This window comes from Catellatospora sp. KI3 (assembly GCF_029948125.1).
GTDB lineage: Bacteria > Actinomycetota > Actinomycetes > Mycobacteriales > Micromonosporaceae > Catellatospora.
This window is the reverse complement of the sequence record NZ_JASAMB010000022.1, coordinates 56152-112659: the sequence shown is the minus strand read 5'-3', so window position 1 is coordinate 112659 and position 56508 is coordinate 56152. Positions and strand designations below refer to the sequence as shown.

General features: G+C 71.6%; 56 protein-coding genes (2 of these 56 cut by a window edge). 28 read left to right on the top strand and 28 right to left on the bottom strand.

What is annotated here, in order from left to right:
* The 6 genes from QEZ54_RS29055 to QEZ54_RS29030 form a co-directional block, all read left to right on the top strand.
* Window positions 1-792: the 3' portion of a hypothetical protein gene (locus QEZ54_RS29055; RefSeq protein WP_281307924.1), read on the top strand. The gene continues 252 nt to the left of window position 1, outside the view; 792 of the gene's 1044 nt are visible here — the last part of the coding sequence; its start codon lies beyond the left edge, outside the window; the stop codon is at window positions 790-792.
* Between the two features lie 362 nt (window positions 793-1154).
* Window positions 1155-2906: an ATP-binding protein gene (locus QEZ54_RS29050; RefSeq protein WP_281307923.1), complete on the top strand. Its 1752-nt coding sequence runs from the start codon at window positions 1155-1157 to the stop codon at window positions 2904-2906.
* 11 nt (window positions 2907-2917) lie between these two features.
* Entirely contained in the window at window positions 2918-4078 is a 1161-nt protein-coding gene (locus QEZ54_RS29045; protein WP_281307922.1) for an exonuclease SbcCD subunit D, read from the top strand.
* Complete coding sequence (locus QEZ54_RS29040; RefSeq protein WP_281307921.1) at window positions 4078-6555, top strand: SMC family ATPase; 2478 nt, start codon at window positions 4078-4080, stop codon at window positions 6553-6555. Before QEZ54_RS29045 ends, QEZ54_RS29040 begins: the two co-directional genes overlap by 1 nt.
* Before the next feature lie 24 nt (window positions 6556-6579).
* Entirely contained in the window at window positions 6580-7554 is a 975-nt protein-coding gene (locus QEZ54_RS29035; protein ID WP_281307920.1) for a hypothetical protein, read from the top strand.
* A gap of 109 nt (window positions 7555-7663) precedes the next feature.
* Complete coding sequence (locus QEZ54_RS29030; RefSeq protein WP_281307919.1) at window positions 7664-8563, top strand: DNA-3-methyladenine glycosylase 2 family protein; 900 nt, start codon at window positions 7664-7666, stop codon at window positions 8561-8563.
* A gap of 265 nt (window positions 8564-8828) precedes the next feature.
* Here the strand turns inward: QEZ54_RS29030 and QEZ54_RS29025 are convergent, their stop codons facing one another.
* The 3 genes from QEZ54_RS29025 to QEZ54_RS29015 all read right to left on the bottom strand — a co-directional run bounded on the left by QEZ54_RS29025 (window position 8829) and on the right by QEZ54_RS29015 (window position 11444).
* The gene (locus QEZ54_RS29025; protein ID WP_281307918.1) at window positions 8829-9338 is read right to left on the bottom strand and encodes a hypothetical protein; all 510 of its coding nucleotides are present in this window, start codon (window positions 9336-9338) and stop codon (window positions 8829-8831) included.
* 201 nt (window positions 9339-9539) lie between these two features.
* Window positions 9540-10076 carry an AAA family ATPase gene (locus QEZ54_RS29020; RefSeq protein WP_281307917.1) on the bottom strand — a complete coding sequence of 179 codons (537 nt, stop codon included), beginning with the start codon at window positions 10074-10076 and terminating at the stop codon, window positions 9540-9542.
* A gap of 42 nt (window positions 10077-10118) precedes the next feature.
* Window positions 10119-11444, bottom strand: coding sequence for a helix-turn-helix transcriptional regulator (locus QEZ54_RS29015; RefSeq protein ID WP_281307916.1), 1326 nt, complete (start codon window positions 11442-11444; stop codon window positions 10119-10121).
* Between the two features lie 657 nt (window positions 11445-12101).
* On the opposite strand from QEZ54_RS29015, the gene QEZ54_RS29010 reads away from it, so the two are divergent.
* The gene (locus tag QEZ54_RS29010; RefSeq protein ID WP_281307915.1) at window positions 12102-12785 is read left to right on the top strand and encodes a DUF4352 domain-containing protein; all 684 of its coding nucleotides are present in this window, start codon (window positions 12102-12104) and stop codon (window positions 12783-12785) included.
* A 352-nt stretch (window positions 12786-13137) separates the two neighbouring features.
* Here the strand turns inward: QEZ54_RS29010 and asnB are convergent, their stop codons facing one another.
* On the bottom strand, window positions 13138-15009 hold the full coding sequence (gene asnB / locus QEZ54_RS29005; protein WP_281307914.1) for an asparagine synthase (glutamine-hydrolyzing): 1872 nt from the start codon (window positions 15007-15009) through the stop codon (window positions 13138-13140).
* Window positions 15010-15178: 169 nt separating this feature from the next.
* Between asnB and QEZ54_RS29000 the strand changes: the two genes are divergently transcribed.
* From QEZ54_RS29000 to QEZ54_RS28975, 6 genes are all read left to right on the top strand, one after another.
* Window positions 15179-15871: a response regulator transcription factor gene (locus QEZ54_RS29000; protein WP_281307913.1), complete on the top strand. Its 693-nt coding sequence runs from the start codon at window positions 15179-15181 to the stop codon at window positions 15869-15871.
* Window positions 15868-17544 carry a HAMP domain-containing sensor histidine kinase gene (locus QEZ54_RS28995; RefSeq protein WP_281307912.1) on the top strand — a complete coding sequence of 559 codons (1677 nt, stop codon included), beginning with the start codon at window positions 15868-15870 and terminating at the stop codon, window positions 17542-17544. Before QEZ54_RS29000 ends, QEZ54_RS28995 begins: the two co-directional genes overlap by 4 nt.
* A 144-nt stretch (window positions 17545-17688) precedes the next feature.
* Window positions 17689-18753, top strand: a complete 1065-nt coding sequence (locus QEZ54_RS28990; RefSeq protein WP_281307911.1) for an ATP-dependent DNA ligase — start codon at window positions 17689-17691, stop codon at window positions 18751-18753.
* A 36-nt stretch (window positions 18754-18789) separates the two neighbouring features.
* A complete protein-coding gene (locus QEZ54_RS28985) occupies window positions 18790-20322 on the top strand; it encodes an alpha/beta hydrolase (protein ID WP_281307910.1) in 1533 nt (510 codons plus the stop codon).
* 261 nt (window positions 20323-20583) lie between these two features.
* Window positions 20584-21201, top strand: coding sequence for a DUF433 domain-containing protein (locus QEZ54_RS28980; RefSeq protein ID WP_281307909.1), 618 nt, complete (start codon window positions 20584-20586; stop codon window positions 21199-21201).
* Window positions 21198-21641, top strand: a complete 444-nt coding sequence (locus QEZ54_RS28975) for a DUF5615 family PIN-like protein (RefSeq protein ID WP_281307908.1) — start codon at window positions 21198-21200, stop codon at window positions 21639-21641. The genes QEZ54_RS28980 and QEZ54_RS28975 overlap by 4 nt, the downstream gene beginning before the upstream one ends.
* A 146-nt stretch (window positions 21642-21787) precedes the next feature.
* Here QEZ54_RS28975 and QEZ54_RS28970 read toward each other — a convergent pair whose 3' ends face one another.
* From QEZ54_RS28970 to ligD, 3 genes are all read right to left on the bottom strand, one after another.
* Window positions 21788-22102, bottom strand: a complete 315-nt coding sequence (locus tag QEZ54_RS28970; RefSeq protein ID WP_281307907.1) for a hypothetical protein — start codon at window positions 22100-22102, stop codon at window positions 21788-21790.
* Between the two features lie 13 nt (window positions 22103-22115).
* On the bottom strand, window positions 22116-22523 hold the full coding sequence (locus QEZ54_RS28965) for a hypothetical protein (protein ID WP_281307906.1): 408 nt from the start codon (window positions 22521-22523) through the stop codon (window positions 22116-22118).
* A gap of 537 nt (window positions 22524-23060) precedes the next feature.
* A complete protein-coding gene (ligD, locus tag QEZ54_RS28960) occupies window positions 23061-24104 on the bottom strand; it encodes a non-homologous end-joining DNA ligase (protein ID WP_281307905.1) in 1044 nt (347 codons plus the stop codon).
* 29 nt (window positions 24105-24133) lie between these two features.
* On the opposite strand from ligD, the gene msrB reads away from it, so the two are divergent.
* The 6 genes from msrB to QEZ54_RS28930 all read left to right on the top strand — a co-directional run bounded on the left by msrB (window position 24134) and on the right by QEZ54_RS28930 (window position 27555).
* Window positions 24134-24538, top strand: a complete 405-nt coding sequence (msrB, locus tag QEZ54_RS28955; protein WP_281307904.1) for a peptide-methionine (R)-S-oxide reductase MsrB — start codon at window positions 24134-24136, stop codon at window positions 24536-24538.
* Window positions 24539-24829: 291 nt separating this feature from the next.
* Window positions 24830-24994, top strand: coding sequence for a hypothetical protein (locus QEZ54_RS28950; RefSeq protein ID WP_281307903.1), 165 nt, complete (start codon window positions 24830-24832; stop codon window positions 24992-24994).
* A gap of 77 nt (window positions 24995-25071) precedes the next feature.
* Window positions 25072-25554, top strand: a complete 483-nt coding sequence (locus QEZ54_RS28945) for a DUF4231 domain-containing protein (protein ID WP_281307902.1) — start codon at window positions 25072-25074, stop codon at window positions 25552-25554.
* A gap of 147 nt (window positions 25555-25701) precedes the next feature.
* Complete coding sequence (locus QEZ54_RS28940) at window positions 25702-26286, top strand: DinB family protein (protein WP_281307901.1); 585 nt, start codon at window positions 25702-25704, stop codon at window positions 26284-26286.
* Between the two features lie 22 nt (window positions 26287-26308).
* Window positions 26309-26725 (top strand): hypothetical protein, encoded by a 417-nt coding sequence (locus tag QEZ54_RS28935; RefSeq protein WP_281307900.1) that lies wholly within the window; start codon window positions 26309-26311, stop codon window positions 26723-26725.
* A 56-nt stretch (window positions 26726-26781) separates the two neighbouring features.
* Window positions 26782-27555: a methyltransferase domain-containing protein gene (locus QEZ54_RS28930; protein ID WP_281307899.1), complete on the top strand. Its 774-nt coding sequence runs from the start codon at window positions 26782-26784 to the stop codon at window positions 27553-27555.
* A 7-nt stretch (window positions 27556-27562) separates the two neighbouring features.
* On the opposite strand, the gene QEZ54_RS28925 is transcribed toward QEZ54_RS28930, so the two are convergent.
* The 4 genes from QEZ54_RS28925 to QEZ54_RS28910 form a co-directional block, all read right to left on the bottom strand.
* On the bottom strand, window positions 27563-27856 hold the full coding sequence (locus tag QEZ54_RS28925) for a hypothetical protein (protein ID WP_281307898.1): 294 nt from the start codon (window positions 27854-27856) through the stop codon (window positions 27563-27565).
* Window positions 27857-27942: 86 nt separating this feature from the next.
* The gene (locus tag QEZ54_RS28920; RefSeq protein WP_281307897.1) at window positions 27943-28215 is read right to left on the bottom strand and encodes a hypothetical protein; all 273 of its coding nucleotides are present in this window, start codon (window positions 28213-28215) and stop codon (window positions 27943-27945) included.
* A 79-nt stretch (window positions 28216-28294) separates the two neighbouring features.
* Window positions 28295-29257, bottom strand: a complete 963-nt coding sequence (locus tag QEZ54_RS28915; protein ID WP_281307896.1) for a phosphotransferase — start codon at window positions 29255-29257, stop codon at window positions 28295-28297.
* A 40-nt stretch (window positions 29258-29297) separates the two neighbouring features.
* Window positions 29298-29504: a hypothetical protein gene (locus QEZ54_RS28910; protein ID WP_281307895.1), complete on the bottom strand. Its 207-nt coding sequence runs from the start codon at window positions 29502-29504 to the stop codon at window positions 29298-29300.
* A gap of 218 nt (window positions 29505-29722) precedes the next feature.
* Between QEZ54_RS28910 and QEZ54_RS28905 the strand changes: the two genes are divergently transcribed.
* Complete coding sequence (locus QEZ54_RS28905) at window positions 29723-31558, top strand: glycoside hydrolase family 3 protein (RefSeq protein WP_281307894.1); 1836 nt, start codon at window positions 29723-29725, stop codon at window positions 31556-31558.
* A gap of 103 nt (window positions 31559-31661) precedes the next feature.
* Window positions 31662-32162 (top strand): hypothetical protein, encoded by a 501-nt coding sequence (locus QEZ54_RS28900; RefSeq protein ID WP_281307893.1) that lies wholly within the window; start codon window positions 31662-31664, stop codon window positions 32160-32162.
* Between the two features lie 171 nt (window positions 32163-32333).
* Here QEZ54_RS28900 and QEZ54_RS28895 read toward each other — a convergent pair whose 3' ends face one another.
* A complete protein-coding gene (locus tag QEZ54_RS28895; RefSeq protein ID WP_281307892.1) occupies window positions 32334-32987 on the bottom strand; it encodes an MBL fold metallo-hydrolase in 654 nt (217 codons plus the stop codon).
* 63 nt (window positions 32988-33050) lie between these two features.
* Between QEZ54_RS28895 and QEZ54_RS28890 the strand changes: the two genes are divergently transcribed.
* Window positions 33051-33881, top strand: a complete 831-nt coding sequence (locus tag QEZ54_RS28890; RefSeq protein ID WP_281307891.1) for an alpha/beta fold hydrolase — start codon at window positions 33051-33053, stop codon at window positions 33879-33881.
* Window positions 33874-34440 (top strand): TetR-like C-terminal domain-containing protein, encoded by a 567-nt coding sequence (locus QEZ54_RS28885; RefSeq protein ID WP_281307890.1) that lies wholly within the window; start codon window positions 33874-33876, stop codon window positions 34438-34440. Before QEZ54_RS28890 ends, QEZ54_RS28885 begins: the two co-directional genes overlap by 8 nt.
* Window positions 34441-34487: 47 nt before the next feature.
* Here the strand turns inward: QEZ54_RS28885 and QEZ54_RS28880 are convergent, their stop codons facing one another.
* The gene (locus QEZ54_RS28880) at window positions 34488-35135 is read right to left on the bottom strand and encodes a GntR family transcriptional regulator (protein ID WP_281307889.1); all 648 of its coding nucleotides are present in this window, start codon (window positions 35133-35135) and stop codon (window positions 34488-34490) included.
* 386 nt (window positions 35136-35521) lie between these two features.
* Between QEZ54_RS28880 and QEZ54_RS28875 the strand changes: the two genes are divergently transcribed.
* Window positions 35522-36580 (top strand): 3-deoxy-7-phosphoheptulonate synthase, encoded by a 1059-nt coding sequence (locus QEZ54_RS28875; protein ID WP_281307888.1) that lies wholly within the window; start codon window positions 35522-35524, stop codon window positions 36578-36580.
* 54 nt (window positions 36581-36634) lie between these two features.
* Complete coding sequence (locus QEZ54_RS28870) at window positions 36635-37003, top strand: VOC family protein (RefSeq protein ID WP_281307887.1); 369 nt, start codon at window positions 36635-36637, stop codon at window positions 37001-37003.
* A gap of 74 nt (window positions 37004-37077) precedes the next feature.
* On the opposite strand, the gene QEZ54_RS28865 is transcribed toward QEZ54_RS28870, so the two are convergent.
* Together QEZ54_RS28865 and QEZ54_RS28860 are read right to left on the bottom strand one after the other, a co-directional pair.
* Window positions 37078-37323 (bottom strand): hypothetical protein, encoded by a 246-nt coding sequence (locus QEZ54_RS28865; protein WP_281307886.1) that lies wholly within the window; start codon window positions 37321-37323, stop codon window positions 37078-37080.
* Between the two features lie 25 nt (window positions 37324-37348).
* Complete coding sequence (locus tag QEZ54_RS28860) at window positions 37349-38548, bottom strand: FAD-dependent monooxygenase (RefSeq protein ID WP_281307885.1); 1200 nt, start codon at window positions 38546-38548, stop codon at window positions 37349-37351.
* An 85-nt stretch (window positions 38549-38633) separates the two neighbouring features.
* Here QEZ54_RS28860 and QEZ54_RS28855 point away from each other — a divergent pair, with 85 nt between their 5' ends.
* Entirely contained in the window at window positions 38634-39134 is a 501-nt protein-coding gene (locus tag QEZ54_RS28855) for a MarR family transcriptional regulator (RefSeq protein WP_281307884.1), read from the top strand.
* Window positions 39135-39208: 74 nt separating this feature from the next.
* Window positions 39209-39757, top strand: coding sequence for a hypothetical protein (locus tag QEZ54_RS28850; protein ID WP_281307883.1), 549 nt, complete (start codon window positions 39209-39211; stop codon window positions 39755-39757).
* An 89-nt stretch (window positions 39758-39846) separates the two neighbouring features.
* On the opposite strand, the gene QEZ54_RS28845 is transcribed toward QEZ54_RS28850, so the two are convergent.
* From QEZ54_RS28845 to QEZ54_RS28835, 3 genes are read right to left on the bottom strand one after another with little or no spacing between them, the layout of a single operon-like run.
* Entirely contained in the window at window positions 39847-40446 is a 600-nt protein-coding gene (locus QEZ54_RS28845) for a TetR/AcrR family transcriptional regulator (protein ID WP_281307882.1), read from the bottom strand.
* Between the two features lie 43 nt (window positions 40447-40489).
* Window positions 40490-42637: a YhgE/Pip domain-containing protein gene (locus QEZ54_RS28840; RefSeq protein WP_281307881.1), complete on the bottom strand. Its 2148-nt coding sequence runs from the start codon at window positions 42635-42637 to the stop codon at window positions 40490-40492.
* A gap of 22 nt (window positions 42638-42659) precedes the next feature.
* Window positions 42660-43355 carry an ATP-binding cassette domain-containing protein gene (locus tag QEZ54_RS28835; protein WP_281307880.1) on the bottom strand — a complete coding sequence of 232 codons (696 nt, stop codon included), beginning with the start codon at window positions 43353-43355 and terminating at the stop codon, window positions 42660-42662.
* Between the two features lie 121 nt (window positions 43356-43476).
* Between QEZ54_RS28835 and QEZ54_RS28830 the strand changes: the two genes are divergently transcribed.
* Window positions 43477-43914: a GNAT family N-acetyltransferase gene (locus tag QEZ54_RS28830; protein ID WP_281307879.1), complete on the top strand. Its 438-nt coding sequence runs from the start codon at window positions 43477-43479 to the stop codon at window positions 43912-43914.
* A 147-nt stretch (window positions 43915-44061) separates the two neighbouring features.
* Here QEZ54_RS28830 and QEZ54_RS28825 read toward each other — a convergent pair whose 3' ends face one another.
* The 10 genes from QEZ54_RS28825 to hemE form a co-directional block, all read right to left on the bottom strand.
* A complete protein-coding gene (locus QEZ54_RS28825) occupies window positions 44062-45054 on the bottom strand; it encodes a LacI family DNA-binding transcriptional regulator (RefSeq protein WP_281307878.1) in 993 nt (330 codons plus the stop codon).
* A gap of 27 nt (window positions 45055-45081) precedes the next feature.
* Window positions 45082-46875, bottom strand: a complete 1794-nt coding sequence (locus QEZ54_RS28820; protein ID WP_281307877.1) for a glycosyl hydrolase family 28-related protein — start codon at window positions 46873-46875, stop codon at window positions 45082-45084.
* Between the two features lie 132 nt (window positions 46876-47007).
* Window positions 47008-48633: a glycoside hydrolase family 13 protein gene (locus QEZ54_RS28815; protein WP_281307876.1), complete on the bottom strand. Its 1626-nt coding sequence runs from the start codon at window positions 48631-48633 to the stop codon at window positions 47008-47010.
* 86 nt (window positions 48634-48719) lie between these two features.
* Window positions 48720-49607 carry a carbohydrate ABC transporter permease gene (locus QEZ54_RS28810; protein WP_281307875.1) on the bottom strand — a complete coding sequence of 296 codons (888 nt, stop codon included), beginning with the start codon at window positions 49605-49607 and terminating at the stop codon, window positions 48720-48722.
* 11 nt (window positions 49608-49618) lie between these two features.
* A complete protein-coding gene (locus QEZ54_RS28805; protein ID WP_281307874.1) occupies window positions 49619-50557 on the bottom strand; it encodes a sugar ABC transporter permease in 939 nt (312 codons plus the stop codon).
* A gap of 86 nt (window positions 50558-50643) precedes the next feature.
* A complete protein-coding gene (locus tag QEZ54_RS28800; protein ID WP_281307873.1) occupies window positions 50644-51996 on the bottom strand; it encodes an extracellular solute-binding protein in 1353 nt (450 codons plus the stop codon).
* Between the two features lie 482 nt (window positions 51997-52478).
* Window positions 52479-53537, bottom strand: a complete 1059-nt coding sequence (locus QEZ54_RS28795; RefSeq protein WP_281307872.1) for a LacI family DNA-binding transcriptional regulator — start codon at window positions 53535-53537, stop codon at window positions 52479-52481.
* A gap of 127 nt (window positions 53538-53664) precedes the next feature.
* Entirely contained in the window at window positions 53665-54369 is a 705-nt protein-coding gene (gene hemQ, locus QEZ54_RS28790) for a hydrogen peroxide-dependent heme synthase (RefSeq protein ID WP_281307871.1), read from the bottom strand.
* A 21-nt stretch (window positions 54370-54390) separates the two neighbouring features.
* Window positions 54391-55788: a protoporphyrinogen oxidase gene (hemG, locus tag QEZ54_RS28785; RefSeq protein WP_281307870.1), complete on the bottom strand. Its 1398-nt coding sequence runs from the start codon at window positions 55786-55788 to the stop codon at window positions 54391-54393.
* Window positions 55785-56508: the 3' portion of a uroporphyrinogen decarboxylase gene (gene hemE, locus QEZ54_RS28780; protein WP_281307869.1), read on the bottom strand. Its footprint extends 338 nt past the window's final position; the window shows 724 of its 1062 coding nt (coding positions 339-1062); the start codon falls outside the window, past its right edge; its stop codon occupies window positions 55785-55787. The genes hemG and hemE overlap by 4 nt, the downstream gene beginning before the upstream one ends.

Here is a 56508-nt window from a genome sequence, read left to right as displayed (position 1 = left end):
ATCGCCACCACCCGCTCGCAGCCGGGGATCAACAGCCTCACGCTCACCTTCACTCCGCCCGGCCTGAGCCCGTTCAAGGTCTTCACCGACTGCACCGGCGCGGCCGGCCTGGAGCTGCGCGGTGAGCTGGGAGTCGACGGGATGGTCCGGCAGAGCGGCTCCTGCGGCGGCGACGACCTGGTCCTGAGCTGGCAGATCGAACCGGAGCAGCAGGGGCAGGAGATGAGCGTCAAACTCCGCGTGATCGCGGCCGACCGCGAGACCCAGAAGAACACGGCGTTCCCGCCGGGGGCGACGATCGCCATGGCGGTCGGGGTGCCGGTGCCCTACGACGCCTATCCGCTGCCCGACCGGCCCGCCGTCCTGGGCGCGGCCGCCGACGCCAGGCAGCTGCTCGCCGGATGGGAGGGCCTGACCCCCGAAGGCAGACCGGTCACGGACAAGGTCTGGGACCCCCTGCTGTGGCTGCGCAGCGACCCGCAGGACCCGCTGCGCCCGCGGACCGTCACCGTGCACGCCAGGGACGGCTACTCGTTCATCGCCCAGTCGGTGACCCCCGGGTCGCTGCGCATCCAGCTGGACGGAGTCGACCTCCAGTCCGCGCAGTGGTGGGGCTACGACGCCGAGCTGCGCGTGTTCACCTGCTACCTGGGCGGCCCGGTCTACGACGCAGGCAAGCCCGGAGGCGTCACGATCACGGTGATCCCCGAGCACGTCACCGGCGACTGGCAGCTGCTGGTCCAGGCGGACACCCCGCTGTCACCCCCGCCCCCACCGCCACCGCCGCGCTGACGAACCAGTCGGGCGCCTCCGCGAGGGTTTCGGGGAAAGTGCAGGAATGGACGTCGCGATTCGTGCACTCTCCCCGAGACGCAGCGTGGTCGACGCTGCGGCGCCGGGCACGGGTGGCGGGCCGGAGCGGGTGGCGGGCGGGAGCGGAGACGGCGGACAGAGCTCGCCATGATCGCTACTGCAGGTCAGAACCCGTGTTGAAAGCGCACTTTCTGACCGCGAGTAGCGATCATGGCGCAAGGTGTCCAGGCCCGCCCGGTCGCCACCGGTTGCGTCGGAGGGGCGACAGTTTCGGCGTCGTCGGTCACTGACGCGGGGTTGTGAGGCTGGCATTGTCGCCGGTGACCGCTAGGGTCGTGCGGGTGAGTGGACAGCAGCCGGGCACACCCGTCGGACGGGTGCTGGGTACCGAGGACGCGAGCCCGCTGACCTTCTGGGTCGCGGTCGCAGACGGGTCATACCTGCAGCTCGACGATGTGGTGGTGACCCAGCGGCCACTGCCGGACCAGGGCATGGTCACCATCGCCGGGGTGGTGACGAGCGTGCGCGCCCGCCATGAGGGCGCGAGCTTCGACTCCGACGTCTTCGCCATCGCCGACGGCATGCTCCCGGCGCAGGTGCAGGAGGCGGCCGAGGTCACGGTGACCCGGGTCGACCCGGAGGTGTACGTGCCTCCCCTGCCCGGCTCGGTGGCCTACCGGGCCGAGGGCGAGGCGCGCGACGGGGCGCTGTCGTTCGACCGGATGCAGCGCCGCCTGCCGATCGGCACCGGCCGCGACGGCATGCCGGTCTACCTCAACGCCGACTTCCTCGACGGCAGCCGGGGCGCGCACGTGTCCATCTCCGGCATCTCTGGCGTCGCCACCAAGACCAGCTTCGCGACGTTCCTGCTCTACTCGGTGTTCCGGTCCGGGGTGTTCGGCGGCGACGCGGTCAACACCAAGGCGCTGATCTTCAACGTGAAGGGCGAGGACCTGCTGTTCCTCGACCACCAGAACACCCGGCTGGACGAGAAGACCCGGGCGGCGTACCACAAGCTGGGGCTGGAGGCGGGGCCGTTCCCGCAGGTGAGCGTGTTCGCGCCGGCGCGGGCCGGCGATCCGTCGGGCAGCCCGGACGTGGCCAGCCGCCTGACCGGCGTCGACCCGTTCTACTGGACGCTGGCCCAGTTCTGCACCGACCGGCTGCTGCCGTACGTCTTCGCCGACGCCGACGACGAGCGCCAGCAGTACACGATGGTGGTCCACTCGGTGACCGCGCAGCTGGCCAAGCACGCGGTGCCCACCGACGGCGGCATCTCGCTGGACGGCTCGCGCCTGTCCAGCTACGAGCAGCTGGTCGACCACCTGGTGGAGCAGCTCAACGACGAGGACACCCGCGGCGTGTGGGCGGGCAGCTCGGTGGGCGTGGGCACGATCAACGCGTTCGCCCGGCGCCTGATCAACAGCAAGCGCGACCTGGCCCGGCTGATCCGCGGCGACCTGCCCGAGCGCCGCGCGCACAACATCTCCACCGCCGAGAGCGCCCAGGTCACCGTGGTCGACCTGCACAACCTGCCGGACCGGGCGCAGCGGTTCGTGGTCGGTGTCACCCTCAAGACCGAGTTCGAGCGCAAGGAGAAGGCGGGCTCGGCCAAGCCGCTGCTGTTCGTGGTCCTGGACGAGCTGAACAAGTACGCCCCCCGCGACGGCTCCAGCCCGATCAAGGACGTGCTGCTCGACATCGCCGAGCGCGGCCGCTCGCTGGGCGTGGTGCTGATCGGCGCCCAGCAGACCGCCTCGGAGGTGGAGCGGCGCATCGTCGGCAACTCGGCGATCCGCGTCGTCGGCCGCCTCGACCCGGCCGAGGCCGGGCGGCCGGAGTACGGCTTCCTGCCCCCCGCGCAGCGCCAGCGGGTGCTGCTGGCCAAGCCGGGCACCATGTTCGTCGGCCAGCCGGAGATCCCGGTGCCGCTGGCGGTGGAGTTCCCGTTCCCGGCCTGGGCGACCCGGCCGAGCGAGGCCGGTCCCGCGCCCCGCGCCACCATGGCCAGCCTGGTCAGCGCCGCCGACCCGTTCGCGGTGGTCGGCTCCGGCGCCCGCAACGGCATGTCCGACGACGAGATCCCCTTCTGAGAGGGCCGCCAGTGAAGATCCTGCACACCTCCGACTGGCACGTCGGCAAGGTGCTCAAGGGGCGCTCGCGCGTGAAGGAGCAGATCGCCTCCCTGGCCGCGGTGGTCCAGGTCGCGAAGGCCGAGAGCCCTGACCTGATCATCGTGGCCGGTGACTTGTTCGACGTGGCCGCGCCCTCGCCGGAGGCGACGAAGGTGGTGACCCGGGCGCTCAGCGCGCTGCGCGCCACCGGCGCCGAGGTGGTCGCGATCGCGGGCAACCACGACAACGGCGCCGCCCTGGACGCGCTGCGCTCCTGGGCCGACGCGGCCGGGATCATCCTGCGCGGCCGGATCAGCGAGCACCCCGCCGATCACATCGTCTCCGGCATCACGCCCGGCGGCGAGAAGTGGCGCTGCGTGGCCCTGCCGTTCCTGTCCCAGCGGTACGCGATCCGCGCGCTGGAGATGTTCTCGCTGACCGAGGCGCAGGCGCAGGCGACGTACGCCGACCACCTGGCGCGGCTGCTGACGCGGCTGGCGCAGGAGGCGTTCACCGAGCCGGACACGGTCAACCTGGTCACCGCGCACCTGACCGTCACCGGCGGGACCATGGGCGGCGGCGAGCGCGACGCCCACTGCATCCTCGGCTACTCGGTGCCCGCGACGGTGTTCCCGTCCAACGCCCACTACGTGGCGCTGGGGCATCTGCACCGGGCGCAGCTGCTGCCCGGCCCGTGCCCGGTGCGCTACAGCGGCTCGCCGATCGCGGTCGACTTCGGCGAGGAGGAGAACCGGCCGAGCGTGACGATCGTCGAGGTCACCGCGCATACGGCGGCCAAGGCGCGCACGGTGCCGCTGACCGACGCGGTCCCGCTGCGTACGCTGCGCGGCACGCTCGCCGACCTGGCCGTCATGGCCGAGCAGCTCGACGACGAGCCCTGGCTGCGGGTGTACGTCGCCGAGCCGCCCCGCGCGGGCCTGCGCGAGCAGGTGCAGGAGCTGTTCCCGCGCGCCCTGGAGATCCGCGTCGACCCCTCGATGCTGCCGGACGCGGCCACCCGCAACGCCCGCCCCCGGCACACCGGCCGCAGCGCCCCGGAGCTGTTCGCCGACTACCTGAAGCACCGCGGCCACGCCGACGAGGCCACCCGCGCGCTGTTCGAGCGGCTGTACACGGAGGTGAGCGGGTAATGCGCCCTCTACGGTTGGACCTGCGCGGCTTCACGGTGTTCCGGGAGCCGACCACGGTCGACCTGACCGACTGCGACTTCTTCGCCCTGGTCGGCCCGACCGGTTCGGGCAAGTCGACGCTGCTGGACGCGATCTGCTTCGCGCTGTACGGCACCGCCCCGCGCTGGGGCGGCGGCAAGAGCGTCGCGCACGCGCTGGCCCCGTCGGCGTCCGAGGCGGCGGTCCGGCTGATCTTCGAAGCGGGCGGCACCCGGTACGCGGCGACCCGGGTGGTCCGCCGCGACGGCAAGGGCCGCGTCGCCACCCGCGCCGCCGGACTGCAGGCCCTGTCCCCCGGCTTCGACGCGTCCAGCCTGGACGGCGAGGACCTGCTCGACGAGCTGGGCGAGGCGCTGGCCGGGACCCCGGCCGAGCTGGACCACGCCGTCGCCGACGTGGTCGGCCTGCCCTACGACCAGTTCACCAAGTGCGTGGTGCTGCCGCAGGGCGACTTCGCGGCGTTCCTGCACGCCCGCCCGGCCGAGCGGCAGGAGATCCTGGTCCGCCTGCTGGGCCTGGACGTGTACGAGAAGGTCAGGGAGAAGGCCGCCGCGCTGGTCGCCGAGGCCAACGGCAAGCTGGCCGCGACCGAGCCGGTGCTGGCCGAGCTGACCGCCGCCGCCTCCGACGAGGCCCTGGCCGCCGCCGAGCAGCGGGTGGACGCCGCGCGCAAGCTCAGCGCCGACGTCGAGGCGGCCCTGCCCGCCCTGGCCCAGGCGCAGCGCGAGGTCGAGCTGGTCGCCGAGGCGACGACGGCGGCCGAGCGCCGGTTGACGGTGCTCACCTCGGTCGTCGCCCCCGCCGAGGCCGCGACGCTGGCCGGGGCGGCGAGGTCCGCCGCGACCGCCGCCGCCGACGCGGCCGTGGCCGCGGGCACCGCCGAGGAGGCCGAGGACAAGCTGCGTACGCAGCTCGACGACGCGCCCGACCCGACCGTGCTGCGCAGCCTGCTGGAGGCGCACGTCCAGTCGGGGCAGCTGTCGACGAAGCTCGCCGAACTGGACGCGACCGCGCTGCAGGCCCGCGAGGTGCACGAGTCGGCGCTGGCCGCCCAGCGGACCGCGACCGAGCGCGAGCACTCCGCCCAGCAGGGCCTGGACCGCGCGCAGCAGGCGATGCTGGTCGCGCAGACCGCCGACCGGGCCGCCTGGCTGCGCCGCGACCTGGTCGCCGGGCACGAGTGCCCGGTCTGCACGCAGCCCGTGGCCACCGTCCCGGCGATGCCCGACCAGCCCGCGATGAACGCGGCCAAGAAGGTCGTCGCCGAGGCCGAGCAGGCCCTGACCACTGCCCGCACCGGCCGCGCCGAGCTGGACCGCCGGGTGCTGGAGGCGGCCAAGCGCCTGGACCAGGCCACGGTCCGCCGGGAAGAACTCGCCCGTCGTTCGGCCGAGGTCGCCCGGCTGCTCGAAGGTGCCGCGCCGGTCCCGACGCTGCGCGCCGACCTGGCGTCGGTCGAGGCGCTGCGCGGCGAGCTGGCCGAGGCGCGCGGCCGCCTGCGCGAGGCCCGCGAGGCCCAGCGCGCGGCGGCGGGCCGGGCGCAGCAGGCGACCGAGCGGCTGGCCGCGGCGTGGAAGCACTTCGACCGCGTACGCGACACGGTCGCCGCCCTGACCCCGCCCCCGGCCGACCGCGACGACCTGGCCGCGGCCTGGGCCGCCCTGGCCGGCTGGGCCCGCGAGCAGGCGAGCGCCGCCCAGGCCGAACGCGACGGCGAGCGGGCCCGGCTGGCCGCCGCCCGCGACCGGGCCGCCACCGCGCAGGCGGCGCTCGACGAGCTGTTCACCGCCGCCGAGCTGCCCGTCCCCCGCCCCGGCGCGCACCAGCGCGACGCGGCCGTGGCGGTCGAGCGGGCCGTGAGCGGCCACGACGTGCTGCTGGAGCGCCGGGCCCAGGCCGAGGCGCTGCGGGCGCAGCGGGCCGCGGTCGAGGCCGACCGGCAGGTCGCCACGGCGCTGGCCCAGCACCTGCGCGCCAACAACTTCGAGGCGTGGCTGCTGCAGGAGGCGCTGGACGCGCTGGTCGACGGTGCGTCGGCGATCCTGCGCGAACTCTCCGGCGGCCAGTACGACCTGATCCACGACGACCGCGAGTTCTACGTGGTGGACCACCACGACGCGGGCCTGCGGCGTCCGGTGCGGACGCTGTCGGGCGGGGAGACGTTCCAGGCGTCGCTGGCACTGGCGCTGGCGCTGGCCGACCAGCTCGGCGGCCTGTCGCCGACGGCGAGCCTGGAGTCCATCATGCTCGACGAGGGCTTCGGCACCCTCGACGCGTCCACCCTGGACACCGTGGCCGCGACTCTGGAGAATCTGGCCGCCAGCGGCGACCGGATGGTAGGGGTGGTGACGCACGTGCAGGCCCTGGCAGAACGCATTCCGGTACGTTTCGAGATCACGAAGGATGCGCGAACAGCCCGAGTGGAAAGGCTGGGTTAGCCGGATTCTGGTACACAGACTGTCATGAAGTTCCATGTGGACGCCTGGGATCCCGGGTTCGGCACCAGCCTCGACGCTGCCGAACGCGGCCCGGCCGAGACCAGCTCCGCCAAGCTCGACGCCGAGATCGAGCTCCCGGTGGGCGCGTGGCGTCCCCTGGACACGCCGCCCGGCCTGGCCGCCCCCGAGAGCGTCCTGCTCGTCGACGGCGTGCGCCGCACCGACGCCCGCCTCTGGATCGAGGACGCCGACGGGGTCACCCGCCCCGGCCTGGCCTGCTCGTACGCGGCGGGGGTGGTGCGCTGCGAGCGCGCCGGGGCCAGCGTCACCGGCGTGAAGGTCGAGCGGAGCCTGTTCACCGCCGCCGAGGCCGCCGCCGATGTCGACTGCGGCCAGGCCGCCCGCTACACGGCCCAGACCGTCGTCGGCGCCGACGAGGCCGACCTGTCCAACCGGGTGCAGGGGGCGCTGACCGAGCTGGAGATCGCGGTGTCGCGGCAGCTGCGCACCGACGGCGACCTGCTGATCGTGGACGGGCCGCTGCGCAGCCGCGACGCGCTGCCGCGCACGCTGGGCTACATCAAGACGCAGCAGAAGCAGTACCTGCCCGACCGGCTGATCAGCGTGGTCGCGGCGCTGCGCGCCGGGCAGCGTACGCCCGTCTTCCGGATCACCGGCGTGTACGAGCGCCTCACCTGGTACCTGCGCCTGCCGCACGCGGGCGGGTCGCCGTGGGCGGGCATCGTGCGGGTCGAGTGCTCGGCGGAGGTGCCCGACTACGAGGCTGTCGAGCTGGCGGAGCTGTCGACGGCGACGATTCCGCGGTTCGCGTCGCTGCCGTACAAGGACCCGCGGGCGCCGCAGAACCTCGTACCGATCGCGGGCCTGGAGCGCAAGCTGCGCCACCTGCTCGGCGACGGCAAGCTCCTGCACCGCTCCCTGGTCATCGCCGCCCAGCGCACCGCCGCCGGGCCCGCCGGGCCTGCGGCGGCGGGGTAGGTGCAGTTTCGGGGAAAGTGCACGAATCATGCGCCGGATTCCTGCACTTTCCCCGAAACTGCAGACCCCGACCTGCGGTAAGGCGGGCGCGGGTGGCAGATTCGAGGGCGTGACGCAGGAGTGGGAGCTGCCCGAGCGATACGACATCGCCGGTACGCTCGCGCAGCTCAGCCTCGGCCGACACGACCCGTGCAGCCGCTGGGTCGACGGCGTCTACTGGCTGGCTGCGCGCACCCCGCAGGGCCCCGGCACGCTCGGCCTGCGCAAGGCGGGCGGCAAGCTGATCACCACCGGGTACGGGCCGGGCGCCGCCTGGCTGCTCGACCGCGCCGACGCCATCGCCGGGCTGCACGACGACCTCACCGGCTTCGGCACCCTCGCCCAGGCCCATCCGCTGGTCGCCCGGCTGTCCCGCGACTTCGCCGGGCTGCGCCTGCCCGCCACCGGCCTGGCCTTCTCCCGGCTGCTGCGCGCCGTCTGCGAGCAGAAGGTCACCGGCACCGAGGCCTACCGCGCGTACGCGGCGATCGTCCGCCGGTTCAGCGGCCCCGCCCCCGGCCCGGTGGAGCGGCTGTACCTGCCGCCTGACCCGGCGGACATCGCGGCGGCGCCGTACTGGGAGTTCCACCCGCTGGGGCTGGAGCAGAAGCGCGCCGACACGCTGTGCCGCGTCGCCGCCCAGGCCGCCCGCCTGGAGGCGTGCCCCGACAGCGCGTCGCTGACCGCACGGCTGCTCGCGATCCGGGGCATCGGCCCGTGGACGGCGGCCGAGGCGGCGGCGGTCGTACACGGCGACCCCGACGCGGTCAGCGTCGGCGACTTCCACCTGCCCAATTTCGTCTGCTACGCCCTGGCCGGCGAACCCCGCGGCACCGACGCCCGCATGCTGGACCTCCTGTCCCCTTTCGCGGGCCACCGCGGCCGCGTCTGCCACCTGATCGAGGCATCCGGCCTCGGCGCCCCCAAATACGGCCCCCGCATGCCGATCCGCACCTTCCACACCTTCTGACCCCGGGGCCCCCGCCCGCCCCGGTTGATCATGAACTTATGGACATGCTCGGCGGCGTGTCCCCACCCCGGCACCGTGATCACCTGGCCGAGGTGAACCGGCGGGTAGGAACCCGCAGCCAGGGGACACAACGCGGACGACGGGTGCCAGCAAACGGTCCGGATCCGGGTAGCTCTCGCACGGCGGACGTCGCATCGGTATGCAGCCTTGGTCGGTTAAGCAAGCTGCTCTCGTGGCCCGCTATGCATACGGCTCGCGTGGCAAGCTACTTCATCGTGACGATCATCTGGAGGCCGTTGTCAGGATGGTATGTCCATGAGCCGTGATAGTCGCCCCAGTCTCCGGTCTGGCGACCGTCAAGGGCGCGGGTCGTATCGATCTCCGCGATGATGGCGTCGCTGACTTCCAGCTCCCGCAGGAAGCATTCAAGCGTCGTGATGCTGACGCCGTCGCGCTCCTCACCCTGAGTGTTGAACATGAGCGTCTTGCCGCCGTCACCAATGGTCACGAAGCGGTTGCCGTTGGCGCACTGTCTAGCAGCCTTCTCAAGCGGCGACTGAGTGACCGCGGCTGCGGCCTCACCTACCGGAGTCTTGTCGAGCATCACCCACACCAGCAGTCCCGCACCCACTATCACCGCGACGGCGGCAAACGCCCCAAGGCCGATGAGGAGACCCGTTCTGCGCTTCCTCGGCTGCATCGGTGTCGGCGGCATGAAATGAGGGTCGCTAGGCATGGGCACGCCGGGACCAACCCGGAACTCTGCATCGGACATCAGCGAACCGTACCCGCCGTACACGCCTGATCACTGTCCGACGATGAGACATAGATGCACGAATCGTCGGCGTCGGCGTTGGCCGATCAGCCCTTTTCGGTCGGCTGCCACGGCACACCATGGCGCCGACCAGCCCTCGGATATCGGGCGCGGATCATGTCTCCTGCCTGTACCTAAGCGTGGCGCCGGAGGTCCGCCCCGTCACCCGAGCGAGGTCGGCCAGCGTCCTGCCGCCCACGCGGCCCAGTCGGCGCAGCCCGTCGGAGGTGGCTCGACATGCTCACCAGCCAGTTCCGCGCCGTCCGGAGCCTGGAACAGGCGGCGGTACTCGGTCAGGTCGGCGGGGGTGATGGGGAAGGTCGAGCCGGGGTCGGTGGCCTGGCGGGACTGGACGCGGGCGAGTTGCTCGGGCGGGTCGATCGGGAGGTAGACCAGGACGCAGTCCGCGCCGGCCTGAGCGGCGAGGTGGCGGAGGGCGGAGCGCTCGGCTTTCGTCCATACGCCGAAATCCAGGATGACGTTCGTGCCCAGGCGCAGGGCCCGCATGGCCAGCCAGACGAAGCGGCCCTCCAGGATGTCACGGCGGCCGTCGGCCTCAGGCTCACCGAACAGCGGGATCATCCAGTCGTCGGGGGTGAACCGCAGTGCGCCGTGGTCGCGTTCCAGCTCGCGAGCCCTGGTCGTCTTACCCGCACCAGGCTGGCCGATCATGACGTACAGCGTCGGGCGTGATCTCATGGCGCCCATCGTGCCCGCTCATGATCGAGGCGTCGCGCGAGTTCAGGACGGCTGCGGCGCTCGGCCCAGCAGGCGGCTGAGATCGACGATGCGGCGGTTGAGGCGGGCTGAGGTGATGGCTTCGACGTTGGCGACGGCCTGGCCCGCGTACACGGTCGCCTCGCGGCGGTCGCCCGACACCGCCAAGACCTCGGCCAGGCTGACCAGGTCGAGAGTCCGGTTGCGGGCCTGCGCCGGGTCGCGGAGACTGATCGCCCGGCGGAGACGCCGCACCGCCTCCTCGCCGTAGCGCGGGTTCGACCTGGCCAGGTCGGCGTGGGCGGCGCCGGTCAGGCTGTACAGCTCCGCCTCGGTCACGTGCTGGCTGCCCCAGTCGTGTGCCGCACCGCCTCCCGCGCGGCTGAACTCCTCCTCCGCTTGGCCGACCGATCGGGCCACCGCCTGGGCGTCGCCGCGCTGGGCGTTTGCCCATGCCTCGATACAGAGCTGATTGGCGCGCTCCGCTGGGCCTAGGACGGACCTGGCCGCGCGGCGGGCCCCGTCGAGCAGGTCGAGGGTGTCGTCGGGGCGGCGCATCTCGATGTTGTGGCCCGCCATCCGCGCGATCAGGTGGCCGCCCAGCCGGGGATCGCCTGCCGCTCGGGCGGCCTGCAACGCGAGGCCGTAGAGCTGCTGGGCGTTGTCGTGGTCCTCGACATCTCTCGCGACGTACGCACCCAGGCCCGCGATGTCCGCGATGCGTTCCAGCAGTGCCTGACGTACAGACTCGCCGGATGCGGCACTGTGCATCACGGCGGCGCGCTCAAGCAGCACGGAGACGTGGCGGCCGAGGCCGCCGCCACCATGGCGGCTCACCCAGGTTCGATAGAGGCTCGTGGTGTCGCGTAGCTCAGCGGCATGCTCGAGCGTGATCCGGCGGGGCAGGTCAAGATGCGGGCCAGCGGAGACCGGCCAGCCTGCAACTACCAGGCTCGCCGCAACCCCGCTTCGCAACAGCTCTCGCCGTTCCGTCTCAACCTCCTCGGGACGCAGCCCGCCTGCCTCCACGGTACCGTCGAGATTGCCCGATGGAGTCCCTCGGTCGAGTCGCTTCGCGGTGGCGCCCGCCCGCCGGAGCCTCCGGGTCAGCGCGGCCGCCGCTTCGAGGCGGCTGATGGACAAGCCGAGCACTTCCGCCAGCGCGCGCAGGATGTCGCCGGTCGGCAGGCGCTCCTCCCGTTCGTAGCGGGAGATCTCGTTCTTGGTGAAGGTCGGTCTGCCGACGACGGCACACAGCTGGTCGGCCAGTCGATCCTGGCTCTGACCGAGTTCCCGTCGCCGACTCGCGATCAGCGCCCCCAATGACTCGCGATACGGCTGCACACCCACCCCACAGTTCGCCGGTCCACAACGTGGCCTACCCAGTGGCCGACGTGCCTGTCCCGTTCCCGGGGCTAACGTCAGGACGCCTTCGGCTCTGTCGCAATCCAGCACATGTCCACAATGGTCAGCTACTAGGTTAAGTAAGCACTACGGCGACCTTCGACGTCAAGAGAGGCCGGATACGGGAGATCCGATCGGCGAAAGAGAGTTCAGCCGCTATGCGAAGGCTCAAGCAGCCTACGGAGCAGGCCTGCTGTCGGCGCACCGCCGGGATACGACGGGATGCTGCAGACAATGCGGTCGGTCGCACCCATGCGAGCAACGCCTGCATGGCGGAAAGTTGATCGCACATTTCGCGGACTGGCAGCCGACAGGGCCGCATTGAACACGCCGGCACATCATAGGTGACATTCGCGGAAATGCCGCTGCGGACAACGGGGGAGGACCGATCGCGAACCGGCATTGCCCGATCGACTCCGCCCATGCCCGCCCTCGTGCCGCCGATCGGCTCCGGGCGTCGTCGTGGATCACCCAACGCGGCAGATGTCCGACGAAACGGCGTGCCCGCAGGGGGCGCTTCGACGCCTCAGCGTGACCTGTCCGACACCAAACGTGGCCGTTGACCCCGTTTCCCCAGGCCACGATCTGCCTAGCATTTGGCAGGTGACAAATGAGAACTACGGCCCGCCGACATATCCGAACGGCCCCGTGTATCAGGCGGCCCCGCCCAAGAAAGGCCTCGGCACCGGCGGAATTATCGCGATAGTCGTCGGAGTGCTCATTCTCGCCTGCTGCGGAATGGGCACGGTCATCGTGCTGACCAGTGGCGACGACACGCCCGACGCACCCGGTGCGGCAGCCCCGGCCGCCGATGCGAAAAGCGATCCGAGCGTCCCGGCGCCATCCCCATCTGCATCCTCCGCCCCGCCTCCCGCCGAGCCGGACGGTCCGGTCACCGTCAAGGTAGGTCAGGCGGTGAACATGAAGTCCCGCAGTACTGAGACGCGAGTAACCATCAAGTCGGTCAAGAAGGCGAAGTCAGACAACCAGTTCACTCAGCCGAACCGCGGTCAGTTCGTTGCGGTCATGGTCGATATTCTCGCCACCAAGGGGACCACCGATCTCGGTCCGACCAACTTCCGCCTGGTGGCCACCGACGGAACGGTCTATCAGACCGAGGTGCTCGTCGTCGGCATCGAGCCGCAGCTCGATTTCATGACGACCGTCCAGCAGGGTCAGCGAAAGAACGGTTACGTCATCTTCGACGTCGACCCGGAGAAGGTCGCGCATCTCAAGGTCGAACTGTCCGACGACTTCGGTGATCCGCAGGGCTACTGGACCACCTGACGCCCTCGCTTCGACAGATCCGTCGACCTTGTTACCCGCCATAACAAGGTCGACGGATCTTCATGCCGATCTGAGCCGCCCTTCTCGTCGGCGATCGGCGAATGCGGACGAAAAGCGGGGTCTCGGCTGTCTAGCTGTGCAGTGTTGTGACCTGAGGTCGTGATCTCCGGGGTCATTTCGGTCGATGATCGGCGTCCTCGGTCTAACCCTCGGCCTGTCAGCGCGATTGTGTCCGAGGACGCCGATCATCCGGCTGTCGACCGCCGAACAGGCGCCCGCTACCCGTGGCCCACCTTGGTGATCAGGAAGCTGTGCCGGCGACACGCCGTCGAGCCGTGCCATAGGTTCATGATCACCGCAGCAGAGCAACCGGGGTGGGGGTGGACTGTTCGATGAAGGTGGCGTGCCAGAGGCAGAACATCAGGACGGTCCAGACCTTGCGGGAGTTGTCGGCCTCCGAGCGCTGGTGGGCGATGAGGAGGGTGCGGGCGTACTCCAGGTCCAGGTGCTCGCTCGCGGCGGAGGTGGACAGGAGGTCGTGGGCCCAGTCGCCGATGTCGCCGCGCAGCCATACCCGGGCGGGGGTGGCGAAGCCGACCTTGCGGCGCTGCGCCACCGGGGCGGGGAGCAGGTCGGACACCGCGGACCGGAGCAGCTTCTTGGTCTGCGGGGTGTCGGGTGAGACGCGCAGGTGCGCCGGGATGCGGGCGGCGACCGCGTACACGCGGCGGTCCAGGAACGGGACGCGCAGTTCCAGCGAGTGGGCCATCGACATGCGGTCGGCCTTGGTGAGGATGTCGCCGGGCAGCCAGGTGTGCAGGTCGATGAGCTGCATCCGGCTGACCGGGTCCAGGGCGGCCGTGCGGGCGTACACCCCGTCGGTCACGTCGGTGCGCGGCGCCGCCGCCCGGCCGCGCAGCAGCAGCGCCTTCTGCTCGGCGTCGAACATCCGGGCGTTGCCGTAGTAGCGCCGCTCCAGCGGCGTCGTCGCGCGGGCCAGGTAGCTCTTGCCGCGTACGCCCTCAGGCATCGCCGCGGAGACGCGGCGCAGCGCGCCCTGGACCGAGCGGGGCAGCCGCTGCACCGGCGCGGTGGCGAACGGCTCGCGGTAGATCTCGTACCCGCCGAACAGCTCGTCGGAGCCCTCGCCGGACAGCACCACCCGCACGTGCTCGGAGGCGGTACGGGCCAGGAAGTACAGCGGGATCAGCGACGGGTCGGCCAGCGGGTCGTCCAGGTGCCACACGATGCGGGGCAGCTCGCGCAGCACGTCGGCGGCGGTGACGACGGTCGGGGTGAACCGCAGACCCAGCCCTATGGCGGTCTCCTGGGCCAGGTCCAGTTCGGAGTAGCCGTCGATGTCGAACCCGGCGGAGAAGACCTGCAGGTCCGGCTTGACCTCGGCGGCCAGCGCGACGACCGCGCTGGAGTCGACGCCGCCGGACAGGAACGCCCCGACGGGCACGTCGGCGACCAGGTGCGCCCGTACGCTGTCGCGCAGTGCCCCGCGCAGCTGCGCCGCCAGCGCCTTCTCGTCGGCCCCCGTGGCCGCGGCGAAGGTCGGCTGGAAGTGGCGGTGCACCTGGACCTGGCCGCCCGGCTCGTAGGTGAGCGAGCACCCGGCGGGCACCCGGCGCACCTCGGCGCTCATCGTGTACGGCTCCGGCACGTACTGCAGCGACAGGTAGTGGGCCAGCGCGTCGGCGTCGAGCGTCCCGCCGCCGCCCGCCAGCGACTTGCGCTCGCTGGCCAGCCACAACCCGTCGGGGGTATGGGCGTAGTGCAGCGGCTTGATGCCGAACGGGTCCCGTCCGGCGTGGAGCCGGCGCTCCTGGCGGTCCCACAGCACGTACGCGAACATGCCCCGCAGCCGCTCGACGGCGGCCGCGCCCCAGTGGTGGAACGCCGCGGCCAGCACCTCGGCGTCGCCGGCGGTGGCGAACACCGCGCCGCACTCGTGGACCAGCTCCTCGCGCAGCTCGCGGTAGTTGTAGATCTCGCCGTTGAAGCACAGGTCCCAGCGCTGCTCGTGGGTCAGCGGCTGGCGGCTGCCGTCCACGTCGATGATGGCCAGCCGCTGGAAACCCATGGTCACTCCGGGCTGCGGAGCCGTGACGACCATGTCGTCGGGTCCCCGGTGCCGGATCAGGTCCAGCCCCGCCGACACCGCGTCGCACGCGTCGCCGAGCCCAGAGGCGCTGATGAAGACTACGAAGCCACACATTGTGGTGCCCTCCTCCCGTCGCAGGCAATCGACCGGAAGGTATGGGGGGACTTGTTAAGGCCGTATCAAGATGTGATGCGCGAACGATGTGCTCCGGCTGGGCGCGGGCTTAACAGGTCCTTCACAGGCGGGTGGGCACAATGCCCGCAGACCGAGGGGGAGGTGGGGCGTGACGGCTCGGATCCTGGTGGCCGAGGACGACCCGAAGCAGGCCAACGTCATCCGCATGTATCTGGAGCACGAGGGCCACAGCGTGCTGTCGGTGGCCGACGGCCGCGCCGCGCTGGACCAGTGCCGCGCCCGCCGCCCCGACCTGGTGGTGCTGGACGTGATGATGCCGCTGGTCGACGGGCTGGACGTGTGCCACATCCTGCGCGCCGAGTCCGACGTGCCGATCATCCTGCTCACCGCCCGCAGCACCGAGAACGACATCCTGCTCGGGCTCGACGTCGGTGCCGACGACTACATCACCAAGCCGTACAGCCCGCGCCAGCTCGTCGCGCGCATCCGCGCGCTGCTGCGCCGCACCGGGGTGCTGGCGGGCGAGGCCAAGGCGCCGCTGGTCGTCGGCGACCTGGTCGTGGACGCGGCCCGGTTCGAGGTACGGGTGGACGGCCGGCCGGTCGCGCTGACGGCCAAGGAGTTCGGCATCCTGGAGGTGCTGGCCGCCGAGCCGGGCCGGGCCTTCACCCGGGCGCAGATCATCGACCGGGCCTTCGGCTTCGACCAGGACGTGCTGGAGCGCACCGTCGACGTGCACGTGATGAACCTGCGCCGCAAGCTGGAGCTGGACCCGGCCGAACCGCGCTACGTGCAGACGGTCTACGGCCGGGGGTACCGGATGCCGCAGGCGCCCGCGTGACCTTCAAGCTGCGGGTCTTCGTCCTCGTGGCGCTGGTCGCGCTGGTGGCCATGGGCGTCAGCACGTACCTCACCCTGCGCTTCGCCGAGAACCAGGTGGCCTCCTCCACCCAGTCGCAGCAGCAGACCCTGCGCGAGCTGGCCGACCGCATCACGAAGTACGGCCGCGACCACGGCACCTGGGAGCGGGTCGCGGACCTGGCCCGGCAGCTGGCGCAGCAGAACGGCAAGCGCATCCGCCTGGAGACGCAGGAGACCCGCGTGGTCATCGTCGACACGGCGCTGCTGCTGGGCCAACCGAACGATCCCGTGACGGAGATGACCGCCTCGGTCGACCCCCGGCCGCAGTTCGAGCTGAACCGCGCGGAGTGGGTCAAGGGTCGTTCCGCCGTGCTGCAGGCCATGGAGCTGTACCGGCAGGAGATCCGCTTCGCCGCCTGCCTGACCCGCAACAGCGTGGACCCCGTCGCCGTCTCCCTGCAGGGCGGCGTGCCGACCTTCTCCTACTTCGACGCTGCGCCCACCGTCGTCCAGGACTGCCGGCAGGGCCTGGTCAGCATGCCGCGGGTGCTCGACGACGACCGCATCGAGATCCAGCAGTGCGAGCTGGCTACGTACCCGACGGACCCCGCCAAGGGCACCCGCACGGAGTCGGCGGCCGTGCTCGCCGAGCAGACCTGCCTGCAGGAGGCGTACCTGACGCGGATCAGCGGCACCGGGCCGGAGCCGCTGCAGCTGGCGGTCGCGGTCGAGGAGACGACGATCTCCGCGACACCGGTGGCGCTGGCGGTCAGCGCGGTCGCGGTGCCCATCATCCTGTGCACGCTGCTGCTGAGCCGGCACGTGCTGCGCCCGATCCGCGAGCTGACGCTGGCCGCGCGCCGGTTCGGCCAGGGTGCCCTGGACCAGCGGGTCGCCGTCGCGGGCGGCGGCGAGCTGGCACGGCTGGCGCAGGACTTCAACAACATGGCCGACTCGCTGCAGCGCAGCGAGGAGCAGCAGCGGCGCATGATCGCCGACGTGGCGCACGAGCTGCGTACGCCGCTGTCCAACCTGCGCGCGTACCTGGAGGCGCTGGAGGACGGGCTGGTCACGCCGGACGCGGCCCTGTTCCACTCGCTGCACGAGGAGGTGCTGCTGCAGCAGCGGATCGTCGACGACCTGCAGACCCTCGCGCTGGCCGAGGCCGGGCGGCTGCGCTACCACTGGTCCACGGTCAGCCTGAGCGAGCTGCTGGAGAGCTGCCGGACGGCGCACCAGCCGTCGGCGTCGACGGCCGCGGTCGAGCTGAAGGTGACGGCCGAGCCGGGCGTCTTCGTCCGGGCCGACGCGTACCGGCTGCGCCAGGCCCTGGGCAACCTCGTCACCAACGCGGTCCGGCACTCCCCCGCGGGTTCGACGGTCACGCTGTCGGCCGCCCGGTCCGGGCCGAGCGCGGTGCTCGCGGTGACCGACCGGGGCAGCGGTATCGCGGCCGCCGACCGGGCGCACGTCTTCGACCGGTTCTGGCGCGCGGACCGGGCCCGCAGCCGTACCAGCGGCGGCAGCGGCCTCGGCCTGGCCATCACCCGCCAGATCGTCCTCGACCACCAGGGCGACATCACCCTCATCAGCGAACTCGCCCAGGGCACCACCTTCACCATCCGCCTCCCGGCCCTCGATTCGCCGGAGTGATCAGGAAGCTGTGCCTCCGACACACCGTCGAGCCGTGCCATAAGTTCATGATCAACCTGAGAGGGGGTGGGCAGGGAGCTGCGAGGGAGCTGGGAAAACGGGTGGTTGCGCACGGGGTGGGGGGTTTGCTGGTTGACTGGGGGTATGGAATTGCCCGTACTCCCCCCGCTGGAGCCGATGCTGGCCAAGCCGGTGTCGAAGCTGCCTGACGAACCGGGTATGACGTTCGAGCCCAAGTGGGACGGTTATCGCTGCATCATCTTCCGGGACGGTGACGAGGTCGAGCTCGCCAGCCGGGGCGGGAAGTCGTTGACGCGGTACTTTCCCGAGGTCGTGGAGCTGGTCAAGAAGCAGTTTCCGGTGCGGTCGGTGATCGACTGCGAGATCGTGGTGATCCGGCGGGAGGAAGGGCAGCTCCCCCGGCTGAACTTCGACCTGCTGGGGCAGCGCATCCACCCAGCCGCCTCCCGGGTGAAGAAGCTGTCGGTCGAGACACCCGCCGACGTGATCGCGTTCGACCTGCTGGCGCTGGACGACCGGCTACTGATGGACGAGCCGTACTCGGTGCGCCGGGCGCTGCTGGCCGACGCGCTGAAGGGCGTGACGCCGCCGGTGCACCTGACGCCGGTGACCACCGACGCGGGCACCGCGCGCGAGTGGTTCACCGCGTTCGAGGGCGCCGGGCTCGACGGGCTGATCGCCAAGCCCGCCGACATGGCGTACGTGCCGGGTAAGCGGCTGATGTTCAAGATCAAGCATGCGCGTACCGCCGATGTCGTCGTCGCCGGCTTCCGCTACCACACCTCCGGCCCGATCGTCGGCTCGCTGCTGCTCGGCCTGTACGACGACGAGGGCACCCTGCACCACGTCGGGGTCAGCTCGTCGTTCACCGCCGCCAGGCGCAAGGAGCTGCTGGACGAGCTGGAGCCGTACCGCGACCCGGCCGAGCACCCGTGGGCCGTGGCGGGCGAGGGCCAGCGCGTGCCGGGCGCCCCCAGCCGCTGGAGCGGCACCAAGGACCTGTCGTTCGAACCGCTGCGCCCCGAACTCGTCGTCGAGGTCGGCTACGACGCGATGGAGGGCGACCGGTTCCGGCATACCGCGCAGTTCCAGCGGTGGCGGCCCGACCGCACCCCGCAGTCCTGCCGGTACGACCAGCTCGACCGTCCGATCAGCCTCAACGTCGACGAGGTACTGGCTACCCCGTAGGCTCGGGCGAATCCACTGGGGGGAGTGAACACGCTCGTGCGTCTCAGGATCGATCACCGCGTGGTACGGCTGTCCGTCGCGTTGGTGGCGAGCGCGGCCACCCTGACCGGGTGCGTGCTGCCGCTGCCCGACTTCGGGCGGCGCCCGGCCGCGGCGCAGAGCCCGGAACCCGGCTGGCGGCTGTGCCCGGAGGTGCCCGCCGAGCTGCTCGGCAAGGCACCCTCCGGGTACACCTTCGAATGCCGCACGGTCGAGGTGCCGCAGGACTGGAGCAAGCCCGACGACGGGAACACCTTCGACATCGCGGTGATGCGCGCCCGCGCCACCGACCAGCGCGACCGCATCGGCTCGCTCATGGTCAACCCCGGTGGACCGGGCGCCTCCGGCATCGACCTGGCCTCGTACCTGACCCGGGGCCTGCCCGCCGAGGTCACCAGGCGCTTCGACATCGTCGGCTTCGACCCGCGCGGCGTCGGCCGGTCCAGCCCGGTCGACTGCTACTCCGACGCCGACCTCGACGCCACGTTCGGCGCCGACCCCGACCCGAAGACCCAGCCCGAGTTCGACGAGAACGTGGACCTCACGAAGCGGATGGTCGACGGCTGCAAGGCCAAGTACGGCGACCGCCTCAACAAGTTCTCCACCGAGCAGGCCGCCCGGGACATGGACAAGATCCGCCAGGACCTGGGCGAGGACAAAATCAACTACCTCGGCTACTCGTACGGCACCCTGCTCGGCGCCGTCTACGCGCAGCTGTTCCCCGACCGGATCCGGGCCATGGTGCTCGACGGCGCGGTCGACCCGACCCTGGACTCCACCGCGTCGGCGCAGAGCCAGGCGATGGGCTTCGAGCGGGCCTTCGACAACTTCACCGCCTGGTGCGACGACAACCACAGCCGCTGCCCGATCGACGGCAACGCCCGCGAGGTCACCATGAAGCTGATGGAGGAGGCGCGCACCAAGCCCGTCGGCAACAGCGACGGCCGGTACGCCACCCCCGGCTGGATCTTCTGGGGCGTGGTGTCGGCGCTCTACACCAAGGCCCGCTGGCCCGACCTCGGTGAGGCGCTGGGCGACCTGCAGCAGGGCAAGGCCGGGGCGATCATGGCACTGGCCGACTCGTACGCCGACCGCGACGACAACGGCGTCTACACCAACCTGTTCGACGCCAACGCGGCCGTCAACTGCGCCGACGAGGCCAAGCCGGTGCCGGTCGAGCAGATCCGCAAGTACCAGGAGGAGTGGCGCCAGAAGTACCCGATGTTCGGGGCGCCGCTGGCCGTGGGCATGCTGACCTGCTCGGTATGGCCCGGGCCGCGGGACCCGTTCCCGACCGGCGAGGCCAAGGGGGCGCCGCCGATCCTGGTCGTGGGCACCAAGGGCGACCCGGCCACGCCGTACGAGCAGACGCAGAAGCTCGCCGACATGCTGGGCACCGGCACCGTCCTCACCTGGGACGGCGAAGGGCACACGGCGTACCCGGAGACCCGCTGCATCAGCAGCGCCGTCAACAAGTACCTGATCGACCTCGACGTCCCCGCCAACGGCACCGTCTGCCCCGCCCAGTAGCCCTTTGAGGTAAGGAAGGGCCCCTTCTTATCGCATTGCGATGTAGAAGGGGCCCTTCTTAACTCAGCCTCAGCCAGGGCGTGCCGACCGATTGGACACAACATCGACTAAGTCATATGATTCGACCGGCGGCAGCGTCGGCGGGCGAATGTCGCCCCGTTGAATTCGCTGGCCACAGCCACTCGATGGCACGATGGTCGAAGCGACTGCCGTCCATGGCAGGGGTGACGCGAGGGGGTGTGAATGTCCTACGAACCCAAGTTGGCAGCCGCTCTGTCAGGCGCGACTCTCGCCCAACTCGGGCACTGGCGCAAAGGGACCGACGGCGAGGGCGCGATCCTGCTGCCGGAGCTGTCCGCGACCCGGCCGATCCTGTACTCGTTCCGCGACATCATCGCCCTGCGCATGTGCATCACCCTGCGCCGCGCCTCGTCGCTCCAGAAGATCCGCCGCGCGCTGACGACGCTGCGGGTCGACCTGGACGAGCGCGACCACCTCTCGCGGTACACCCTGGTCGCCGACAGTGACACGATCTACCTGGCGACGAACGACGAAGCCGTCGACCTGGTCCACAGCCGGGGCAACATCGTCATCCACCAGATGGTCCAGGTGCTGGGGCCCTACTACTACGACGGACGCCATGTGCCCGCGCTGTTCCAGCCCCGCAGCCATCTGAGCGTCAACCCGGCCGTACGCGGCGGCGAGCCGGTCATCACGGGAACCCGGGTGCCGGCGATGCAGGTCGCCAGCCTCATCCGAGACGGGGTCCAGCCGCAGCAGATCGCCTCCATCTACCCGGGCGTCAGCGCGGCGGCCGCCGAGGACGCCGTCGACTTCGCGGACTACGCCGACAGCTACCAGCGGCAGGCCGCAGCTTGAAGATCCTGCTCGACGAGAACGTCGCGATGCCGCTGACGAACGCACTGCGCTCGTTCCTCTTCACCCACGACCTGCGCCATGTGAGCGAGGAAGCCGCCTGGTCGGGCACCTCCGACGTGGAGCTTTACAAACGCGCCGCCCAGGAGGGCTACCAGGCGGTCCTCACCACAGACGCCAGGCAGATGCAGCGGGCGAACGAGGTGGCCGCGATCGCCGCGTCAGGCATCCATCGCATCGAATACTCCCAGCGGCACCCAGGACTGACCGGGCTCGGAGTCGCCATCGGCGCAGTGTGCGCCGGACTGCCCGTGGCGTTGGCCGAGCTGGCGGAGGCACCGTCGCAACGGCTGGTCTACCTCAAGGGCATCGACCCGACCAGCAGTGGACGCCTGCAGGTGACCGATCCAACCGTCAGCCCGCCCAAGTTCTGGCCCGCCTGAGCAGGTCGCCGGGCCGTTCCTGCACCCGCTGTCACGTGCCCGGCTGACGGCGAGCACGTCAGCGACCCGCTCGTCTAGAGCAGCGCGTAGCCAGGTCATGGTTGGCCAGGGCCCGCCACCGCGGACAGGCGGGCCCTGGCTCGCGCTCAGGGTCGGTTCAGCGCGACCACGAACAGCAACACCACCAGGCCGATGGGCACGAGCCACGGCAGGAAGGTCCGCACCTTCTCCTCCCGGGTGCGCGGGACCAGGTACTCATCCTCGGCCAGCACGTTCGGATAGCCGTCGCGGTACTCGATGCGCCCGCCCGCCGGCACCTCGACCGTCACCGTGGGCCGGTTCAACGACCAGATCACCACGTGCGCCGCGTAGACCAGCGCCCACCAGCCGCGGGTCATCACCACCATCGTCACGTGGAGCGTATGCCAGGACGAGCTGATTCGGCCCGCCTTCAGCGTCATCGTCGTCACACGGTCACGCGTCGGGGCTGGCGGTGATCGGCTGCTTCGGTGGTGCGCCCGCGAACAGTTCCTGTCCGCCCGGCGTCTTGATGGTCACCTTCGTGACCGTCGGGTCGTACACCCCGACCATGTACGCGACCTGCTTCTGCACGTCGGCGGCGATCAGCAGTGACTCGAACTCGGCCACGATCACCCATTCCGTGCCGGTCACGGTCACCGACTTGATGGCGCTCGTCATCATCATCGCCCCCGCGGCTTTGCCCTGGTCGGCACCGCGCTTCGCGATGAACGCGGACAGCTCGGCCTTGTAGTCGACCGTCGTCGAGGCGGCCGGGCCGGGCTGCCCGACGCTGGGCGTCGAGGTGCATCCGGTGGTGGCCAGGGCGAGCATGGCGGTCAGCGCCAGAAGTCGTGTCTTCACTGATCCTCGTTTCTGGATGGAAGAGGCGACCGTATCCGCGACCAGCGTGAATGCACGTCAGGAAGTCGGCCCGGTGTCCGCGACCGCTGGTGGCCAGCACGCCCCGATCGTCGGAGTGGCGCGACTGCGGCCCGGTCGTAACGTGGCCGCATGCCGGAGGGGGTATGGCCCGCCATGGCGAGGACATGGCCGGACAGCAGGAGGCGCGGCGATTCCAAATCGCGGAGGCGCACCGAGCAGGGGGCGCGCTACCTCCGGCGGGCCAGCAGCACCACAGCGACGACGACACCGACCACGACCACGCAGCAGGGAGCTGCGAGAAGCAGGTGCCAGCCCTTGAGCGCGCCGCTGAACATGGGAGCCTCCGAAGTCCTGAGGGTGGATGGCCCAGGCTAGCGGTCGATCGCCACAGCGGGTCGGCTGCTTCGGCGTCAACCGCCGGACTTCGGTCCTGGTCCGCAGGTAATCGGCCGCGGTCGGAGCCGTACGACAGCGAGGTTCGAAGCCTCGGCCCGCACTGCTCGCCTACCACCCACGTTAGTCAGCAGCAGAGCTGTTCTCGCTACTGGTGTCGCGTGCGCGGCTGGGCTGGACGCGCATGGGTTCGCCGGGCATCTTCGGGTAGTCGGGCGGGTACGGCATCTCGCCGACGCCGTGGTCCCGCTCGTCGCGCGCCCACCACTCCAGCAGCGTCGACAGGTCGTGCGCGACCTCGTCCATCCCCGCGTACGGATCCCCCGCCTTCTCCAACCGCGCCGGCACCGTACGCAGGTCGAAGTCGTCCGGCTCGACCGACGCCAACTCCTCCCAGGTCACCGGCGTGCTGACCGTCGCCCGGGGGTTGGCGCGCAGCGAGTACGGCGCCGCGATGGTCCGGTCCCGGGCCATCTGGTTGAAGTCGATGAACACCTTCTCGCCCCGCTCCTCCTTCCACCACGCCGTGGTGATCCGGTCGGGGTCGCGCCGCTCCAGCTCCCGCGCGAACGCGATCGCGGCGTGCCGCGCGTCGATGAACGACCACCGCGGCTGGATCCGCACGTAGATGTGCACCCCCCGCCCACCGGAGGTCTTCGGGTATCCGGTCAGCCCGGCGTCGGCGAGCACCTCCCGCGCCAGCCCCGCCACGTGCACCGCGTCGGTGAAGTCGGTCCCCGGCTGCGGGTCGAGGTCGATGCGCAGCTCGTCGGGCAGCTCCGTCTCCGGCGCCCGCACCGGCCACGGGTGGAACACGATGGTGCCCATCTGGGCCGCCCACAGCAGCGCACCGGGCTCTTTCGGGCACAGTTCGTCGGCCTTGCGCCCGGACGGGAACTTGATCTCGGCGGTGGTGATCCAGTCGGGCACGCCACGGGTGGGCACCCGCTTCTGGTAGAACATCTCGCCTTCGATGCCCTCGGGGAAGCGCTGCAGCGCCGTCGGGCGGTCGCGCATGGCCCGCAGCATCGGCTCGGCGACGGCGAGGTAGTACTCGAACACGTCGCGCTTGGTGTACCCGCGCTCCGGGAAGTAGATCTTGTCCGGGCTGCTGAGTCTTACCGATCGATTACCGACCTGGTACTCGAGCGCTTCCGCCTTGGGCATGGCACGAACCTACCGCGTACTGTGCGGGTATGGAGAACATCAGCCACCTGACCGAGGAAGAGTGGCGCGTGCGCCTCAATCCCGAGGAGTTCCGGGTGCTGCGCCAAGCGGGGACCGAAGCACCGTGGACGGGCAAGTACGTCGATACGAAGACCCCGGGCACGTACAGCTGCCGCGCCTGCGGCGCGAAGCTCTTCGAGAGCGTCACCAAGTTCGACAGCCACTGCGGCTGGCCGTCGTTCGACGAGGCGCTGCCGGGCACGATCCGCTACATCGAGGACCGCTCGCACGGCATGGTGCGGGTCGAGGTGCGCTGCGCCAACTGCGACTCGCACCTGGGCCACCGCTTCGACGGCGAGGGCTTCACCCCCAAGAACGCCCGCTACTGCATCAACTCCATCAGCCTCGACCTGGAGCCGTCCTCGGACAGCTGACGCACCGGCGCCGGACCGACGGGTCCCCTTTCCGACCCGCAGCGGAGATCATCCCGCCGACCCCGAGTCGAAGCTCGCCACTTCAGACCACAACCCCGCACACCTCGCACACCTCGCACCGACACATCCCACATCCAGCCCGCAGCCAGCGATCTTCGACAATCCCAGGGTCAAGGTCGCTGGTTGAGGTCAAAGCACCGACGCCAGGCCCACCTCTCGACCGCAATTGGCGATCACGCGACCGCAGGCCAATCGACCCCGCGATTGACCACCCCGCTTACCTTGGGCGCCATGACACTGCTCGGGGGAACGGCGGCCCAGGCCGCATCGGTGGTAGCCGACGGACCGTATCTCAACGTCTCGGGCGGCCCGGCCTGCTGCCTCTGCCTGGTCGTCCTCATCGCATTCGGCTTCGGCGCCTACGCGCTAGGCCGCCGTAGCAACAACGACAGCTGACCTGTCCGCTGTGGACTGGTGCGCCACCGCCCGCCGTGCCACCATCATCGGAAATTCCTGGGCAGGAGGGACCGGCGATGGCGGACGGCACGGCGCACAAGCACTGGTGGCAGCAGCTGACCAGCCCGAGCGGCAGCAGTCTGCCGCTGAGCGTCATCGAGCGCGTGTCCTGGTACGAGCACCAGGTCAAGAAGCAGCGCCGCGGCAACCACGCGCTGGAGGCCACCACCGTCGTGCTCGCCGCGGGCATCCCCGCCGCGGCCGCGCTGGGCGCCCCGACCGCCGTCACCGCCGTGCTCGGCGCCCTGGTGGCGATCCTGGCCGGCCTGCGCCAGCTGCTGCGCCCCGGTGAGAACTGGATCCGCAGCAGCGGCACCCTGATCGCGCTGCAGCGCGAAACGGTGCTGTGGAGCGCGGGCAACGCGCCGTACGACGGCCAGCGCCCCGACGCCGCCCTGGTCGAGAACGTGGAGGCGCTGGTCGCCGACGAGGCGATGCGCTGGGCCGACCAGCGCAGCGCCCGGCGGACGAACGCCGACGCCGAGCCCCAGTCCGCCTAGCTCTTATCGGTCCGCTCGACCGCTTCGCTGAGCGCCGTGGGGCTGCGGCCCACGACCGCCCCGCCGTCGTCCAGGCCTGGGGGTAGGCGGTCGGCACGGGTCGCGCCGGACTAGGCTGAATCAACTACAAAAGGGAGATATCACGCCATGCCTGGACTGGTGCCACCCGTCGCCGACGAGCGCGCAGGCCTGCTGGCCTACCTGGACCAGCAGCGGCAGGCGCTGAAGCTCTCCGCGTACGGGCTCGACGACGACCAGGCCCGGCTCACCCCGACCGCGGGTTCGCTCAGCGTCGGCGGGCTCATCAAGCACTGCGCCGTGATGGAGACGCAGTGGACCGACACCATGCTCCAGCGGGCCGGCCAGCCGGTGGACTACGCGGCGAGCTTCCGGCTCGAACCCGGTGAGTCGCTGGCGGAGGTGATCGAGCGGTACGACGCCGTGGGCGCCGCGACCGCCGCCGCGGTCGCCCTGGTCACCGACCTGGGCGACCCGGTGCCGGTGCCGCAGGGGGTGCCCTGGTTCCCTGCGGACGTGGCCGCGTGGTCGGTGCGCTGGGTGCTGCTGCACGTGATCGAGGAGACGGCCCGGCACGCCGGGCACGCCGACATCGTGCGCGAGAGCATCGACGGCGCGACCGCGTTCCCGCTGATGGCGGCGGCCGAAGGCTGGCCGGAGACGCCGTGGATGAAGCCGTGGCGCCCGCAGCACCCGCCGGTGTCGACCCTCTGATCATCCGCGCTACTGTCGTGCCGTGGACGAGCAGTGGCGGCAGCAGCGGGACCATGCCGTGGCGCAGCACGCGGCGGCCGACGAGCGCCGCCGCGCGGCCGAGGCGGCCAGGGCGCGCGCGATGGTCGAGCGGTTCGTCGCGCAGGCGCGCGAGCGCGGCCTGCGCCCCACCGCCCTGACCGCCTTCGCGTACGACGGCGGCGGCCGCTACCGCACCGGCCTGCGCGGCTGGTACGTGCACCGCGGCCGGGGCCTGGCCGTGGACGTCGACGGCAACTACTACGTGCTCGGCGTCCCGTCCTCGCTGCGGGCGCGGCTGCTCGGCGCCGAGGTGCTCCCCTCGGATCCGCCGCTGGTCATCGGGGCGGGCGGCAAGGACGGCGAGTCGATGCCGCTGGAGGTCATGCTGCAGCGCCGCCTCGACGCCGGCGACGACTGATCCGTACGGGTTTCCCCGAATACCGCACGGATTCGGATGCCGCTAATCTCTGCCGCATGAGTGCTGCGCGCCCACAGGGTCTGGTGTTCGGGGAAGTCGCCGAGGAGTTCGACCGGATCCGGCCGGGTTACCCGGCGGCCCTGGTCGACGACGTGCTCGCCTACACGGGCCCGGGCACCCGCGCGCTGGAGGTCGGCGCGGGCACGGGCAAGGCCACCACCGCTTTCGCCGTACGGGGGCTGGACATCACGGCGGTGGAGCCGGATCCGGCCATGGCGGCGCTGCTGGAGCAGCGGCTGGGCGAGCGGTCCGCGGTGCGCATCGTGGCGGCGCTGTTCGAGGGCTACACCCCGGACGCCCCGTTCGACCTGCTCTACTGCGCGCAGGCGTGGCAGTGGACGGACTCGTCGCAGCGCTGGGCGCGCGCGGCCGCCGCGCTGGCCCCCGGCGGCGTGCTGGCGCTGTTCTGGAACTTCGACCGCATCGCCGACGACGAGCTGCGCGCCCTGGTACGCGAGGTGCACGAGCCGTACGCGCCGCACGCGATGCTGGACGAGGAGCCCGCCGACGGCACGGACCTGTCCCAGTACTGGCCGGGTCCGGACCTGGCCGCGTTGCCCGAGTTCGGCGACCTGGCCGAGCGGATCTACCTGTGGGAGCGCACGCTGTCGGCCGACGACTACGTGTCCTACCTGTCCACCCAGCCGACCTACCGGATGCTGCCCGAGGCCACCCGCGAGGCGCTGTTCGCCGCGCTGCTGCAGCGGCTGCCGGAGAAGCTGACGCTGTCCGTGGAGACGCTGCTCTACCTGGGGCGGCGCACCGCCTGAGCCCGGCTCAGCCCTGCGTCGCGCCCGGCGGCGGACCGACCTTGATGGCGCGGCGCAGGGAGTAGGTCACCGAGTGCATCCGGTGCGGGTCGGAGGCGAGGTAGACGGCGCCGCGGTCGTACACCTGCCAGCCGTCGCGGCCCAGGCGGTTGAGGTGGCGCAGGTCGTCGAAGCGCTCGTCGGTGCCCCACCGCTCCACGCCGCGCGCGTGGTGGAAGGCGGCGTCCCAGTCCATGAAGCGGTCGCCGCCGAGCGACCCGGCCGAGCGGTACTCGAAGCGTGCGTATTCCCAGCGAACCATGGCGCCATTGTGCCCCACCGCCCGCGCCGACCGGCCACTGTGTCCAAAAACATCAGTCCGGCCGCGACCGGGACCGGCCGCGGCGGTCAGCCGAGTTCGACGGCGACCAGCAGGAACACGGCCAGGCCCGCGACGAGGCCGATCACCATCGCGGGCACCAGCGCGACGTGGAAGAAGGTCGCGGTGAAGGTCGCCAGCCCGCCGGGCACGGCGAAGAACGCCGCCGCCTGCACGGGCTTGCGCCGCGAGTACTTGACGGCCGCGTTGGCCACGAACTTCACCACGATGCCGAGGAAGGCGAGCACCGCCAGCACCGCCAGCGCGAGCAGCGTCCACAGCACGGCCGACCCATCCGACACGGCGCACCATCCCATCGACCCGCGTTGCTCATGGCGCCTCGAACCTAGTGGGTGAGCACCACCCCGGTCACGTGAGGGCTCAGATCACGTCCGGGCCGAGCAGCTCCTCCAGCCACCCGTAGATGCTCTCGCCGTGCTCGGCCAGCGCCTCCTCGGTGGCGTCGCAGAGCGACCGCTGGTAGGACAGCGCTTTGCCGATCTTGGCGACCACGATCGCGTCCTGGCACAGCTCGCGCAGTTCGGGCAGGTCGCGGCCGTCGGCGGTCCAGGCGGAGAGGTAGAGGTCGCGCAGCTCGTACAGCAGCGGATCCCTGTGCTCCACCTTGGCGTCGCGGTGCACCACCCGCAGCGCGACCAGCATCGACCCGAACGGATGCGCCACGCTGGCGTCGCCGAAGTCGAAGAAGCGCAGGCCGCCGCCGGCGTCGGCGAAGACGTTGCTCGGGTGCATGTCGTCGTGCTGCACGCCCGGGGCGATGCCGTCGGCGGCCAGCCGCGCGCACAGCCGCTCGATCCGGGGCAGCCAGTCGCGCAGCGCCCCGATCCGGTCGCCGTCGAGGTTGGCCAGCACGTACGGGTCGGTGAGCAGCTTCTCGTACTGGGCGGCGACGGTGTGCGGGCGGAAGTCGGGGACCCCGGCGGCGAGCATGTCCGCGGCGTGCGGAGCGGTGGCGCGCTGCAGGGCCGCGTACCGGCGCAGCAGCTCCTCCCAGCGGTCCCGGTCGAACGTGTCGGCGGTGATCTCGCGCAGCGTCGGGCCGCCGTCGGGCAGCAGCATCCAGCCGCGCTCGACGTCGACGGCCAGCGGCACCAGCATGTCGTGCGGGGCGATCGAGGCCAGCAGCCGCATCAGCGCCGCCTCGTAGCGCGAACCGGCGTTGTTGTACTTGAACCACACCTGCCCGCCCGCGACCGGCACCCGGGCCGTCGTCGACCACGGCCGCACCCGGTCGACCACCGCGGGGCCGGTCGCCGGGGTGCCCCGGTCGACCAGTGTCGCGGCGATCCAGTCCTGGGCCAGCGCCCACTCCTCAGCACGCATCGGCCCAGGCTAGGGGCGCGGGTGAGCCGAAGGCGAACGGTTATCGGACACAGCGATGAAACCCGACACCCCGCACCGTACGCAGCGCGCCGCTCGGCGAGAGGACGTACAGGGTGCCGTCGTCGAACCAGTGCCGCTGCCCGGGGCGGATCATGACGGTCTCGGCCAGCTCCACCAGCCACTCTCCGGCGGCCACGACCTGGACCAGCAGCAGCCGGTCGGCGGTGGCGGGCTCGGTGGTGACCATGAGAAGACCTCATCCTGGGGTACGGATTGACCAAGCTAACCGAAGCCGCACCCGCCGGGAAGTCCCCGCCACGGCTTGGTGTGCGGCGACACAGCAGCTCAGCGGATGCCGCGACCGGCCCGCGACAGCCGCATCCGGCGATCGGCCCGTGCCCCGGCCCCCCGCCCCGGCGGACGATATAGGGATCTGTCGAACTCCTACCGTCCCTGGGAGAACGCGTGAACCACACCCTGCGCCGCCGGCTGAGCCGCGCGGCCGTGCCCCTGCTGCTGCTCACCGTCCTGATCGGTCCGACTGCTCCGGCGTCGGCGGCCGTGCTGCCGTACCAGGATCCTTCGCTGCCGGTGCCGACCCGCGTCGCCGACCTGCTGTCGCGGATGAGCCTGGACGAGAAGCTGGGCCAGATGACCCAGGCCGAGCGCGCCTCGGCGACGCCCGCCGACGTCACCGCCTACCGGCTCGGCTCGATCCTGTCCGGCGGCGGCTCGGCCCCCTCGCCCAACACCGCCGCGAGCTGGGCCGACATGTACGACAACCTCCAGCGCGCCGCCCTGGCCACCCCGCTGGCCATCCCGATGGTCTACGGCGTGGACGCGGTGCACGGCCACAACAACGTCGTCGGGGCGACGATCTTCCCGCACAACATCGGCCTGGGCGCGACCGGCGATCCGGCGCTGGTGCAGCAGATCGGCCGGGCGGTCGCCGAGGAGGTGTCCGGAACCGGCGTCGACTGGGACTTCGCCCCCTGCCTGTGCGTGGCCCGCGACGACCGCTGGGGGCGCACCTACGAGTCGTTCGGCGAGACGCCCGACATCCCCGCCGCGATGACCACGATCATCACCGGCCTGCAGGGTACGGCGCTGGGCGGCCCCGCCTCGGTGCTGGCCACCGCGAAGCATTACATCGGCGACGGCGGCACGACCGTCGGGGACGACCAGGGCGACACGCAGCTCACCGAGGCGCAGCTGCGGTCGGTCCACCTGCCGCCGTTCCAGGCGGCGGTGTCGCGCGGGGTCGGCTCGGTGATGATCTCGTACAGCAGCTGGAACGGCGTGAAGCTGCACGGCAACCGGTACCTGATCACCGACGTGCTCAAGGGCGAGCTGGGCTTCTCCGGGTTCGTCGTCTCAGACTGGAACGGCATCGACCAGATCGACGGGCAGTCCGGCTTCACCGCGGCCGAGGTGACCGCCTCGATCAACGCGGGCATCGACATGGTGATGGTGCCGACCGCCTGGAAGACCTTCCTCACCACGCTCAAGGCCGAGGTGCAGAACGGCCGCATCACCCTGGCCCGGGTCGACGACGCCAACCGGCGCATCCTGACCAAGAAGTTCGAGCTGGGGCTGTTCGAGCGGCCGCTGACCGACCGGTCGTACACGCCGACGGTGGGCGGCACGACGCACCGGGCCCTGGCCCGGCAGGCGGTGAGCCGGTCGCAGGTGCTGCTCAAGAACGCGGGCGGGGTGCTGCCGCTGGCCCGCGACGGCGGGAAGATCTTCGTGGCCGGCAGGAGCGCCGACAACATCGGCTACCAGTCGGGCGGCTGGACCGTCTCCTGGCAGGGCGGCTCCGGGGCGATCACGCCCGGCACCACGATCCTGCAGGGCATCCGCGCCGCCGTCGGGTCGGGCACGACCGTCACCTACAACCAGCGCGGCACCGGGATCGACGGCAGCTACCGGGCCGCCATCGCGGTCGTCGGCGAGACCCCGTACGCCGAGGGCCAGGGCGACCGGACCACCAGCATGGGCCTGGACCGCGACGACCTGCGCACCCTCGACACGCTGCGCAAGGCGGGCGTACCGGTGATCGTGGTGCTGGTCTCCGGCCGGCCGCTGGACGTCGCCGCCCAGCTGCCGAACTGGAACGCGCTGCTCGCCGCCTGGCTGCCCGGCACCGAGGGCGCGGGCGTGGCCGACGTGCTGTTCGGCGCGGTCGCACCCACCGGCAAGACCCCGATGACCTGGATGACGTCGCTGTCCCAGCAGCCGATCAACGCCGGGGACGGCAAGACGCCGCTGTTCCCGCAGGGCTTCGGGCTTACGTACTGAGGTGCGCTGGCCTGGTCGGCGGCCTTCTGCATCGGCCGCCGACCCGGTACGGTCTACCCACCCGCCGAGACCGTGAGCGGCGACACACCATCAGGGGGTACGGGTGGATCGACGGCAACGCCTGCTGGCGGCCCTGCTCGCCCTGACCGCCGCCGGTGCCGCCGCCGCCTTCACCAGCTGTATCAGCGTGCCCGGATCCGACTCGGCCCAGCAGCCGCAGGCGGTGCCGGACGACGCCGCCGTCATCGTCGAGACCCCGGTGCGCGGCGGCCGGATGCTGCTCTGGACCGACCCGGCCGAGACCTCCTGCTGGCACCTCACCGTGGTGCCCAAGAGCGGCGAGTCGAACACCGTCCGCACCTGCGGCGACGGCACCACACCCCAGGCCACCCGCCTGTACGGCGTGATCGTCGTGCTGAACGGCTGCGCGGCGGGCGAGGCCCTGGTCCGCACCGCACCCGACGCCGAGCCGGTGCGCTACGTCGCCAAGAGCTCGCTGTTCCTGATGGCGCAGCCCGTCTCCGGCGAGATCGGCGAAAGCTTCGACCTGGCCTGCGCCGCCACCCCGGACACCTTCCACCCCATCCTGGTCACCGGCGCCTGACCCCCGCCCCGCCCGCGCCCGCCCGCCCCGCCCGCGCGTCCGCGCGCGCCCATGATCGCGTGCAGTTTCGGGGAAACTGCACGAAAGCGGCCCAAGATTCGAGCACTTTCCCCGAAACTGCACCAACGCACGCGGCGCGTCGCACGTGGCGCGCGGGTGCCAGGGTGCGCGTCACCAGCCCCTGGCGCGCCACTCCGGGAGCGACGGGCGCTCCCTGCCGAGGGTGCTGTCCTTGCCGTGGCCGGGGTAGAACCAGGTGTCGTCGGGCAGCCGGTCGAAGATCTTCGTCTGCACGTCGGCGATCAGCGAGGCGAACGCCGCCGGGTCGCCCCAGGTGTTGCCCACGCCGCCGGGGAACAACGAGTCGCCGGTGAACAGGTGCGGGTGCCCCTGCGGGTCGCGGTAGAGCAGCGCGATCGAGCCGGGCGTGTGCCCGACCAGGTGGATGACCTCCAGCTCGACGTCGCCGACCCGTACCGGCCAGCCTTCCTCGACGGTCTCGGCCTCGACCGGCAGCTCGCCCGCGTCGGCCGGGTGTGCGATCGCGGTCGCCCCGGTCGCGGCGACCACTTCGGCCAGTGCCTGCCAGTGGTCGCCGTGCCGGTGGGTGGTCACCACGGTGGCCAGGCCCGCCGGTCCGGCGAGTTCGATCAGGGTGTCCGCGTCGTTGGCCGCGTCGATGAGCAGCTGCTCCCCGGTCTTACGGCAGCGCAGCAGGTACGCGTTGTTGTCGTGCGGTCCGACCGAGACCTTGCCGATGGTCAGCTCGCCCAGTTCCCGCACGTCGGCGCCGCCGCGCCGGGTCACGTCTCCGGTGTATGCCACGGCTTCCACCCTAGTCACCGCCCGCCCTTGACAGCCTTAGCTATTGCCATTAGCTTTTTAGCTATGAACATTAGCCAAAGCGAGACCCTGTTCCTCGACATCCCCGGCGGCCGCCTGTCCTACGACCTCACCGGCCCCGCCGACGGACCGCTGGTCGTGTGCCTGCCCGGCATGGGCGACCTGCGCTCGGCCTACCGCTTCACCACCGCGCGCCTGGCCGCGGCGGGCTACCGCGTCGCCCAGCTCGACGTGCGCGGGCACGGCGAATCCAGCACCGGCTGGGGCCGCTACGGCAGCGACGCGTGCGCCGAGGACGCTCTGGCCCTGATCGCGCACCTGGGCGGCCCCGCCGTCGTGGTCGGACACTCCGCCACCACCGCCTCGGCGATCCGCGCCGCCGCGTCCGCACCGGACCGCGTCACCGCGATCGTGCTGATCGCGGGCTTCCTCAACGAGGTCGAGCTGAATCCCGTCCTGAAGCTGGCGGTCGCGGCGGTCACCCGCAGCGCCCTGCTGTGGACGCGCGGCTTCTACGCGGGGCTGTACAAGGCGGCCAAACCCGAGGACTTCCCGGCCTACCTGCGCAGACTTCAGGCGAACATGGGCGAGCCGGGCCGGTTGGCGGCGCTGCGCGGGCTGCTGGCCGACGCGCGCGAGGGCAACGCGGCGATCCCGGGCGTCACCTGCCCTACCCTGATCGTGATGGGCACCGCCGACCCCGACTTCCCCGACCCGGCCGCCGAGGCGCGCGCGCAGGAGCAGGCGCTCGGGCCGTACGCGAGCGCGGTGCGGGTGCGCCTGCTCGACGGCGCCGGGCACTACCCGCACGCCGAGCTGCCCGAGCAGACCGCCGCCGCGATCACCGGCTTCCTCGCCGAGGTGGTGCGTGCCTAGGGCCGGGCTGTCCACGGGCGCGGTCGTCGAGGCGGCGCTGGCGGTGGTGGACGAGCAGGGCGCCGCCGCGCTGACCCTGGCCGCGGTCGCGGCGCGCACGGGGGTGGCCACGCCGTCGCTGTACAAGCACGTACGCAGCCTGGAGGCGCTGCAGCAGCTGGTCTCGGCGGCGGTGACCGAGCAGTTCGCGGGGGTGCTGGAGCGCGCGGCGGCGGGCCGGGCGGGCGCCGACGCGCTGCGGGCCGTGGCGGCGGCCTACCGCGCGTACGCCCGCGAACTGCCCGGCCGCTACCCGTTCGCGCAGCGGGTGCCCGACCCGGCCGACCCGGCGCACGTCAGCGCCGGTGAGCGTGCGGTCGGCGCGATCTTCGCGGTGCTGCGGGGCTACGGCGTCGCGGGCGAGGCGGCCGTCGACGCGACCAGGATGCTGCGCAGCACGCTGCACGGGTTCGTGAGCCTGGAGCTGGCGGGCGGGTTCGGGCTGCCCCAGTCGGTGGACCACTCGTTCGACCGGCTCGTCGACGGCGCCGACGCCGCGCTGCGCGCCTGGCCGGGCTGACGGCGCCGACGCTGCGCTGCGCGCCTGGCCGCACTGACGGGCGGCGGCTAGAACATGCGCTCCAGGATCAGCGTCAGGGCGTCCTCGGCGTGGCGCCGCGAGATCTCCGCGGCCCGGTCGGCGTCGCGCGCCAGCAGGCTCGCCACCAGCGCGACGTGCTCGTCCTGGGAGGACTGCACGTCGGCGGCCGCGTAGTGCTCGGCGACCTGGCTGTTGAAGAAGTACAGGTGGTTCTGCTCGATGGTGCGGGCCAGCCGGGGGTTGTGCGCGGCGTCCACGATCAGGCTGTGGAACCGGTCGTTGAAGACCACGAAGTCGAAGCCGCCGCCGGTGCCGCCGGTCCAGCTGCCGCACAGGCGCTCGACGGCGGCCAGCTCCGCGTCGGTGGCGCGCTGGCAGGCGAACCGGGCCGCGAACGACTCCAGCGCCATCCGCACCTCGTAGATCGCGACGATCTCGTCGCGGTCGTGCTGGCGCACGATCCAGCGGCGGCGGTGCGACACGATCAGGCCGTCGGCGGCCAGGCGCTGCATGCTCTCCCGGATGGGGGTACGGCTGACCTGCAGCTTCTCCGCGATCGCAGCCTCGACCAGCGGCTCGTTCGGGCCGAGCTTGCCGAGCACGATCTGGTCGCGCAGCCACCGGTAGACGTTGTCGGACAGCGTGCGGGTGGCAGGCAGGGGCGCGGTCGACACATGCCCTCCTCTGGCCGTACGGACTCCGGACGGCCCAGCGTATGCGTACACCCCGGGGCCCGGCCATGAGTCGATCCCCACAACAGCGCCCCTGTGCCCGTTCGTCCCATCCCAGAGTGCGGAAAGTGTCGGTCCCCACGCAGCCCCATCGATGTCCGGGCCTTCCCAAGCGTCCTCGATCGGGTAGACTCGTCGCCGTGGTTCGTTCGTATTGGCGCTTTACGCTGGCTCTGGGTGGAGCCGGCGGTTCATTGCGCTGACCGCGACCACACCCAGAGCCAGCAGGGCGAAGACGGCTCGTCTTCGCCCTTTGCCATGTCATGGACGGGCTGGCCTGGATGACCAGAGTGCGGGGCCCGTCCCCAGCCGATCGGGAGACGACTCCAATGACCCAGACCAACGACGTGCACGTGGTCTCGTTCGAGCCGCTGCAGCCGCCGCGTGAACTGCTGTCCGCCCTGCCGCTGGGCGACGGCCGGGCCGCGCTGGTCGAGCGCACCCGCCACGAGGTGCGCGAGGTGCTGACCGGCCGCGACGACCGCCTGCTGGTGGTGGTCGGGCCGTGCTCGGTGCACGACACCGAGGCCGCCCTCGACTACGCCCGCCGCCTGGCCGACGCCGCGCAGCGGCTGAGCAGCGAGCTGTGCCTGGTGATGCGGGTCTACTTCGAGAAGCCGCGCACCACGATCGGCTGGAAGGGCCTCATCAACGACCCCGGCCTCGACGGGACGTACGACGTGCAGCGCGGCCTGCGCACCGCCCGCACGCTGCTGCTGGACATCCTCGACCTGGGCGTGCCGGTGGGCTGCGAGTTCCTCGACCCGACCAGCCCGCAGTACATCGCCGACGCGGTGACCTGGGGTGCCATCGGCGCGCGTACCACCGAGAGCCAGGTGCACCGGCAGCTCGCCTCCGGCCTGTCGATGCCGATCGGGTTCAAGAACACCACCGACGGCGACATCCAGGGTGCCATCGACGCCTGCCAGGTCGGCCGCAACAGCCACGTCTTCTTCGGCGCCGACCCGGACGGCCGGGCCGCGGTGGTCACCACCACCGGCAACGAGGACTGCCACGTGATCCTGCGCGGCGGCCGCGGCGGCCCGAACTACGGCCCCGACTCGGTCGCCACGACGCTGGGCATGATCGAGAAGGCCGGGCTGAAGCACAAGCTGGTCATCGACGCCAGCCACGGCAACAGCGGCAAGAGCCACGAGCGGCAGGCGGTCGTCTCGGACGAGATCGCGGCGCAGGTCGCGGCCGGGCAGACCGGCATCGGCGGCATCATGCTGGAGAGCTTCATCGTCGCGGGCCGCCAGGAACTGGACTCCGGGCAGCCGCTGACGTACGGCCAGAGCGTGACCGACGCCTGCATGAGCTGGGAGACCACCGAGCGGTCGCTGCACACGCTGGCCGACGCGGTGATCGCCCGGCGACGCGCCCACTGACAGCGCGGCCGGGACGGGACGCGCGGTCCCGTCCCGGCCACTACTGTGGCGGCCATGCTCGATCACCTGTCGATCCAGGCCGCCGACCCGGCCGCCGCCGCGCAGTTCTACGACACCGTGCTGGCCCCGCTGGGCGGGCGCCGGGTGCTGCAGTTCGGGGACGCGGTCGGCTTCGGCACCACCCGGCCGGTCTTCTGGCTCGGGCCGGTGACCAGCGGCGGCACGCCGCGCGAGGTGCACATCGCGTTCACCGCCCCCGACCGGGCCGCGGTCGACGCGTTCTTCGCGGCGGCCCTCGGCGCGGGCGCGGAGGTGCTGCACGAGCCCCGGATCCGGCCGGAGTACCACGCCGACTACTACGGCGCCTTCGTCCGCGACCGCGACGGCAACAACATCGAGGCGGTCTGCCACTCCCCCGTCTGACCTGCACCGCTCCTGCGGCCCGCAGTTAAGAAGGGGCCCTTCTACCTCGCAAAGCGATAAGAAGGGTCCCTTCCTTACACCCGGCGGGTGGCGCGCCAGGCGCGGATGCCGAGGACGCCCACGGTGGTGCCGATCGCCAGGGACGCGCCGATCAGCAGCGCGTGCACCCACAGGAACCCGCTGGGTGAGCCCTCGCCGACGACGCCGCCCGCCCAGGCCCGGGGGTCGTTCCAGATCGCCAGGGCGAACCGGGGCCAGATCACCCAGGTCCACACCCCTACCAGGACCAGGAAGATCGACCAGCCGCGCGTCAGCTTCATGACCGGCGAGTATGCCAGCCGCGCGTCACCGGGCCGGCACCGGCGCGGTGCGGTGGTCGAACAGCCACGACATGCGCGCCATCGCCTGCGGGGTGCCGCTGCGGCGGAACACCAGGGGCAGCATCAGGTCCCGGATCGCCCGCGCGACCGGTCCGGCCTGCTTGGCCGAGCTCGACCGGGCGCCCCAGGCGACCACCCGCTCGACCCGCGCCCGGCGGCGGCGCTCGTACTCGGCGAGCGCGGCCGGGATGCCCGGAACTTCGCGCAGGCAGTGGGCGAGGGTGACGGCGTCCTCGGCGGCCAGGGACGCGCCCTGGCCGGAGGCCGGGTTCACCGCGTGCGCGGCGTCGCCGACGACCACCATCGAGCGGCTGTGCCAGCGCGGCACGGTGGGCAGGTCGTACTGGTTGGACAGGCGCAGTTCGTGCGGGGTGCCCGCGACGATCGCGGCGGCGGGGCCGTGGTCGGGGGCCAGCAGCTCGGCCAGCTCGGCGCGGACCTGGGCGTCGGTCAGGGCGGCCAGCTCGGCGCGGGGGCGCTCGGTGCGGCTGGGCGGGTTGGCGAACCACCACACCTCACCGCTCGGGCTGACCGTGTACCCGAAGAAGCAGCGCTTTCCCCAGATCATGGCGTACCGGGCACCGAGTGCGGCGACGTCGTCGACCCGGGCGAATCCGCCGACGTTGCCGAGGCCGTTGTAGCGGGGGCCGGGGGCGGCCGGGTCGATGGCGGCGCGGGTGGCCGAGTGGATGCCGTCGGCGCCCACCAGCAGGTCGCCCTCGGCGTGGCTGCCGTCGGCGAACTCGACCCGTACGCCCCCGCCGGGCAGTTCGCGGGCCGAGGTCATGCGCTTGCGGTGCTCGATCGGCACGCCCCGGCGCACCGCCTCGTCGTAGAGGCCGCCGTAGAGGTCGGCACGGCGGATGGTGTTGGTGGTGGTGCCGTCGGACAGGACCGGCCCCAGCGGCACGGCCCCCAGGCGGCGGCCGGTGCCGCTGAAGAAGTCGATCGAGCTGGTCGGGAAGCCCGCAGCCAGCACCGGGTGGTGGGCGTCGACGGCGCGCAGGGCGTCCAGCCCGTTGACGGCGACGGTGAGGTAGACGCCGTGGACGAGGCCCGCGCTGGCGTCGTACGCCTCGTAGACGACCGGTTCGTAGCCCGCCTGCTTGAGCGCGATGCCCGCGACGGTACCGGCGACTCCGGCTCCCATGATCATGACTCGCATGGACCGCTCCTCCATGTATATTTCGTTCGGCCGAACGAAATATACGGAGCGCCGAAGGATTCCCGCAAGTTGCTAACCTCATCGCGTGCCCGTACCCGATGCGTCCGCCGCCCGCGCGGAGCTCGTCGAGCGCCTGCACCTCGCCGGGCGCGAGATCAGCGCCGCCGCCGTGATGTTCCACACCGCGCTGGCCGCCCGGCACGGCCTCAGCGCCACCGAGGAGAAGGCCCTGGACCTGCTCGACCGGCACGGTCCGATGACCCCGCGCGAACTCGGCACCGCCTCCGGCCTGGCCCCGGCCTCGGTGACCGGCCTGATCGACCGGCTGGAGCGCAAGGGCTTCGCCCGCCGCGCACCCCACCCGCAGGACCGCCGCAGCGTGCTGGTCGAGGTCGCCCTGGACCGCGCGGGCGATCTCGGGCCGCTGTTCGACGACTGGGTGCGCTCCCTCGACGAACTGCTGGCCCGCTACAGCGACGCCGAACTGGCCGTCATCATCGACTTCCTCAGCGAGTCGGCGGCCCGGCAGCGCGCGGCGACCACCCGCCTCTCCCAGCCCGACCCGCGTCCCTCCCAGCAAGATTGAGGCTGACGCACAGGCCGTTGCCTGGTTGGCTGTGACACAATCGCGCCACGCCCAGATCCGGGAAGGGGGCGCCGATGAACCGCATCGACCACGTACGGCGTCACCTGCGGGTGCTCGCGCACAGCACCGCCACCCTGTTCGCGGGCGCGCTCATGCTCGGCACCGGCTTCACCGGCACCGCCGTCGCCGCGCCGCCCTCGGCCCCGGCCGCCGTGGGCTCGGCCCGCGCCGGCAACCGCATCGACCTGGCCCACGACCTGCCCCGGGTGCCCGCCGAGGCGGGCTGGCGGCCCGAGCCGGGCAGCGCCCGCGCGGCCGACGAACAGGGCCTGCGCTACCTGCGCCCCGGCGGCCCCGACCTGGACTTCCACGCCTTCGTGATGACCGAACCGGTCGACCCCGACGCCACCGACACCCCGATCGCCCGGGTCCGGCTCGGCTCCCGGCTCGGCCACGTCTACCAGGTGCCCGGCCACGCCACCACGTACGGCCGCACCTACTGGCACGAGGTCCGCTGGCGGGTCGGCGACGTCCTCTACAGCCTCGTCGCCGTCCCCGGCCGCGCCCAGTCCCTCGACCTGGACACCTTCCGCAACCTCCTCCGACTCCTCCGCTGGCCGTGACCCGGGCGGCGGTTTCGGGGAAGCTGCACGAATCTCGGGGCGGATTCCAGCACTCTCCCCGAAACAGCACGCACGCCGCGCGGTAGGGATCAGGACGGGTTGACGGCGGCGCGGCCGCGTACGATCGCGAGCACCGCCGCCTCGACCTCCTCGATCGGGCGCTCGGGTGTGAACACGAGCCAGTCCAGGGCCGTGACCAGGCACACCCCGAACAGCGCCGACGCCGACAGCCGTACGTCGAGGTCGGCCGCGAAGTCGCCGCCGTCCACCCCCGACTGCAGCACCCCGGCGATCACGGTGATCGCGTCCTCGCGCAGCAGCCGCAGCGTCTGCTGCCAGTCGCGCTGGGTGCGCCACATCTCCGACAGCAGCAGCTGCGCGAACGACCGGTACCGCTGGATGAACCCCAGCTGCGCCCGGATCAGGGCCGCCACCGCCTCGGCGGGCGCCCGGTCCCGTACCGCCGCCTCGAACTCGGCCTTGAGCAGCCCGACGCCGTAGCGCAGCAGCTCCTCGAACAGGGTGCTCTTGGAGGCGAAGTTGTAGTAGACGGTGCCCTTGGCGACCCCGGCCCGCTCCGCGATCTGGTCCACGGTCGTGTCGCTGAAGCCCTGCTCGGCGATGAGCTCCATGGTCGCCTCGAACAGCTTCTGCCTGGTGGCGTCGCGCCGCGCGGTCCGTCCGTCCACGTCCGTCGTCCTCTCCGCGCGGCGCGATCACCGGCTGTGCGAGCTACATCGTCAGCGCTGGGTGCAGCCGGTCCGGGGTGAGCCGCCGGGTGCGCGCCGCGGTAAGCACGGTCAGCGCCAGCGCGAGCGCGGCCGTGCCGAGCAGCACCGCCGCCCCCGTGAGCACCGTACCGCTCGACCCGCCGAGCACCAGCTGCCGCAGCCCGTCGACCACGTACGTCATCGGCAGGTACGGGTGCAGCGCCTGGAAGAAGCCGGGGCTGGTCACCACCGGGTAGGTGCCGCCGGAGCCGGTGAGCTGGAGCATCAGCAGGATCAGCGACACGACCCGGCCGGACGGGCCCAGGGCCGCCCCGAGCAGCTGCAGCACGGCGGTGAAGGCGAGCACGGTCAGCAGCAGGTAGCCGTACATGCCCAGCGGGTGCACCGGGGACAGGCCCAGGGCCAGGAGCAGGACGGCGTACAGGAACGTGGCCTGGGCGGTGCCGATCAGTACCGCCGGTTTCCAGCCGGCCAGCGCCACCCGCCACGCGGGCGCCCCGGTGAGCAGGTGCCGCCGGTTCAGCGGCCGCAGCAGCATGTACGTCAGCATCGCGCCGACCCACAGCGCCAGTGAGAGGAAGTAGGGCGCGAACCCGACCCCGTACACGGCGGCGGCGTGGCGCACGTCGCGGTCCAGGGTGACCGGGTCGGCCAGCACCCCGGCGCGCTCGGCTCGGGTGTCGGCGTCGTACCCGGGGATCTTCGCGGCGCCGTCGCCCAGCCCGACGGCCAGCTCGTGCGCGCCGGAGTCGAGCTTCGCCAGGCCCGTGGCCAGGTCGCCGGCGCCGCCCGAGAGCCGTGCGAGGCCGCTGTCGAGCTGGCGCGCGCCGGTGGCGAGCCGGTAGACGCCGCCGTGCAGGCTCGCCGCGCCGTCGGCGGCCGAGGCGATGCCGCCGTGCAGCCGGTCGGCCCCGCCCGACAGCTCGGCCAGGCCGGTGGCCAGCGCGTCCACACTGGCCCGCGCGGCGGCCACGTCGTCGGCGAGGTGCGGGGCGGCCTGCGCCACCTCGCGCGCGGTCGCGGCGACGGCCAGCAGCTTCGCCCGTACCTCCGGCAGACCGGACTCGTCCAGGCGGTGCGACAGCTCGACCGCGCCGTCGGCGGCGTTCGCCGCCGCCGCGCGGGCGGCGGCGAACGCCGGGTCGTCGGCGAGTTCGGGATGCCGCGCGGCCAGCGCGTCCAGCGCCTCGACCACCGCCTGGGTACGCTGCACCGCCCGCCGCGCCAGCCGCGGCAGCGTGTCGACGCCCTCGGCCAGCGTCCGCGCCGCGTCGGCGATGGCGTCGGCGGCGTGCTCGATGGTCGCGGCGTGCTCGCGCAGCACCGGCTCGACCTGCCCGGTCACCGCATCGACCTTGTCGGCGAGCTGCCGCCCGCCCGCCGCCGCCCGCGCCGCCCCGTCCGCCAGCTGCGCCGACCCGGCCTCCAGTGCGGCCAGCCCGTTCGCCAGCTCCCGCGAGCCGGACTCGGCCTGCGCCAGCCCGTCGGCCAGGGTGCCCGCGCCCGCCGCGGCGCTGTCCGCGCCGCCCGCGACCTGCTCGGCACCGTCATGCGCCTGCCCGGCCCCGGTCGCGAGCCGCCCGGCGCCGTCTGCCGCGTCACCCAGCGCCGTCTTCACGTCGGCGAACCCGACCAGCATGCCGTCGAAGTACTTCGCGGCCGCCGACTCGGCCGCCGCCGCCCTGATCTCGCTGAACGCGCTGCGGGCCAGCATGCCGGAGATGTAGTTGACCGCGTCGTCGCTGACCACGGTCAGCTGCCCGGCGCTGGGCGCGGCCGCCGGATCGGGCCCGGTCACCAGCGCTGCGGAGAACCCGGCCGGGATGCGCAGGACCAGCTGGTACGACCCGTCGCGCATGCCCCGCTCGGCGGCCGCCGCGTCGACCCGCTGCCAGCCGAACACCTGCCGCTCGGCGAGCTCGTCGGCCAGGTCCCGTCCGGCGTGGACCTCCTTGCCGCCGGGGTCGGCGGCGGGCCGGTCCTCCAGCACCAGCGCGACCGGAATGCGGTGCATGTTGCCGTACGGGTCCCAGAAGGCCCACAGGTACAGCGCCCCGTACAGCAGCGGCACCAGGGTCAGCACCGCGAGCGCCGCCCGGGTCATCCGGTGCCGCCGGAACCGGCGCAGCTCCAACCGTCCGAGGCTCATGCCTTCTCCTCGCCGCTTACGTTCACTGCTTCACCTCGACGTGTGTCACGGCACCCACGCTGGGCAGCAGCGGGGGCAGGGTCCGGGCGACGGCGACCACCGCGCGCCCGGTGGCGGCGAAGTCGGCGAGCAGCTCGGCCGACTCGGCCGGGGTCAGCCCGACGTCGATGTCGTCGACCAGCAGCACGTCCGGCTCCTCCAGCAGCGCCAGCGCCAGCATCAGCCGGTGCCGCTCCACCGGCGCCAACTCCCGCACCAGCCGCCCGTCCCCGTCCCCGCCCGTGTCCGACTCAAGTTGCCGGGCAATCGGGCGTATCTTGGGCCCTCTTTCACCCGGTTGCCTGGCAAGTCGAGTGATCAAGGGGCGGGTGGCCCGGCGGGGGCGGTGGGCGGGGCGCAGGCCGAGCAGGCGGCGGCGTTCGGTGAGGTGCTCGGCGACCGTGAGGGCCGGGTCGGGGTCGTTGACCCCGGGGACCAGGGCGAACGCCGTACGCCCGGAGGCTTCGCGGCTGCCCGCGCCGGTCCGGAACCGGTCCCCCAGCGCGAGCAGCGCACTGGTCCGGCCGCCGCCCGCCGGGCCGGTCAGCGCGATCAGCTCGCCCGGTCGCACGGCCAGCTCGAGCTCGCGGAACACCCAGCCGCGCCGGGTACGCAGCCCCAGCCCGCGGGCGCGCAGCACGGCGCCGTCGTCCCCGTCCGGCTCGTCGGTCGCCGTCACGGTCGCCTCCACCTTTTGAACTGACCGGTCAGTTCAAAAACATACTCACGGCAGGTGCGGGCCGAAAGTGAGGGTGAGCCGTTTCACGGACTAGGATTCAGCGGTGATCTCGGCAGATCCCATGATCTTCAGAACCGCGTCGTTCCAGGACCTGGACGCCGCCACCCTCTACCGGCTGCTGAAACTGCGCGTCGACGTGTTCGTCGTCGAGCAGAAGTGCGCCTACCCCGAGCTGGACGGACGCGACCTGGAACCGGGCACCCGCCACCTCTGGTACGAGGTGGACCGGCAGCCGGTGGCATACCTGCGCATGCTCGCCGATCCGGGCGAGGGTGCGGTGGTGCACCGGATCGGGCGGGTGGTGACCGCGCCGGAGGCGCGCGGCGGCGGCCTGGCCGGGCAGCTGCTCACGGCGGCGCTGGCCGCGATCGGCGAGGAGCCGGTGGTGCTGGACGCCCAGTCCCACCTGGCCGCCTTCTACACCAAGTACGGCTTCGCCCCGACCGGACCCGAGTTCCTCGACGACGGCATCCCGCACCTCCCGATGCGCCGCGGCTGACCCCGTCCCGCCGGCACGAATCGGTGCCCCGACGACCGCCGCCCCACCCCACCTGGCATTGACGCTGGCCTATCCAGAGGACGAATCTCGGGAAATCGTCTTCTAGATAGGCCAGCGTCAATTTAAAGCGGGGGGATGGGGTGCCGGTCAGCTGGCGACGACCGCGGTGGAGCCGCGGACGACGAGTTCGGTGTCGAACAGGTACTCGTCCGGGGTGACCTCTCCCCCGTCGACCTGCGCCACCAGCATCGCGACCGCCGCCTGCCCCATCGCGCCGATCGGCTGGCGGACCGTGGTCAGCGGCGGGTCGGTGCACGCCATGAACAGCGAGTCGTCGTACCCGACGACGGAGACGTCCGTCGGCACGCTGAGCCCCAGCCGCCGCGCCGCCCGGATCGCCCCGAGGGCGAACACGTCGGAGGCGCAGATCAGCCCGGTCACGCCGTCCTTGAACAGGCGCACCGCCGCGGCCTGCGCCGCCTCCATCGAGTAGATGGTGCGCGAGACCGCCGGGTCCTCCTGCCGGGTGCGGGCCTTGAACGCGGCCAGCTTGCGGGCCGACGGCACGTGGTCGGCCGGGCCCAGGAGCAGCCCGATGCGGGTGTGCCCGAGCGAGGACAGGTGGCTGTACGCCTGGTCGACCGCCACCGCGTCGTCGGCCGTCACGATCGGGAAGCCGAGCCCGTCTATCGCCGCGTTGACCAGCACCACGGGCAGGCCGCGCTGGCGCAGCCGGTGGTAGTGGTCGTGCTCGGCGTCGGCCTGGGCGTACAGGCCGCCCGCGAAGATGACGCCGGACACCTGCTGCTCCAGCATGATGTCGACGTACGCGGACTCGGCCACGCCCTCCTCGGTGCGGGTGCACAGCACCGGCGTGAAGCCGCGCTGGGCCAGCGCCCCGGCGACGATCTCGGCGAACGCCGGGAAGATCGGGTTGGAAAGTTCGGGCAGCACGAGGCCGACCAGCCGGGCGCGTTCGCCCCGCAGCTTGGTCGGCCGCTCGTAGCCGAGCACGTCGAGCGCGGTCAGCACGGCCGTCCGGGTCGCCTCGGAGATTCCGGGCTTGCCGTTGAGCACGCGGCTGACCGTCGCCTCGCTCACCCCCACGTACTTCGCCACTTCGGCGAGTCTGCGCGTCACGCCGGTTACTGTAACCGGCGTGGCGTGTCAGCCGTGCCGGGCGAACCGGTAAACCGGATCAGGCAGTGGGCCGCAGTACGTGTCCGCAAGGCCCGTGCTGTCCGTGGCCGTCAGGGTGAAGGCGATTCCGTCGGGGCAGGTGTAGAGGCCCGCCCGGCCCGGGGTCACCACCTTGACCTGCGAAAGTTTCGCCTCGCCCATGGACAGCAGGGCCACCCCGAAGGTGCCGGGGCTGTCGACCAGCAGCTTATCGACGGTCACGCCCCGGATGGTGGAGGCGAAGAACATGAGACCGCCGTACGTGCTGTCGAGCAGCTCGTTGTCGGTGATCTGGATGTCGGCGTCGATGGGGCCGTCCTTGGCGTACAGCCATACCGCCGCGATCTGGGCCTGGAGGCCCTCGAACCGGCCGCCGGCGCGCAGCGTGGTGTTGCGCGTCAGCGTGGTGGTGCCGGACAGGAAGACGGTGCCGCCGAACCGGTTCGCCACGTGCAGGCCGCCGCCCTCGACCAGGGTGTCGGCCACGACGTTGTCGCTGACCGTGTTGTCGTGGCCGCCGTAGATCGCGATGCCGTTGGCCAGCATCGGCAGCAGCACGGTGTTGAACCGGATCGTGTTGTGGTGGTCAGGGAACTCGTCGGCCCAGGTGGCGATGCCGTCGTCGCCGGTGTTGCGGATGACGTTGTGCTCGATGACGGTGTTGCTGACGCCCCGGTGCAGGTTGATGCCGTCGGCGGTCTGGTCGTAGATCCGGTTGCCGCTGATGGTCAGGCCGTCGAACGGCCCGTCCAGCCACATGCCGACCTTGGTGTGCTGGATCCACAGGTTCTGCACCTTGGAACCGCCGCCCAGGGCGCCGCCGACACCGTTGACCTGGGCGTGGTCGTCGCGCTCGGCGGTCTCGCCGATGATCGAGAAGTCGCTGAGGGTGACGCCCCGGCTCGGCTTGGGGGCGTAGTTGCCGTACAGGCCGACGTCCCTGCCGTGCAGCACGCTGTGCCACATGCCCGCGCCCAGCACGGTCACCTGGTCGACGATCAGATGCTGGTTGACCTGGAACGTGCCGGGCGGCAGCCATACCGGCCGCTTCTTGGCCTTGCCTTCGGCCAGGGCGGCGGTGATGGCGGCGGCCGAGTCGGCCTTGCCGGTCGGGTCCGCGCCGAAGTCGACCACGTCCAGGGCGCCGTCGGGCGCGGTCGCCGGGGGCGCCACCTGCTCGAAGTCGGCCAGATCGATCGTGTACGAGGCAGCCGTGTCGGCCGCGTCCTTGGTGATCCGGACCTTGGCCCCGGCCGGGATCTCCTTGTCGAACAGCGTGCGCGCGTGGTCGTAGAAGTGGTGGCCGGAGCCGTCGGCCGGGTTGTTGGTGAACGGGAACCCGCCGTAGAACCAGCCGTAGCGGGAGGTCACCGGCAGGTCGAGGGTGTCGGCGCCGTCCACGTGCACCGAGAGGGTCGCGTCGGCGCCGACCCCGTCGGCCGAGTCCGGCACGCTGTAGCGCAGGGTGAGCGCGTTGGCGGGCTCGGCCAGGGTGAACTCGACGTAGTCGCCGGTCGCGGACAGGGTGACGGCCTGCCGCCCGGACGCCTCGGCGGCCAGCGTCTTGGCGGTCCGGTCCGGCCCGACCAGCCTGCCCCGGTATGCGGCGGCCTCGGCCTCGTACTCGGTGAAGGGGACGGCGGCGCCGCGACCGGGGATCGAGAACGGCGACAGCGCGGCCGGAGGCGGCGGCGCGGCCTTCGGCTCGTCCTCCGAGCAGCCCGCTGCTGTGGCGCTGAGCAGCAGCATCGCCACCGCCAGCGCTCCGGTCCGCGTCCGCATCTTCTCCGCCCTCCCGGCGCTCGACATCACAACCGTTCGGAAGGGGCCCTTCCACATCGGATTCCGATAAGAAGGGCCCCTTCCTTACTTCAAGGCCGGTGGGGAGGGCCGCTCACCCTCCCCACCGGGGTCTCAGGGGCGCAGCCAGACGGTGGTGTCGGGCGGCAGGTTCTCGCCGTCCAGGTCGCCGCTGGCGACCAGCAGCGCGCTGTGGGCGGGGAGCTTGGCGGACTCGGTGGAGAGGTTCGCCACGCAGATGACGTCGGGGTTGCCGGGGCGGCGGAAGGCCAGCACCTGCGGGGCGCTGTCCAGCCAGGCCATCTCGCCGTCGCCGAGGGCGGGCTCGGCGTGGCGGGTGTGCAGCGCCTTGCGGTACAGCTCCAGCATCGAGGCCGGGTCACCGGTCTGCGCCTGCGCGGTGTACGCCTTCCACGCCGCGGGCTGCGGCAGCCACGGCTTGGCCGGCGCGTCGTCGGGGCTGAAGCCGAACGGGGCCGCGTCACCCGACCAGGGCAGCGGCACCCGGCAGCCGTCGCGGCCCGGGTCGACGCCCGCGGTACGGTGCCACATCGGGTCCTGCTTGAGCGCGTCCGGGATGTCCTCGACCTCCCACAGGCCCAGCTCCTCGCCCTGGTAGAGGTAGGACGAGCCGGGCAGGGCCAGCGACAGCAGGATCGCGGCGCGGGCGCGGCGGGTGCCGAGCTCCAGGTCGAACGGGGTGCCGAAGTCGCGGCCCTTGAAGCTGAACGAGGTGTCCTGGCGGCCGTACCGGCTGATGTGCCGGGTCACGTCGTGGTTGGACAGCACCCAGGTCGCCGGGGCCTGCACGGGCGCGTGCGAGCTCAGCGTCTCGTCGATGACCTCGCGCAGCTTGTCGGCGTCCCACGGGGCGCACAGGTAGTTCAGGTTGAACGCCGTGTGCATCTCGTCCGGGCGCAGGTAGTTCGTGAAGCGCTGCACGTCGGGCATCCACACCTCGCCGATCAGCGCGCGGCCGCCGTACTCCTCGGCGATGCGGCGCCAGGCCCGGTAGACGTCGTGCACGTCGTCGCGGTCCTCGAACGGGTGCTTGTCGACCGTGCCCACCTCGGGCAGGGTCGCGTCCTTGGTCAGCAGCGCGGCTGAGTCGATCCGGATGCCGTCGGCACCCCGGTCGAACCAGAAGCGCAGCACGTCCTCGAACTCCTGCCGCACGTCCGGGTGGTCCCAGTTGAAGTCCGGCTGGGCGCCGTCGAACAGGTGCAGGTACCACTCGCCGGGCGTGCCGTCCGGCTCGGTCACCCGGGTCCAGGTGCCGCCGCCGAAGTTCGACGTCCAGTTGGTGGGGGGCAGCTCGCCGTGCTCGCCCTTGCCGGGCCGGAACCAGAACCGCTCGCGCTCGGGCGAGCCCGGCCCGGCGGCCAGCGCCGCCTGGAACCACGGGGTCTGGTCGGAGCAGTGGTTGGGCACGACGTCGACGATGACCCGGATGCCCAGCGCGTGCGCCTCGGCGATCAGCTGCTCGGCCTCGGCCAGCGTGCCGAACAGCGGATCGATCTCGCGGTAGTCGGTGACGTCGTAACCGCCGTCTGCCTGCGGCGAGACATACCAGGGGTTGAACCAGATGGCGTCGATCCCCAGGTCCTTCAGGTACGGAAGGCGCGCCCGGACTCCGGCCAGGTCGCCCACGCCGTCGCCGTTGCCGTCGGCGAAGCTGCGGACATAGACCTGGTAGATGGCGGCGTCACGCCACCATGCGCGAGTGTCTGGCTGAGACACGGGAGCCTGCTTTCTTGTGCGGGTAGTGCGAACGGGGTCAAGCGGCCTTGCGAGAACCACGCCCGTGGGCTGGAAAGATCAAAGGATCAACCCTTCAGACTGCCTGCCTGCAGGCCGCCGAGGATGCTGCGCTGGAACACCATGAACACGACGATCATCGGAATACTGGCGATGACCAGGCCGGCGAGCATTTCGGTGAGCGGCACCTGGTTGGTGCCGGACAGGCGGCTCAGCGCCACGCTGAGCGTCTGCACCTCCGGGTCCTGGAGCACCAGCAGCGGCCAGAGGAAGTCCTTCCACATGCCGATCACCGCGAAGATGGAGACCACGGCGAGCACCGGCCGCGACAGCGGCAGGACGATGTGCCAGAGCACGCGCACCCGGCCCGCGCCGTCCATGGACGCCGAGTCGAGCAGGTCGTTGGGGATCTGGTCGAAGAACCGCTTGAGCACGTAGATGTTGAACGCGTTCGCCGCGCCGGGCAGCCACAGCGCCCACGGCGAGTTCAGCAGGTTCCAGCCGAAGATCGGCACGTCGGTGACGGTCAGGTACGCCGGGACCAGCAGCGCCGCGGCGGGCAGCATCAGGCTGGCGAGCATGCCGCCGAGGATCAGCTTGCCGCCGACCGGGCGCAGCTTGGACAGCGCGTACGCCGCGGTCACGTCGACCAGCAGCTGCACGAACCAGCCGCCGATCGCGTAGTACAGCGTGTTGAGGAAGAAGTGCGCGATGTTGAGCTGTTCCCAGGCGAGCTTGTAGGTGTCCCAGTGCCACGACTCCGGGATGAACGTCGGCGTCGGGCGCACCAGCTCGGCCGGGTGCTTCACCGCGCCGGTGACCATCCAGTAGAAGGGGAAGAAGAACACCACGATGAAGGTGATCATCAGTACGGTCAGGAGCGTGTAGTAGATCACCTTGTTGCGCCGCCGGTTGAGGTCGGTGCCGGAGATCAGCGTCCGGGTGTCGGAGGTCATCGCGGGCTCCCTCAGTCCTTGTCGCGCGTGACGCGCAGGTAGACGGCGGAGAAGACGCCCAGCACGATGAAGAGCAGCACGCTCATCGCGGCGGCCAGGCCGAAGTCGTTGTTGACGGTGAAGGCGTACCGGTAGATCAGCACCATCACGGTGATGGTGTCCGGGTTGGTGGTGCCGGTGAGCTGGTACGGCTCGATGAACACCTGCATGGTGGCCACGATCTGCAGCAGCAGCAGGACCAGCATGATGAAGCGCATCTGCGGGATGGTGATGTGCCGCAGCCGCTGCCAGATGCTGGCGCCCTCCAGCTCGGCGGCCTCGTACAGCTCGCCGGGGATGTTCTGCAGCGCGGCCAGGTACATGATCGTCGCGCCGCCCATGTTGGCCCAGGTGGAGACCAGCACCAGCGAGATCATCGACATCTTCGGGGACTGGGTCCAGTCGGAGGTCGGCAGGTGCAGCGCGCTCAGCACGGTGTTGAACAGGCCGTTGCCCGGGTCGTAGAAGAACTTCCACAGCAGCACCACGACGATCGGCGGCAGCATCACCGGCAGGTACACCGCGATGCGGAAGAAGCCCTTGAAGTGCCGGATCTCGTTGAGGACCACCGCGATGGCGAACGGCACCAGGTAGCCCAGGATCAGCGCCAGGACGGTGAACTTGAGGGTGTTCCACCACGCCGTGTAGAACAGCGGGTCGTCGAAGATCGCCTTGAAGTTGTCGAACCCGACCCAGATCGGGTCGGTCACGAAGTTGACCTGCTGGAAGCTCAGGATGACCCCGCGCACCAGCGGGTACCAGGAGAACAGTGCGAAGCACGCGATGCCCGCGGCCATGAACAGGTAGCCGAGCGCGTTGTCGCCCAACTTGCGGCGCAGCTTGTCGCGCCGTGACGCGGGACTCGCGCCACCGGAGTACGGCGGGCGCACCTTCGGCCGCTCGCTCGTCATAACCGCCATCGCAGGTGACCTTCCTTGAGGAACCAGTCAGTCGAGTGGGCCGCCGGCGCGAGGCCGGCGGCCCATCGGGTGTCGCGTTACTTGACCGCGGCCAGGATCGTGTTGACCTGCTTCTCCGCGTCGGCGAGCAGAGCGGCGACGTCCGCGTTCTTGTCGGTCAGCACCTTCAGCATCGCCGTGTCGAGCACCGCGTAGATCTGCTGAGCCTGCGGCGGCTCGAGCTTCAGCGGGATGCTCGCGGTGGCGCTCACGAACGGGGCGTAGTTCTCCGTCGGGACGTTGGCCAGCGCCTTGGAGGAGGCGGCCTGCTTCTCGGCGGCGGCACCGGTCCAGATCAGCGGCTCGGGGAGGCCGACCGGCTGCTTGGCGTCAGCGGCGGTCTTGTTCTGCTCCTCGATGCGGTCCGGGTTGGTGTAGCGGAAGGTCAGCCACTTCAGGCCGGCCCGGATCTTCTCCGGGGTCGCCTTCGCGTTGAACATGAAGCCCTCGCCACCGGCCAGGGTGCCCGCACCACCGGGGACCGGGCCCAGGCCGTACTCCTTGAAGTCACCCTTGAACTGGTTGACGATCGTGGGGATGTTGTCGCTGGTGGCGACGTACATGCCCAGCTTGCCCGACGCCATCATCTGCAGCAGGTCAGCCCACTCCAGCTGCTGACGCGCGCCCATGGTGTTGTCCGTCCAGCGCATGTCCTTCAGCTGCTGCAGGACCTGCTTGCCCTTGTCGCTGTTGAAGGCGGCCTTCCAGGTGTCGCCGTCCTTGACCGCGATGTCGCCGCCGACCGAGTAGATCTCGGCGGTGAAGTGCCAGCCACCGGTGTTGCTCTTGCTGTAGTCGCCGTAGCCGACCGTGCCGCCACCCAGCGCCGCGATCTTCTGGGCCGCGGTGCGGACCTCTTCCCAGGTCTTCGGCGGGCTGTTCGGGTCGAGACCGGCCTTGGTGAACAGCGTCCGGTTGTACAGCAGGCCCATCGAGTAGTTCTTCGTCGGGATGCCGTAGACCTTGCCGTCCGCGCCCGAGTAGACCTTCAGCAGGTCGGGGCGGATCTGCGCGATGGCCGGGAACTCACCGGTGAACGCGGAGATGTCCGCCACCTGGCGCTTGGCGATCAGGTTCGCCGGGTCGGTGAAGTACGTGTAGAAGACGTCCTCCAGCTGGCCGCCGGCCAGCTTGGTGGCGAACGTCTGGGGGTCCATGAACCCCTCTTTAGCGTCGATCTTGATGTTCGCGTTCGCCGCCTCGAAGGCCTTCACGTCGTCGAGGAACGACTTGCGGTTGACCGGGTCGGACTCCGGCGGCAGGCCGTTGACCGTGATGGTCACCGGGCCGCTGGGCTTCTCCGGCTCCTTCTCCGAGCAGGCGGCGGGGAGCACGGCCACAGTCGCGGTCAGCAGCAGGCCAAACGCCTTGCCGAACCTTCTTCTGTCCATAGGATTGGAGGTCCTTCCTAGCGGAGGCATGCGGGGCGGGTGACCCTGGACAAGTTCCGCCCCGCATGGGGGTTCTTTCATTCAGTTCGGCGGTGCACTGGACCGCTGCCGCGCGGCACGCGCGCTCACGGCCCCGATTTCGTCTTTGTTTCCATGTCATCGCCCTGGGGTTTCCCCCGGCGACGTTGTGGAGCAGCCTAGGCCCGAAGCACGCAAGAAGTCTATAGTCCTTTGCAAGAACGTAATGATCCACTATTCCGTCCCAGCTCAACGACGCGCAAGGCAGGGACGCAACCCGGGCATGACGCGTACGAGCGATCGTCAACCGTCCCGCCGCCGAGGTCGCCCGCGACGGCAGGACCAGCTGAAACGGTTTTGTCACCACCCGAACCGCGCAACGTTGCACCGCCCACACGAAAGCCGCCGGTGTCCCATGGACACCGGCGGCAGTTCAAGACCGCTCAAGTTGGATGATCTAGGGGCTAGACCGCGCGGGCGGTCTGGGCGGGGACCTGGCGGGACGGGACGGCCGCGCCGGAGCCGGTCGAGCCGCGCACCACCAGTTCGGGCTCGAACAGCAGCTCGTCGGCGGGCACGGTGTTGCCCGCGATCTCGCTGATGAGCAGGGCCACCGCCGCCTGGCCCATGGCCTCGATGGGCTGGCGCACCGTGGTCAGCGGCGGGTCGGTGCACGCCATGACCGACGAGTCGTCGTACCCGACGATGGAGACGTCGCCGGGCACGCTCAAGCCCAGCCGGCGCACCCCGCGCACCGCGCCCAGCGCCAGCACGTCGCTGGCGCACATCAGGCCGGTCACGCCGCGGCCGATCAGGCGGGCCGCGGCCGCGTGGCCGCCCTCCATCGAGAAGATGGTGCGCTCGATCAGGTCCTCGGGATCGAGGCCCGCCGGCGGGCCGTCGGCCGCGAGCCGGGTCAGGAAGGCACTGTGCTTGCGGGAGGAGGGGACGTGGTCGGGCGGGCCGAGGATCAGCCCGATCCGCTCGTGGCCCAGGGAGGCGAGGTGGTTGTACGCCTGCTCGACCGCGACGGCGTCGTCAGCGGAGACCCGGGGGAAGCCCAGATCCTCGATACCGGCGTTCACCAGTATCGCGGGCAGGCCCCGGTCGAGCAGGCGGCGGTAGTGCTCGTGCTCGGCGTCGGCCTGGGCGTAGTTGCCGCCCGCGAAGATCACGCCGGACACCTGCTGCTCCAGCAGCATGTCGACGTAGTCCGATTCGGCCACGCCGTCGGCGGTGCGGGTGCACAGCACCGGGGTGAACCCCCGCTTGGCCAGTGCCCCCGCCACCACCTCGGCGAACGCGGGGAAGATCGGGTTCTGCAGTTCGGGCAGCACCAGCCCGACCAGACGCGCCCGCTCCCCGCGCAACTTGGTGGGGCGCTCGTATCCGAGCACGTCCAAGGCGGTGAGCACGGCCGTCCGGGTGGCCTCGGAGATGCCCGGCCGACCGTTGAGCACCCTGCTCACGGTGGCCGTGCTCACCCCCACGTACTTCGCCACTTCGGCGAGTCTGCGCGTCATGGTACGCAAGTGTAGAGCACAATCGTGCAAATGAGTTGCACGGGATGGCTGACGTTTTGCAGACCAAACGCATGAGTCTCCGCAAGCGGTTACGGCAGGCGGTTACATGGCGCTTTAGGCCGTTTTGTCAGGGCAGGGCGGAGACGATCTCCTCCACCGAGCGGCGGCGGCCGGTGTAGAAGGGCACCTCTTCGCGTACGTGCCGCCGGGCCGAGGAGGCCCGCAGGTCGCGCATCAGGTCGACGATGCGGTGCAGTTCGTCGGCCTCGAAGGCCAGCATCCACTCGTAGTCGCCCAGCGCGAACGACGCGACCGTGTTGGCCCGCACGTCCGGGTAGCCGCGCGCCATCTTGCCGTGCTCGGCCAGCATCTCGCGCCGCTGCTCGTCCGGCAGCAGGTACCACTCGTACGAGCGCACGAACGGGTAGACGCAGACGTACGCCCGCGCCTCCTCGCCGGCGAGGAAGGCCGGGATGTGGCTCTTGTTGAACTCGGCGGGGCGGTGCAGCGCCATCTGCGACCAGACCGGGGTCAGGCACTTGCCCAGCGCGGTGCGCCGGAACCGGCCGTAGGCGTCCTGCAGCGCGTCGGCGGAGGACGAGTGCCACCAGATCATCACGTCGGCGTCGGCGCGCAGGCCGGCCACGTCGTACACCCCGCGGATCGTGACGTCGCTCTCCGCCAGCTGTCCGAAGAACTGGTCGACCTCCCCGGCCACCTCGGAGCGGATCGACGGCAGCGGGGCGGTGGCCCGGAACACCGACCACATCGTGTACCGGATGGTGTCGTTGAGTTCGCGCAGGCGGGCGGCGTTGGTCTGTTCGGCGGTCATCTCGTTCTCGTCCTCATCCACTTAGTTCCAGGCACGCAGCAGCAGGTCGGCGGCCAGCTCGGCCGAGTTGACGCAGGCGGGGATGCCGACGCCGTCGAAGGCGGCGCCCACCAGCACCAGCGGCAGCTCGGCCAGCAGCTCGCGGGCGTTGGCGACGCGTTCCACATGCCCCGGGGCGTACTGCGGCAGCGCCCCGCCCCAGCGGGTCACCGTCGCCGAGGCCGGCTCGGGCAGCGCCGTCCCGAGCACCTTCGCCAGGTCGGCCCGGACCGCCGCGACGATCTCGGCGTCGGGCCGCTGCAGCACCGCGTGGTCGCCGTGGCGGCCGACGCTGGCCCGCAGCAGCACCGAGCCGTCGGTCCGGCGGTGGTGCGCCCACTTGGTGCTGAAGAAGGTCGCGGCCTTGATGGTCATCCCCTGGTCGGCCGGCACCAGGAAGCCGCTCAGCGCGGGCAGGTCGACGCCGGGCAGGGTCAGCGTGACCAGGCCGACGTTGGCGTACTCCAGCCCGCCGAGCTGCTCGGCGGCCTCCGGCGCGGTCGGGGCGAGCAGGCGCGCGGCGGGGCGGGCGGGCACGGCGAGCACCACCGCGTCGGCGTCCAGCCGCCACGGGCGGGCCGCCCGCGGGGCGTCCTCGGTCGCCGCGCCGACGGTCAGGGTCCAGCCGGTGGCGGTGCGGGCCAGGTCGCGTACGGGCATCCCGAGGTGGATCTCGACCCCGCGCCGCTCCAGCTCGGCGCGGGCCGCCTCGACCAGCGTGCCGAGGCCGCCGCGCAGGGTGCCGAAGACCGGCGTGCCGGGCTGGTGCGCCCGGCTGGTCCCGGCGGCCCGCTGCACCGCGGCGCGTACCGTGTGCTCGCGGCCCAGGAAGCGGTGCAGCACCGGCATGGTGGCCTGCAGCGACAGGCCGTCGGCGCGGCCGGCGTAGACCCCGCCCAGCAGCGGGTCGACCAGGTGGGTGACCACCTCGTCGCCGAGCCGCTCGCGCACCAGTTCGCCGACCGAGCGGTCCTCGCGCGGGGCCAGCACCGGCGCGCCCCGGTCGACGTCGCCGTCGCTCAGGGTGGCCACGCCGACCAGGTCGGTGTCCGGGCCGGGCACGCCCATCACGGTGCCGGTCGGCAGCGGGCGCAGCGCCCCGGCCACCCACAGCCCGGCGCCGCCCGCGACCGGGTGCTCCAGCAGGTGCTCCAGCTTCAGCGCGGAGACCAGGCGCATGGCACCGCTCGGGCCCCAGGCCGGGTCGCGCATCAGGAACTGCTCGGCGCCCAGCTCCACGCCGTCGGCGCGGGTGTGCAGCTTGCCGCCGAGGCGGTCGGCCTGGTCCACGACGGTGACCGCGACCCCGGCCTCGGACAGCCGCAGCGCGGCGGCCAGGCCGGAGATCCCGCCGCCGATGACGGCAACATGGCGGGTCATCGCTTGCTTACCTCGTGCACCAGCTCGACCACGCGGGTGAGCACGGTCGGGTCGGTCTCCGGCAGCACGCCGTGGCCGAGGTTGAACACGTGGCCGGGCGCGGCGCGGCCCTCGTCCAGGATCCGGCGCACCTCGCGCTCGACCACCTCCCACGGGGCGAACAGCACCGCGGGGTCGAGGTTGCCCTGCACCGACTTGCCGGGCACCTGCGCGGCGGCCGCGTCCAGCGGCGTACGCCAGTCGACGCCGACCACGTCGGCGCCCGCCTCGGCCATCGCGGGCAGCAGCAGGCCGGTGCCGACCCCGAAGTGGATCCGCGGGATGCCCGCGTCGGCCAGGCCCGACAGCACCGCCTGCGAGTGGGGCAGGACGTACCGGCGGTAGTCGGCCTCCGACAGGGCGCCGACCCAGGAGTCGAACAGCTGGACCGCGGCGACACCCGCCTCGACCTGCACCTTGAGGAAGGTCAGCGTGATCTCGGCGAGGCGGGCGAGCAGGGCGTGCCACAGCTCGGGGTCGCCGTGCATCAGCGCCTTGGTCTTGGTGTGGTTGCGCGACGGCCCGCCCTCGACCAGGTAGCTGGCCAGGGTGAACGGGGCGCCGGCGAAGCCGATCAGCGGGGTCGCCTTCAGCTCGCGCAGCAGCAGCCCGACGGCGTCGCCGACGTACGACACCGCGCCGGGGTCCAGCGGGCGCACCCGGTCCAGGTCGGCCATGGTG

Bases quoted from the DNA above. Each gene is read 5' to 3' on its own strand.
- QEZ54_RS29040 (WP_281307921.1), top strand. From the start codon at position 4,078: ATGCGCCCTCTACGGTTGGACCTGCGCGGCTTCACGGTGTTCCGGGAG.
- QEZ54_RS29035 (WP_281307920.1), top strand. From the start codon at position 6,580: ATGAAGTTCCATGTGGACGCCTGGGATCCCGGGTTCGGCACCAGCCTC.
- QEZ54_RS29025 (WP_281307918.1), bottom strand. From the start codon at position 9,338: ATGTCCGATGCAGAGTTCCGGGTTGGTCCCGGCGTGCCCATGCCTAGC.
- QEZ54_RS29020 (WP_281307917.1), bottom strand. From the start codon at position 10,076: ATGAGATCACGCCCGACGCTGTACGTCATGATCGGCCAGCCTGGTGCG.
- asnB (WP_281307914.1), bottom strand. From the start codon at position 15,009: ATGTGTGGCTTCGTAGTCTTCATCAGCGCCTCTGGGCTCGGCGACGCG.
- QEZ54_RS28990 (WP_281307911.1), top strand. From the start codon at position 17,689: ATGGAATTGCCCGTACTCCCCCCGCTGGAGCCGATGCTGGCCAAGCCG.
- QEZ54_RS28970 (WP_281307907.1), bottom strand. From the start codon at position 22,102: ATGACGCTGAAGGCGGGCCGAATCAGCTCGTCCTGGCATACGCTCCAC.
- ligD (WP_281307905.1), bottom strand. From the start codon at position 24,104: ATGCCCAAGGCGGAAGCGCTCGAGTACCAGGTCGGTAATCGATCGGTA.
- msrB (WP_281307904.1), top strand. From the start codon at position 24,134: ATGGAGAACATCAGCCACCTGACCGAGGAAGAGTGGCGCGTGCGCCTC.
- QEZ54_RS28950 (WP_281307903.1), top strand. From the start codon at position 24,830: ATGACACTGCTCGGGGGAACGGCGGCCCAGGCCGCATCGGTGGTAGCC.
- QEZ54_RS28945 (WP_281307902.1), top strand. From the start codon at position 25,072: ATGGCGGACGGCACGGCGCACAAGCACTGGTGGCAGCAGCTGACCAGC.
- QEZ54_RS28940 (WP_281307901.1), top strand. From the start codon at position 25,702: ATGCCTGGACTGGTGCCACCCGTCGCCGACGAGCGCGCAGGCCTGCTG.
- QEZ54_RS28930 (WP_281307899.1), top strand. From the start codon at position 26,782: ATGAGTGCTGCGCGCCCACAGGGTCTGGTGTTCGGGGAAGTCGCCGAG.
- QEZ54_RS28925 (WP_281307898.1), bottom strand. From the start codon at position 27,856: ATGGTTCGCTGGGAATACGCACGCTTCGAGTACCGCTCGGCCGGGTCG.
- QEZ54_RS28915 (WP_281307896.1), bottom strand. From the start codon at position 29,257: ATGCGTGCTGAGGAGTGGGCGCTGGCCCAGGACTGGATCGCCGCGACA.
- QEZ54_RS28910 (WP_281307895.1), bottom strand. From the start codon at position 29,504: ATGGTCACCACCGAGCCCGCCACCGCCGACCGGCTGCTGCTGGTCCAG.
- QEZ54_RS28890 (WP_281307891.1), top strand. From the start codon at position 33,051: ATGAACATTAGCCAAAGCGAGACCCTGTTCCTCGACATCCCCGGCGGC.
- QEZ54_RS28875 (WP_281307888.1), top strand. From the start codon at position 35,522: ATGACCCAGACCAACGACGTGCACGTGGTCTCGTTCGAGCCGCTGCAG.
- QEZ54_RS28870 (WP_281307887.1), top strand. From the start codon at position 36,635: ATGCTCGATCACCTGTCGATCCAGGCCGCCGACCCGGCCGCCGCCGCG.
- QEZ54_RS28865 (WP_281307886.1), bottom strand. From the start codon at position 37,323: ATGAAGCTGACGCGCGGCTGGTCGATCTTCCTGGTCCTGGTAGGGGTG.
- QEZ54_RS28860 (WP_281307885.1), bottom strand. From the start codon at position 38,548: ATGCGAGTCATGATCATGGGAGCCGGAGTCGCCGGTACCGTCGCGGGC.
- QEZ54_RS28850 (WP_281307883.1), top strand. From the start codon at position 39,209: ATGAACCGCATCGACCACGTACGGCGTCACCTGCGGGTGCTCGCGCAC.
- QEZ54_RS28840 (WP_281307881.1), bottom strand. From the start codon at position 42,637: ATGAGCCTCGGACGGTTGGAGCTGCGCCGGTTCCGGCGGCACCGGATG.
- QEZ54_RS28830 (WP_281307879.1), top strand. From the start codon at position 43,477: ATGATCTTCAGAACCGCGTCGTTCCAGGACCTGGACGCCGCCACCCTC.
- QEZ54_RS28820 (WP_281307877.1), bottom strand. From the start codon at position 46,875: ATGCGGACGCGGACCGGAGCGCTGGCGGTGGCGATGCTGCTGCTCAGC.
- QEZ54_RS28810 (WP_281307875.1), bottom strand. From the start codon at position 49,607: ATGACCTCCGACACCCGGACGCTGATCTCCGGCACCGACCTCAACCGG.
- QEZ54_RS28805 (WP_281307874.1), bottom strand. From the start codon at position 50,557: ATGACGAGCGAGCGGCCGAAGGTGCGCCCGCCGTACTCCGGTGGCGCG.
- QEZ54_RS28800 (WP_281307873.1), bottom strand. From the start codon at position 51,996: ATGGACAGAAGAAGGTTCGGCAAGGCGTTTGGCCTGCTGCTGACCGCG.
- QEZ54_RS28795 (WP_281307872.1), bottom strand. From the start codon at position 53,537: ATGACGCGCAGACTCGCCGAAGTGGCGAAGTACGTGGGGGTGAGCACG.
- hemQ (WP_281307871.1), bottom strand. From the start codon at position 54,369: ATGACCGCCGAACAGACCAACGCCGCCCGCCTGCGCGAACTCAACGAC.
- hemG (WP_281307870.1), bottom strand. From the start codon at position 55,788: ATGACCCGCCATGTTGCCGTCATCGGCGGCGGGATCTCCGGCCTGGCC.